This is a genomic window from Psychrobacter sp. Ps4 (assembly GCF_022129285.1).
Lineage (GTDB): Bacteria > Pseudomonadota > Gammaproteobacteria > Pseudomonadales > Moraxellaceae > Psychrobacter > Psychrobacter immobilis_A.
Map to the genome: position 1 here is coordinate 10,441 of NZ_JADQAK010000009.1, position 57,671 is coordinate 68,111.

Annotated in this window: 45 protein-coding genes and 1 tRNA gene (1 of these 46 running past the window's edge); 27 read left to right on the forward strand and 19 right to left on the reverse strand. The window is 44.3% G+C overall.

Going from position 1 to position 57,671, the window contains the following annotated elements:
* Positions 1–196: 196 nt before the first annotated feature.
* From I3252_RS06860 to I3252_RS06870, 3 genes are all read right to left on the reverse strand, one after another.
* Positions 197–272 (reverse strand) — tRNA-Lys (locus I3252_RS06860).
* A gap of 338 nt (positions 273–610) precedes the next feature.
* Positions 611–2,608: a MacB family efflux pump subunit gene (locus tag I3252_RS06865; RefSeq protein WP_238034653.1), complete on the reverse strand. Its 1,998-nt coding sequence runs from the start codon at positions 2,606–2,608 to the stop codon at positions 611–613.
* 77 nt (positions 2,609–2,685) lie between these two features.
* Positions 2,686–4,077: an efflux RND transporter periplasmic adaptor subunit gene (locus tag I3252_RS06870; protein WP_238034654.1), complete on the reverse strand. Its 1,392-nt coding sequence runs from the start codon at positions 4,075–4,077 to the stop codon at positions 2,686–2,688.
* Between the two features lie 166 nt (positions 4,078–4,243).
* On the opposite strand from I3252_RS06870, the gene I3252_RS06875 reads away from it, so the two are divergent.
* Complete coding sequence (locus tag I3252_RS06875; protein WP_238034655.1) at positions 4,244–4,717, forward strand: Imm63 family immunity protein; 474 nt, start codon at positions 4,244–4,246, stop codon at positions 4,715–4,717.
* Here the strand turns inward: I3252_RS06875 and holA are convergent.
* From holA to leuS, 3 genes are all read right to left on the reverse strand, one after another.
* The gene (gene holA, locus I3252_RS06880; RefSeq protein WP_238034656.1) at positions 4,691–5,764 is read right to left on the reverse strand and encodes a DNA polymerase III subunit delta; all 1,074 of its coding nucleotides are present in this window, start codon (positions 5,762–5,764) and stop codon (positions 4,691–4,693) included. The two genes, I3252_RS06875 and holA, sit on opposite strands and share 27 nt — an antisense overlap.
* Before the next feature lie 58 nt (positions 5,765–5,822).
* Positions 5,823–6,542: a hypothetical protein gene (locus tag I3252_RS06885; RefSeq protein ID WP_238034657.1), complete on the reverse strand. Its 720-nt coding sequence runs from the start codon at positions 6,540–6,542 to the stop codon at positions 5,823–5,825.
* A gap of 73 nt (positions 6,543–6,615) precedes the next feature.
* Positions 6,616–9,303 (reverse strand): leucine--tRNA ligase, encoded by a 2,688-nt coding sequence (gene leuS, locus I3252_RS06890; RefSeq protein WP_238034658.1) that lies wholly within the window; start codon positions 9,301–9,303, stop codon positions 6,616–6,618.
* Between the two features lie 226 nt (positions 9,304–9,529).
* Here leuS and I3252_RS06895 point away from each other — a divergent pair, with 226 nt between their 5' ends.
* On the forward strand, positions 9,530–9,895 hold the full coding sequence (locus I3252_RS06895) for a Spx/MgsR family RNA polymerase-binding regulatory protein (protein WP_238034659.1): 366 nt from the start codon (positions 9,530–9,532) through the stop codon (positions 9,893–9,895).
* Positions 9,896–9,926: 31 nt separating this feature from the next.
* Here I3252_RS06895 and I3252_RS06900 read toward each other — a convergent pair whose 3' ends face one another.
* The 6 genes from I3252_RS06900 to I3252_RS06925 all read right to left on the reverse strand — a co-directional run bounded on the left by I3252_RS06900 (position 9,927) and on the right by I3252_RS06925 (position 17,147).
* Positions 9,927–10,160 (reverse strand): hypothetical protein, encoded by a 234-nt coding sequence (locus I3252_RS06900; RefSeq protein ID WP_193007142.1) that lies wholly within the window; start codon positions 10,158–10,160, stop codon positions 9,927–9,929.
* 12 nt (positions 10,161–10,172) lie between these two features.
* On the reverse strand, positions 10,173–11,087 hold the full coding sequence (argB, locus tag I3252_RS06905; RefSeq protein WP_055124537.1) for an acetylglutamate kinase: 915 nt from the start codon (positions 11,085–11,087) through the stop codon (positions 10,173–10,175).
* A gap of 82 nt (positions 11,088–11,169) precedes the next feature.
* Positions 11,170–12,948, reverse strand: coding sequence for a phosphomannomutase/phosphoglucomutase (locus I3252_RS06910; protein ID WP_238034660.1), 1,779 nt, complete (start codon positions 12,946–12,948; stop codon positions 11,170–11,172).
* Positions 12,949–13,038: 90 nt separating this feature from the next.
* Complete coding sequence (gene dut / locus I3252_RS06915; protein ID WP_045444733.1) at positions 13,039–13,503, reverse strand: dUTP diphosphatase; 465 nt, start codon at positions 13,501–13,503, stop codon at positions 13,039–13,041.
* Between the two features lie 94 nt (positions 13,504–13,597).
* A complete protein-coding gene (mgtE, locus tag I3252_RS06920; RefSeq protein ID WP_083475673.1) occupies positions 13,598–15,001 on the reverse strand; it encodes a magnesium transporter in 1,404 nt (467 codons plus the stop codon).
* Positions 15,002–15,113: 112 nt separating this feature from the next.
* A complete protein-coding gene (locus tag I3252_RS06925) occupies positions 15,114–17,147 on the reverse strand; it encodes a UvrD-helicase domain-containing protein (RefSeq protein WP_060490569.1) in 2,034 nt (677 codons plus the stop codon).
* A 901-nt stretch (positions 17,148–18,048) separates the two neighbouring features.
* Between I3252_RS06925 and ndhC the strand changes: the two genes are divergently transcribed.
* The 14 genes from ndhC to I3252_RS06995 all read left to right on the forward strand — a co-directional run bounded on the left by ndhC (position 18,049) and on the right by I3252_RS06995 (position 35,422).
* Positions 18,049–18,672 carry an NADH-quinone oxidoreductase subunit A gene (ndhC, locus tag I3252_RS06930; RefSeq protein ID WP_238034661.1) on the forward strand — a complete coding sequence of 208 codons (624 nt, stop codon included), beginning with the start codon at positions 18,049–18,051 and terminating at the stop codon, positions 18,670–18,672.
* Between the two features lie 120 nt (positions 18,673–18,792).
* Entirely contained in the window at positions 18,793–19,461 is a 669-nt protein-coding gene (locus tag I3252_RS06935) for an NADH-quinone oxidoreductase subunit B (protein ID WP_025653094.1), read from the forward strand.
* A 246-nt stretch (positions 19,462–19,707) separates the two neighbouring features.
* Positions 19,708–21,483, forward strand: coding sequence for an NADH-quinone oxidoreductase subunit C/D (nuoC, locus tag I3252_RS06940; protein ID WP_201553478.1), 1,776 nt, complete (start codon positions 19,708–19,710; stop codon positions 21,481–21,483).
* A gap of 147 nt (positions 21,484–21,630) precedes the next feature.
* Positions 21,631–22,140: an NADH-quinone oxidoreductase subunit NuoE gene (gene nuoE, locus I3252_RS06945; RefSeq protein ID WP_238034662.1), complete on the forward strand. Its 510-nt coding sequence runs from the start codon at positions 21,631–21,633 to the stop codon at positions 22,138–22,140.
* Positions 22,137–23,561: an NADH-quinone oxidoreductase subunit NuoF gene (nuoF, locus tag I3252_RS06950; protein WP_238034663.1), complete on the forward strand. Its 1,425-nt coding sequence runs from the start codon at positions 22,137–22,139 to the stop codon at positions 23,559–23,561. The genes nuoE and nuoF overlap by 4 nt, the downstream gene beginning before the upstream one ends.
* A 10-nt stretch (positions 23,562–23,571) precedes the next feature.
* Positions 23,572–26,628 carry an NADH-quinone oxidoreductase subunit NuoG gene (gene nuoG / locus I3252_RS06955; protein ID WP_238034664.1) on the forward strand — a complete coding sequence of 1,019 codons (3,057 nt, stop codon included), beginning with the start codon at positions 23,572–23,574 and terminating at the stop codon, positions 26,626–26,628.
* Position 26,629: 1 nt separating this feature from the next.
* Positions 26,630–27,673 (forward strand): NADH-quinone oxidoreductase subunit NuoH, encoded by a 1,044-nt coding sequence (nuoH, locus tag I3252_RS06960; protein WP_238034665.1) that lies wholly within the window; start codon positions 26,630–26,632, stop codon positions 27,671–27,673.
* Between the two features lie 55 nt (positions 27,674–27,728).
* Positions 27,729–28,277 (forward strand): NADH-quinone oxidoreductase subunit NuoI, encoded by a 549-nt coding sequence (gene nuoI / locus I3252_RS06965; protein ID WP_010198902.1) that lies wholly within the window; start codon positions 27,729–27,731, stop codon positions 28,275–28,277.
* Entirely contained in the window at positions 28,274–29,017 is a 744-nt protein-coding gene (gene nuoJ / locus I3252_RS06970; protein ID WP_238034666.1) for an NADH-quinone oxidoreductase subunit J, read from the forward strand. Before nuoI ends, nuoJ begins: the two co-directional genes overlap by 4 nt.
* A gap of 98 nt (positions 29,018–29,115) precedes the next feature.
* Positions 29,116–29,424 carry an NADH-quinone oxidoreductase subunit NuoK gene (gene nuoK / locus I3252_RS06975; RefSeq protein ID WP_025653102.1) on the forward strand — a complete coding sequence of 103 codons (309 nt, stop codon included), beginning with the start codon at positions 29,116–29,118 and terminating at the stop codon, positions 29,422–29,424.
* A 4-nt stretch (positions 29,425–29,428) separates the two neighbouring features.
* Complete coding sequence (nuoL, locus tag I3252_RS06980; RefSeq protein WP_238034667.1) at positions 29,429–31,303, forward strand: NADH-quinone oxidoreductase subunit L; 1,875 nt, start codon at positions 29,429–29,431, stop codon at positions 31,301–31,303.
* Between the two features lies 1 nt (position 31,304).
* Positions 31,305–32,930, forward strand: coding sequence for an NADH-quinone oxidoreductase subunit M (gene nuoM / locus I3252_RS06985; RefSeq protein WP_055124527.1), 1,626 nt, complete (start codon positions 31,305–31,307; stop codon positions 32,928–32,930).
* A 3-nt stretch (positions 32,931–32,933) separates the two neighbouring features.
* The gene (nuoN, locus tag I3252_RS06990; RefSeq protein ID WP_238034668.1) at positions 32,934–34,412 is read left to right on the forward strand and encodes an NADH-quinone oxidoreductase subunit NuoN; all 1,479 of its coding nucleotides are present in this window, start codon (positions 32,934–32,936) and stop codon (positions 34,410–34,412) included.
* A gap of 167 nt (positions 34,413–34,579) precedes the next feature.
* Positions 34,580–35,422 carry a ferredoxin--NADP reductase gene (locus I3252_RS06995; RefSeq protein ID WP_193007133.1) on the forward strand — a complete coding sequence of 281 codons (843 nt, stop codon included), beginning with the start codon at positions 34,580–34,582 and terminating at the stop codon, positions 35,420–35,422.
* Between the two features lie 141 nt (positions 35,423–35,563).
* Here the strand turns inward: I3252_RS06995 and I3252_RS07000 are convergent, their stop codons facing one another.
* Positions 35,564–36,343, reverse strand: a complete 780-nt coding sequence (locus tag I3252_RS07000) for a hypothetical protein (RefSeq protein ID WP_045451664.1) — start codon at positions 36,341–36,343, stop codon at positions 35,564–35,566.
* A gap of 514 nt (positions 36,344–36,857) precedes the next feature.
* Here I3252_RS07000 and I3252_RS07005 point away from each other — a divergent pair.
* Positions 36,858–37,742, forward strand: coding sequence for an energy transducer TonB (locus I3252_RS07005; RefSeq protein WP_238034669.1), 885 nt, complete (start codon positions 36,858–36,860; stop codon positions 37,740–37,742).
* A 165-nt stretch (positions 37,743–37,907) separates the two neighbouring features.
* Positions 37,908–38,783: a mechanosensitive ion channel domain-containing protein gene (locus I3252_RS07010; RefSeq protein ID WP_045444758.1), complete on the forward strand. Its 876-nt coding sequence runs from the start codon at positions 37,908–37,910 to the stop codon at positions 38,781–38,783.
* A gap of 17 nt (positions 38,784–38,800) precedes the next feature.
* On the opposite strand, the gene ybeY is transcribed toward I3252_RS07010, so the two are convergent.
* Complete coding sequence (ybeY, locus tag I3252_RS07015) at positions 38,801–39,415, reverse strand: rRNA maturation RNase YbeY (protein ID WP_238034670.1); 615 nt, start codon at positions 39,413–39,415, stop codon at positions 38,801–38,803.
* A gap of 152 nt (positions 39,416–39,567) precedes the next feature.
* The gene (locus tag I3252_RS07020) at positions 39,568–40,662 is read right to left on the reverse strand and encodes a PhoH family protein (RefSeq protein WP_238034722.1); all 1,095 of its coding nucleotides are present in this window, start codon (positions 40,660–40,662) and stop codon (positions 39,568–39,570) included.
* A gap of 622 nt (positions 40,663–41,284) precedes the next feature.
* Here I3252_RS07020 and I3252_RS07025 point away from each other — a divergent pair.
* The 6 genes from I3252_RS07025 (at position 41,285) to I3252_RS07050 (ending at position 47,790) form a co-directional block, all read left to right on the forward strand.
* Complete coding sequence (locus I3252_RS07025) at positions 41,285–42,592, forward strand: FAD-dependent monooxygenase (RefSeq protein ID WP_238034671.1); 1,308 nt, start codon at positions 41,285–41,287, stop codon at positions 42,590–42,592.
* A gap of 73 nt (positions 42,593–42,665) precedes the next feature.
* A complete protein-coding gene (locus tag I3252_RS07030) occupies positions 42,666–43,934 on the forward strand; it encodes an FAD-dependent monooxygenase (protein ID WP_238034672.1) in 1,269 nt (422 codons plus the stop codon).
* A 36-nt stretch (positions 43,935–43,970) separates the two neighbouring features.
* Entirely contained in the window at positions 43,971–45,194 is a 1,224-nt protein-coding gene (locus I3252_RS07035; RefSeq protein ID WP_238034673.1) for a PIN domain-containing protein, read from the forward strand.
* Positions 45,195–45,216: 22 nt separating this feature from the next.
* Positions 45,217–46,413 (forward strand): hypothetical protein, encoded by a 1,197-nt coding sequence (locus I3252_RS07040; protein ID WP_238034674.1) that lies wholly within the window; start codon positions 45,217–45,219, stop codon positions 46,411–46,413.
* A gap of 70 nt (positions 46,414–46,483) precedes the next feature.
* Positions 46,484–47,065 (forward strand): OmpA family protein, encoded by a 582-nt coding sequence (locus I3252_RS07045; protein ID WP_238034675.1) that lies wholly within the window; start codon positions 46,484–46,486, stop codon positions 47,063–47,065.
* A 77-nt stretch (positions 47,066–47,142) separates the two neighbouring features.
* A complete protein-coding gene (locus tag I3252_RS07050) occupies positions 47,143–47,790 on the forward strand; it encodes an OmpA family protein (protein ID WP_238034676.1) in 648 nt (215 codons plus the stop codon).
* A 28-nt stretch (positions 47,791–47,818) separates the two neighbouring features.
* Here the strand turns inward: I3252_RS07050 and I3252_RS07055 are convergent, their stop codons facing one another.
* Positions 47,819–48,730 (reverse strand): lysine exporter LysO family protein, encoded by a 912-nt coding sequence (locus I3252_RS07055; RefSeq protein ID WP_238034677.1) that lies wholly within the window; start codon positions 48,728–48,730, stop codon positions 47,819–47,821.
* A 269-nt stretch (positions 48,731–48,999) separates the two neighbouring features.
* On the opposite strand from I3252_RS07055, the gene I3252_RS07060 reads away from it, so the two are divergent.
* From I3252_RS07060 to I3252_RS07070, 3 genes are read left to right on the forward strand one after another with little or no spacing between them, the layout of a single operon-like run.
* Entirely contained in the window at positions 49,000–51,789 is a 2,790-nt protein-coding gene (locus tag I3252_RS07060; RefSeq protein WP_238034678.1) for an alpha/beta fold hydrolase, read from the forward strand.
* Entirely contained in the window at positions 51,790–53,004 is a 1,215-nt protein-coding gene (locus I3252_RS07065) for a patatin-like phospholipase family protein (RefSeq protein WP_238034679.1), read from the forward strand. It begins immediately after the preceding gene.
* Between the two features lie 8 nt (positions 53,005–53,012).
* Positions 53,013–53,840: an SDR family NAD(P)-dependent oxidoreductase gene (locus I3252_RS07070; protein WP_238034680.1), complete on the forward strand. Its 828-nt coding sequence runs from the start codon at positions 53,013–53,015 to the stop codon at positions 53,838–53,840.
* Positions 53,841–53,847: 7 nt separating this feature from the next.
* On the opposite strand, the gene I3252_RS07075 is transcribed toward I3252_RS07070, so the two are convergent.
* The 3 genes from I3252_RS07075 to nadA all read right to left on the reverse strand — a co-directional run.
* On the reverse strand, positions 53,848–54,741 hold the full coding sequence (locus I3252_RS07075) for a phosphatidate cytidylyltransferase (RefSeq protein WP_238034681.1): 894 nt from the start codon (positions 54,739–54,741) through the stop codon (positions 53,848–53,850).
* A gap of 78 nt (positions 54,742–54,819) precedes the next feature.
* The gene (nadB, locus tag I3252_RS07080; protein ID WP_238034682.1) at positions 54,820–56,727 is read right to left on the reverse strand and encodes an L-aspartate oxidase; all 1,908 of its coding nucleotides are present in this window, start codon (positions 56,725–56,727) and stop codon (positions 54,820–54,822) included.
* 1 nt (position 56,728) lies between these two features.
* A protein-coding gene (gene nadA, locus I3252_RS07085) for a quinolinate synthase NadA (RefSeq protein WP_238034683.1) crosses the window boundary here: on the reverse strand, positions 56,729–57,671 show its 3' portion. Its footprint extends 197 nt past the window's final position; 943 of the gene's 1,140 nt are visible here — the last part of the coding sequence; the start codon falls outside the window, past its right edge; its stop codon occupies positions 56,729–56,731.

Here is a 57,671-nt window from a genome sequence, read left to right on the forward strand (position 1 = left end):
TAAAAGTCAACTGCTCTACCAACTGAGCTATCGGCCCTGAAGAGTGTATAAAAAAGCATGGCTTTTTTAACTCTGCAAGTGAATTTACAACTTCGTAAATTCGGTGAAGTTTTCTAAAAGAAAGCTTCTTAAACTTTGTTACTTATTATGCCAATACCTGATAGGGCAATGTACATAACAAGCATAATACTAAATATGGTGGGCCGACCGCGACTCGAACGCGGGACCAATTGATTAAAAGTCAACTGCTCTACCAACTGAGCTATCGGCCCTGAAGAGTGTATAAAAAAAGCATGGCTTTTTTAACTCTGCAAGATAAATTTCCTTAAAGGCAAACTTATTAAAACTAGACATCTAAAAAATGTCTTTAAACTTAATTTTTAATATTAGGTCAATCAACATTAAAAGAGGCATTAAGTTTGTTTCAACGTTTAAAGAATTTCTATCCCTAAACGTGAGAGCACATTATATACACTATCAGGACAATTACAACCCCGTAATATAAAAAAAGTGCAATTAATGCGAAAAAATGCGTTTTTTTATATAATTTGGCTTATTGGTGGCTGTTTCATGGCAGTAAATGCCTATTTAAAACGTCAGTCGCGACGTTTTAGTCCCTAGACAGTGCTTCAACAGGATCTAATTTAGCAGCATTACGCGCTGGCAAGAATCCAAATACGACACCAATCAGTGTTGAACAAATAAAGGCAGCAATAATAGAGGTTGATGAGTAAATCACTTTAAAGCTATCACCAGCAAAATTATTAATGATTTCACCAATAGCAAAGGCCAGTCCAATACCTAATAAGCCGCCCAAAATACAGACGAGTACGGCTTCTATCAAAAACTGCTGCATGATATCGTTTTGACGAGCCCCAACTGCCATGCGTACACCTATTTCGTTCGTACGCTCGGTCACTGATACCAACATAATATTCATCACTCCGATGCCACCAACAATCAAAGAGATAATGGCTATTGAGGATATTAGTAGGGTCAATGCACCAGTCGTCGATTCGATAGTCTCACGGATAGAATCTGAGTTTCGTATACGAAAATCGTCAGTGCCGTGTCGGCTTATCATTAGACTGGAAATAGCGGCTTCAGCGGCAGCAGACGATATATTATTATCGATAAGTGCAACAAAGCTTTCGATATAGGTGCTGCCTATGAGACGTGACATCATAGTGGTGTAAGGCATATAAAACGTTGGTGTATCCGTATTTCTACTAAAGCCACTGCTGTTAGGCTCAAGTACACCGATGACACGTCCAGGAACACTGCCAATCAGTACTACTTCACCGATAGGGTTGGGATTATCAGGGAAGAAAGTTTGCAGGGCGTTATCATCGATAATGATGTCTTGGGTACGGAGTGAGATGCTTTGTTCATCGAAGCCTTGACCTTGAGCGAGTTTCTCTCCACTCACATCTAGGTAATCTTCACCGACGCCGCTGATACTGGCGGCTTCTTGTATATTGCGATAGCGTACATTCATATTACTATCAAGCTGTGGACTGACACTAATGACGTAGGGCTGGTCGGCGACTGCTTGCGCGTCATCAGGTGTTAAGTTGTCATTACCAAAACTTCGCCTTGGGTCGCCGTAAGGATAGCCGTCAATAACGGTGATGGTATTGGTACCCAGTGAGCTAATATTTGATAAAATTTGTTCTTGAGAGCCTTTGCCAAGCCCGACCACTGAGACTACTGAGGCGATACCAATGATAATGCCAAGCATGGTCAATAATGTGCGCATCTTATGAGCACGCATCGCCAGTAGTGACATTTTGAATGCTTCAAATAAGCGATCAATAAAGCCACTAAAAGCCCCTTTACGATTATTGTCTAAAATCGGCTCAGGTTGGATATGGGTTGGATGATAGTGTTCGGTCTTGTAATCAGCGATAACTTGGCCATCTTTGAGTTCAATGACACGTTCGGCCTGCGCTGCGAGCTTAGGGTCATGAGTGACCATGATAATAGTATGACCTTTGGCTTTTAGATCATACAAAATTTGCATCACATCTTCACCAGACTTGCTGTCTAGCGCGCCAGTTGGCTCATCGGCCAAGATGATATCACCGCCATTCATTAGCGCACGAGCGATAGAAACGCGCTGCTGCTGACCACCTGAGAGCTGGTTTGGTCGATTGGTGGTTTTATCTCCTAATCCTAGATCCGACAGGAGCTTTATGGCTCGCTCGCTGCGTGTGTGTCCATCCATACCTGCATAAACCGCTGGAACAGCGACATTGTCTCGTGCATTGATATCACCTAATAAATGATATCGCTGAAAAATAAAGCCAAAATGCTCGCGGCGTAGTTCAGCCAGCTCATCAGCATCAAGCTGACTGACCGATTTCCCAAATATTTGGTAATCGCCCGCGCTTGCTTTATCTAAGCAGCCCAAAATATTCATTAAAGTGGACTTGCCTGAACCAGACTGACCGATGATGGCAACCATTTCGCCTTGATTGATGGTTAAATCAATATCGTGTAGCACACGAATGGTTTGCTCACCAGCATTGAACTCTTTAATCAGCCCTTTGACTTGCATCAAAGGGGCATCTGCTGCTGTATTTACAATGGGGTTTTTAGTATCCATTTATGTGGTTGCCTATATCAGTCAATATCAGAAGCGTTTTTTGTAATCTAAAGCTATTTTTTAGCATGTCTGATTTATTAGAATGGACGTCCACCACCGCCTTTACTTTGTTTCTTCGGACCTTCTTCGCTTAGTATCACCTCATCACCCTCATTCAAACCGCTCAAAATCTGAGCGTTGACTCGGTTATTGATACCAACTGTGACCGTTTGCTCAACCACATTACCATCTGCTTGTAAGACTCGGACGATAGCGGTAGTGGCATTTTTTTGAGTATCGTCTTGATTACTCTTTTGTACCTTTTTTTGAGTTTCACTGTCGGTTTTAGCTATATCGGCATTGCGGGGCGATTTACTAGCATTTTTGCCAGTTTGCAGTGCAGCAGAGGGGATCAATAAAGCATTCTTTGCTTCGTTGATGATGATATAAACTTGAGCCGTCATATCAATACGAAAGCGACGATCAGTATTAGGCACTTCGATGTAGCCGACATAATAGATAGCAGAGTCAGTAGAGCTGGTTTCACTAATCATTTCAGGGGCAGGCTCAATTGCTCTGAGTACGGAGTCAAACTTTTGGTCAGGATTACCAATGATATTAAAGTAAACGGGCATGCCTGCTTTGACATTAATGACATCAGCCTCAGAGATTTGAGCGTTGATTCTAACAGTAGACAAATCTGCTAAAGTTACGATGGTCGGGGCTGTTTGATTGGCATTGACCGTCGTGCCTTGCTCTGTGGTCACTGAGACGACAGTACCTGATATTGGCGCGCGAATCGTTGTATAGCTAAGGTCTTCTTGAGCCGTTGCGACATTGGTTTGAGACTTTCGTAATGCTGCTTGTTGGCTATTAATGTTTGCAGTGGCTGTTGCAATGGCGGCTTGTGCCGTGTCGATAGCAGCGCGTGCATTGGCGACCGCTGCCTGCGCTGTTTGAACTTTTGTTGCCTGTGTATCGTAATCCTGTTGTGATATCGCATCGATAGCGAGTAGTCCTTGCAGACGTGAAAAATCTGCTTGTGCTTGTCTTAATTCAGCTTGACGGCTGGCAAGATCGGCTTGCGCACTTTTGAGTCCAGCTTGGCGACTTAGTGCTTCTGCTTGAGCGCTTTCAATAGCGGCTACGCTTTGCTCCAAAGTAGCTTGCTCGTTACTCAAGTTATTATTCTGAGTGACTTGATCAATCTGGGCAATGAGGTCACCTTGCTGCACTTCATCACCAACCTCAACGTAGAGACGTTTTACTTCACCAGATACTTGCGCGCCGACATCAACGGTGTTTAGCGCTTTAACTTTGCCAGAAGCCATGACATTGTTTTCAATATCACCAATTTCAGCGGTAGCCGTTAAGTAATTGGGCGTGATATCTTTTGGTTTTAAGAAATGATAGGCCAAAGCCAATAATGCTATGACAACTAAGGCGATAACCCCCCATTTAATAGCAGATTTTTTGCTTATTTTGCGCATAACAACAATCCAGTCACAATGAAATCAAGTGTACATATAGTAGAGGCTTGAAGTCCAAAAGGGAATGGTAATTAGTTTAAGAAAGGTTAAGGTGGTTTTGTAAAAAAAATAATCATCTGAACGTAAGTTAGGATAGTAAAGTTATTCATATTGAAACAAGGATTTTATGATGCTAAATCATCAGCAAGTTCAAGATATAGTTAATGATTATGGTAGAAAAATAGGGTTGAATACCAATGATGTGATCTTAAGAAAAAAGCCATCTGGATTCGGGGAACCACATTTAGAGATAAGTGATGACTATTACCATTATGTAGTATGTGAACGAGGTAGCGAACTCACTAGAAAGTCTTCTAGGGACGTAGATGATTTTATCTATAGGTTTTTTGAGACTACAATTTCTATGATAGCGAGTGAGTATCAACAGCAAAACACTGTCATCGGTGAGGATCAAAGAATAATTTGCTTTCATAAACAAATCGAACTTATGACTAAATTAAGCGATGAGTGGGGTAAAAGAAAAGAGGCTGATATAGCAGAAATTTTACAGAACGCTCCTTATTCAGTTAACAAAATTACTTGGCTAAATAAGTTATTGAATTTTTTCAACCAATCAAACGGCAAACAGCCGCTTACCTGACAACTCAAGCGCTGCCTGCAATAATAACTCCCACGCTGGCTGACGCACGAGTCCTTTGATGGCTTGGTCACATTTATAAAGCAGGGCAGGCCATTCAGCCGTTTGAGTTTTTGACTGGCGACGACAAGCTTGCTGGTACAACCCTTGTTTGCTCCGCCAAATACCAAGCGCTTGCGGATCTTGCCCATCCATCAATTGCATAATTTGCCGCATGTCTTTACTAACCGCCCATAATACCAAGGTGGTTGGCTCGTCGGTGGCTTTCAGCTGAAACATGATTTTGGCGACTTGCGTACTGTTACCGGCAAGCATGGCATCCGATAAATCAAAGACGCTAAATTGTGCGTCACTGACCAACGCGGCTTGTAGATCCTTAATGTCTAAGGCAACATTGTTTGGCAGTTGTGTAGAGTGATCTGCCTGTTGACTAGCCTCAATATTCTTAGCGACTAGCTGCGGCGCAAATAAGTAGGAGAGCCGCCATAAGGTCTGATAAGCGCTTAGCAGATGGTGCTCAGTATGCGACATAAGCAGCTGCCAGGCTTCTTGCGATAGCCGTAAGCCAAACTGCTGAGCTTGTATTTGCAATAGCTGCTGTCGTTGCTGCTCATTATATAAATTGCAATCAATGACATGACCATATTGAGCAAATGGCGCAAACCACTTGCTGCTTTGCGCTCGTTTGTCTTGCTTGGGCGTGAGCCATAATAAACTATGACTGTGCGTCCCTGTTTGAGCTTCAACGGCAAAGCGCTCAAGCTCAGTGATAACGGCCTTGTCAGGCTTATGGTTACCCGTCACGATGAGTGCACTGGCATCATCAAATAAAGACTGGCTACCAAGCTCTGACAATACTTCTTGCCAGCTCTTGACTGATATCAGCTCAATACGCTTAATCGCGTAATTCTGCGCGCGCCAATGTGGGCGTAAGGCATCGATGAGCCATTGACTGAGTAGTGGCTCATCACCATGCGCCAGCCACAAGCCCGCGACTGCAACGGAAGGCTGTAGTAGCTTTGGGTAGGCTTGTATAAAGGTATCTTGCATAGGGTAATAAGTACACAGATTGATGAAAATAAACGTGGAATATGTTGCGCATTCTAAACTATGGGTTTGGCACTACCACCGCGATCGACGTTGAGCCATTACCGCTTTGCACAGATTGTTTGACTCCAGAAGAGCTGACCTTGGGTAGGGAGATGGCGACATATTGATCAGTAATTCGGCGTGCCAAACTGTCATAGAGCCAGTCACGAATTTGATCGCCTTGCTGATCATCAGTGCTCACCGATGCTTCATTATATTGATAGCTACGCTCGACTTGGATGGGGTTGCTTAGCGTAATTGGTTTACCATTTTCCATGGTCTGATAGCTGACATCTGCTGAAAGTACCAAGCGGATCTCTGTCAAGACACCGACCAGCTCATAACGCTTAAAACGGACGTTATTGATGGTGATAGCGGCAATGGGTTCAGCACTTGTTTGTTTGTTATTGTTCGCAACATCAGCTGCTGTCAAGTTGTTAATGACATCAACACCTAAAGTCTTTAGGCGTCTTGTCAATGGCAGCTTAAGCGGAAACGAGGTGCGATTGTCTTCTAGAATCACGGCTGTTTTGGCGACATCAAGCAGCATTGGCGCATCATAGCCACGCAGTTGAAAGCCGCAGCCACTAATAGCTGCCGTTACACCTAGTAGCGTAAACATTGGCAGGGCAGTCAGAAAAGCCGCCGCCAGTTTTTGTCCGCTTGATTTTTTAGCAAAAGCGTCTTTTTTGCTTAAGCTGGCTTTGGGTGACTGACCTGCTCGATATTTATACGACATAATCGCTATCCTAATATTATAAAAAGGCTCAGACTAATCATTAAACTAATAAAAAGTACTGAGCCTAAAAAATCTAGCCTACCACCACGATGTTTACCAGCTTATTAGGGACGACGATTTCTTTTTTGATGTCGCCAGTCAAGAATTTTGCCACACTTTCCATTGAGCGTGCTTGTGCTTTTAGCTGTTCTGGATCGCTATTTGGGGCTACATCCATTTTACCGCGCATTTTACCATTGACCTGTACTACCATCGTGATCATATCTTGTACCAGAGCGCTTTTATCAACTTCTGGATAATTCAAGGTAATGGTATCTAAACCCAATTGCTCAAGTAAATGTTCACCAATGTGCGGCGCATATACGGATAGCATAATCAGCAGATCCGTCAATGCCTCATGCTGTACCTGTAGGTCTTGCTTGCTATTGGCCTTAAAGCCAGTCAGCTCGTTGGCAAGCTCCATCAAACTTGATACAGGCGTGTTCAATGCCAAACGATCACCCAAATCACTATCAATTTTAGCAATGGTTTCATGAGTTTTACGGCGTAAGTTTTTGGCTTCTTTGCTTAAGCCATCAGTGCTCAAAGCTTCATTGTTCAGCGTCTCGATACTTAGGTTCGCGGCAGTAAGCGCTTGCATGTGTTCAGTAGCAATACGCCATACTTTTTTGACGAAGTTATAAGGGCCTTTGAGCGCATCATCTGACCATTCTAGCGTTTGATCCGCAGGTGCGGTGAAGAGCGTATAGAGACGAACGGTATCAGCGCCGTATTTATCGATGGTAATTTGCGGATCGACACCGTTGTTTTTTGACTTAGACATTTTTTCGATTTTGCCAATGGTCACCGGCTGCCCATCAGATTTTAAGATGGCTTTAATCGGTTGACCACGTTCGTCATAGTCGATATCAATGTCTTCTGCAAAATAGTAGGTGGTACTGCCATCCGCATTTAGGCGATAGAATGTCCCTGCCAATACCATGCCTTGCGTCATCAAATTAGCAAACGGCTCATTTCCTGACACCAAGTCTTCATCACGCATCAGTTTATGGAAGAAGCGTGCATAAAGTAGATGCATCACTGCGTGCTCAACACCGCCGATGTATTGATCGACAGGCAGCCACTTATTGGCGGCAGATTTATTGACCATGCTTTGCGCATCATTTGGGCTTGCAAAGCGTGCATAGTACCAGCTTGACTCCACAAAGGTGTCAAAGGTATCGGTTTCGCGCTCGGCAGGATTACCGCATTTAGGACATGTCGTATTGACAAACTCTGGAATATTTTTTAACGGATTTCCGCGACCATCAGGAACGACATCAGTCGGCAAGACAACGGGCAAATCTTGCTCTTCGACAGGTACGGTACCGCAATGCTCACAGTTAACCATTGGGATAGGACAGCCCCAATAACGCTGGCGAGAAACACCCCAATCACGGAGACGGTATTGGATTTTTTTCTTAGCAAGCTCTTGTGGTTCTAGTTTGGTCAGCATGGCTTCAAATGCTTGCTCAAAGTCTAGCCCATCAAATTCACCTGAGTTAACTAAAGTATTGCGTTCGGTATAAGCGCGATTAATCTCAGTATCGTTCGCCTTTGCATCTGCTTCTAACGTATCAAAATAGCCGACAGGGATATCAATGACTTGTTTAATGGGTAAGCTGTATTTAATCGCAAACTCATAATCACGCTCATCATGAGCAGGGACAGCCATCACCGCGCCTGAGCCGTAGCTCATAAGCACATAGTTGGCAACCCATACTGGCACTTCTTCGCCAGTGAGTGGGTGCGTGACCGTAAGACCAGTAGCCATGCCGATTTTTTCAGCTTTAGCTAGGTCTGCTTCTGCAACTGAGCCTTTTTTGCAAAGTGCACAGAATTGCGCAATCGCTTCATCATGCTCAGCCGCATACTGCGCTAGCGGATGTTCGGCGGCGACCGCCACATAAGTCACACCCATCAAAGTATCAGGGCGAGTAGTAAACACATCTAACGTATTGGTCTCGCCAGCAAGCTCATAAGGGAAGTGTACTTCCATGCCTGCGCTACGACCAATCCAGTTGCGCTGCATGGTCAATACTTCTGATGGCCAGTGACCTTCTAATTGGTCTAAGTCATCGAGCAATTCGTCAGCATAGTCAGTGATGTTGAAGTAATACATCGGAATGTCGCGCTTTTCGACCGCAGCGCCACTACGCCAGCCTTTACCATCGATGACTTGCTCGTTAGCTAAGACGGTATTATCAACAGGATCCCAGTTGACTGTTGACAGTTTTTTGTAGACCAAGCCTTTTTTGTATAGCTGTAAAAACAACCATTGCTCCCACTGATAATACTCAGGGCTGCAAGTGGCGAATTCACGTGACCAGTCAATAGACAAACCCAGTAATTTAAGCTGCGCGCGCATGCTGTCAATATTGGCAAACGTCCATTTAGCAGGTGGCGTCTGATTGGCAATCGCCGCATTTTCTGCTGGCAAGCCAAAACCATCCCAGCCCATAGGCTGCATGACTTCATAGCCCTTGAGGCGATAGTAACGGCTCAGTACATCAGAAATCGTATAGTTACGCACGTGACCCATATGCAGCTTACCGCTTGGGTAAGGGAACATCGACAGCATATAGCGACTTGGCTTATCGCTTGGCTCATTGCTCACTTCAAAGCGTTTGTCAGTTGCCCATTTGGCTTGCTGCGCCGCTTCTATCGCTTGTGGGTTATAATGATTGTTTTCAGCTTGGTCAGATGTCACAGTATTGCTCATAGTTGGCTCGAGATTGGTTTATACGAATAAATTGGGTGAAATTTCACAATGCCATAGCATAGCGTAATTTGGCAAAAATTGCGACGATATGATAGGGCGTTTACGCATGACGAAGAATACAAATTTGAAAATTTGAGCGGGTTTTTAATGTTTTGGTTATCATAAACCAAATACCCATAGGCTTAGGTATAATAAACAGAATAATGATCATTGATTTGGAGTTTTTATGACCATCACCATTTACGGTATCAAATCTTGCAGCACCATGAAAAAAGCCTTTACCAAGTTAGATGAGTTGGGTGTCAGCTATGATTTTCATGATTATAAAAAACAAGGTATCGATAAAGATAGCGTTAAGCGTTGGGTAGATGAATTAGGCATTGATAAAGTGCTCAATAAGCGCGGAACGACATGGCGTAAGCTAGAAAATGCTCAAAAGCAAGCGGCTGATGCTAGTCTAGATAACGCCATTGATTTGCTCGTAGAAAATACCAGTATGATTAAGCGTCCAATAGTCGAAGGTGAGCGGGTAGATAAAAATATATTACTATGCGGTTATGATGAAGCTGAGTTTGATAAAGTTTTTTCGTAAAAGAATACGGCTACCATCAATAAAGCCCGAGTTAAAAACCTCTTAGCTCGGGCTTTATAACACCTAAAAGAAACCAAATCACACTTGCGAGCCATATAAGCAAGACGTAAAAGCGAATTTGTTCGGCATTCCAATCTAGTGCAAACCATTCAATGAGGAAAAATGACTTCCACCCTTCTATCCATTTTGCGCCACCATAGCCAATAATCCACCAGCAATACAGGCTTTCTAAGATAAAAAGTAGACACCAAAGCCACAATGCCATGATTTACTCCTGCTACTCTGCTAATGATGAGCCTAAATCACGACTGATTAATGTACCAACCCCTTCATTGGTAAAAATCTCTAACAGCGTGGCATGAGGCACACGACCATCGACGATCACCGCGCTTTTTACGCCGCTACGTACCGCATCAAGTGCACATTGGATTTTAGGAATCATGCCGCCTGAGATAGTGCCGTCTTCAATGAGGCTGTCGACTTTCTTTGGCGTGAGTCCAGTCACGACTTCGCCGTCACGACCCAGCACACCTTTGATGTTGGTCAATAGCATTAATTTCTCAGCTTGCAAGAATTCGGCTACTTTACCTGCAACCAAGTCGGCATTGATATTGTACGTATTGCCTTCGCTATCGACCCCAAGCGGCGCGATGACGGGAATAAAGTCAGAGGCAATGAGCATGTTAATCACGTCTTTATTGACACTGACCACATCACCGACAAACCCTAAATCGACGGGCACAGCAATCCCATCTGCGCCAATTTTTTCCATCATCAGTTTTTTGGCTAGGATTAAATTGGCATCTTTACCCGTCAAACCGATAGCGCGTCCACCGTGCTTGTTGATTAAGCTAACAATAGATTTGTTGACGCTACCACCCAAGACCATCTCGACGATATCCATGGTACTTTTATCGGTGACGCGCATCCCATCGATACGGTCTGACTGACGCCCCAACTCTTTTAATAAGTTATCCACTTGTGGACCACCGCCATGCACGACCACGGGATGAATGCCAACAGTTTTTAACAAGACGATGTCGCGGGCAAATGAGCTCTCAAGCGCAGGATCCGTCATCGCATTGCCGCCGTATTTGACCACGATAAGCTTATCGACAAAGCGCTGGATATAAGGCAGCGCTGTGGTCAATACTTCAGCAGTGTTTTTGGCATCATCTAAATTAAGCGTCATTATAAACTCCTAAGTTATGGTATTAAAAAGTCATATTTTTATTTGACAGCAACTACTTTGACGGTAACTATTTTGCTCAAAACTATTCGGCAGGAATAGCGACAATTTGTTCCGCCAGTTTTTTATCAAATGGGCGACATAAAGCGGCAAATTTTGCTTGAATGTCGCGTAAGTCTTCTATGCTATCACCAGCAAAGCGTGCGGTAAGATTGTGACTGGTATTTGATTGGCGGAGCACCCCAAAACCATGGGCGAAATCCAAACGCACGCCATCAATACAGCTCAGCTTCGTCCCCACTGGTAATAAGCATTTGGCTTGCTTGGACGTCATATATTGCCGACTCATCGAACAACGGCAAAGCGATGGCTGGCTAGTAGCTATCCAATGATCACCAGAATCTTTTGCTACAGTCGCTTCTACGAGTTGGCGTAAATACTGACAAAATTTGGTCAGCTGCTCGACGATAGCATCGTCTTTTTTAAGGGTTTTAGGCATCGGCAAATAATGATCCGCCGTACTGACCATAGCAGGCAATTGCTCTGTAATATCAGTCAGAGATTTTTTACCGTAAGCATCGTAAGCCGCTAGCCAATGCAGCAATCGCAAGGCCGCGTACATGGCGTCATCATAAATAATAAAGCGGCTGTCGTTAAATATGAAATGCCCTGACAATTCACCTGCAAAGACGATTTGACCAGCAGACTGCTGCATCTGTCGGCGCATAAAGCTGCTGCCCGTTTTACTGAGCACAGGTGTTGCGCCAAGCTCAGACAAGAGTTTCGGTAGATGATGGGAGCATTTAATATCAAAAAGGATTTGAGAGGGCAGTTGTGAATGGACTGGGCTTTTATAACACAGCGTTTCAGGGTGTTCGGTCAGCGCCACTTGCGCTAATAAATATAGCAAGTGATCGGGCGTGACAACTTTACCGCTATTATCGACGATCATTAAGCGGTCGCCATCGCCATCAAAAGCGATACCTATATCTGCTTGATGTTGACGCACACTTCGCTGTAATTGTTTAAGACGGTGGGGTTCAGTGGGATCAGGATTGCCAGAGGGAAAACTCCCATCTGCGATGTCATTAATCATGATGACCTGCTGGCAAAAATGCTCAAATAAACGCTGGGCGATATTACTGGTCGCCCCATGCATGCAGTCTATGACGACCACCACATCAAGGGTGTCAGATGGTTGTTGGTTATTTTTGAGAAGTGGTTTATTACAGGGATGAATTTGCTTAAAAACTTGAGCGATAGCCTCAATATAAGTCGTCGCGACTTGTGCATCAGATAAATTGAAAGGTTGATTACAAATAGATTTAGCAGTTGTATTTTTCAGCGTATTTTGAGCATCAATCTGTGCTTGAGCGTGATTGAGGTGACAGGCATAGTTAGCCCGTGTTTTTTGCCAAAGCAACTGAATCTCTGCATGACTCGGAGATTGATGATTGACCAGCCATTTGATACCTAAAATATCTTTAGCAGAATGACTGGCGGTAACGATAATGCCATGACCCGAGTATTGCTCTGCCCAAAAAACCATCATGGGAGTAGTAATTAACCCCAGCTGGATAACTTGTAAGCCAGATTCAGTCAGTATGTTAGCCAATCTCTGAGCGATAATATCACTACCGAGACGCACATCATAACCAAGCACAATGACGGTTCTTTTACGGTCAATACTTGGTTTTGGCAGGCAGGCTTTGGCAGGAGCTGCGGTTGGGTTGCAATCTGTGGCACTATAAAGCTGAGCAAATGCCTTGCCCAAGGCTTGAATAAAGTCAGTAGTGAAATGCTGGCGTGAACCACGAATATCATAAGCACGGAATAAGCATTGCTGCGCAGCAAAAGACGGCATCGCTTACTCTCCTTATGGCGTGATTCACGTGATGGTGATTTTGTGATGACTAAAAGATAATTAACATGGCAAATCAGTAATGACGACTGATTATTGGCGGCCTGAATGTCCAAAGCCGCCTGCACCGCGTGCACTGGTATCACTAAATTCTGATACCACTTCAAACTCAGGGCGGGCAACGGGTACGACTACATATTGTGCCATACGTTCCGCAGGATTCAACACAAAGTCTTCATTACTACGATTCCAAATACTGACCATCAGCTCACCTTGATAATCGGCATCAATCAAGCCAACCAAATTACCCAAGACGATACCGTGCTTATGACCAAGACCTGAGCGCGGTAAAATCATCCCTGCAAAGTTAGGGTCTTGGATATAAACCGCCAAACCAGTACCAATTAAATGCGTGGCACCGGCTTTAATCGTCAATGGCTCATCAATACAAGCGCGCAAGTCGATACCAGCGCTGCCATCAGTGGCGCGTGTCGGTAACGAGAAGGCTTTATCTTCAGTAATTTTAGGGTTTAATACTTTAACTTGTACAGCTTGCATAACGCACTCACTTAACGGTTGGATAGTTTCTAAATAATATTGTTTCTAAATAAGATAATTTCTAAATAATATAGTTTTAACGTTGGCTATGTGATTATAGTATCAACACACTCGCCAAACCCAAGAATGACATAAAGCCGACGATATCTGTCACGGTGGTTAAAATAACCGAGGCGGATAGGGCAGGGTCAATATTCATGCGTTTTAGGAGCAGTGGAATACTAATGCCCGAAACGTTAGCAGCAGTCATATTGATGGCAATGGCAAAACCAATGACGGCACTGATTTTAATGTCATGAAACCATAATTGGGCAATAATCGCCATGATTATCGCCCATATGATACCGTTTATCGCGCCAACCCACAGCTCTTTATTTAATAACCACAAACGGTTGGAACCACCGATTTGACCCATCGCCATACCGCGAATGACGACAGTTAATGTCTGCGACCCAGCAATACCGCCCATACTCGCGACCACAGGCATGAGTATCGCCAGCGCCACCACTTTTGCCAGTACCGCCTCGAACTGACCAATCACAGCGGCAGCCAATAAGGCGGTACACAAGTTAATGCCTAGCCAAATACTGCGGCTTTTGGCACTGGTCAAAATAGGAGCAAACAGTTCTTCATCTTGGCTGACACCCGCGAGGTTTTTCATGGTGCTATCGACATCATCTTGGATAATTTCCATGATGTCCTCGCCATTTAACTGACCGACCAATTCACCGTGGCTATTAATAACGGGGGCAAAACGAATGTCCTCTGAGCGGAAAATCGCCGCGGCATCTTGGATGTCTAAGCGATCATTAATGGTGATGGCGTTATCAATCAATTCTGAGACTAAAGTAGTTTGATCGTGTTTAATCAAATCGACCAGACTGAGCAGCCCGAGTAATTGTTGGCTTTGATCAACGACCAGCAGCTCTTGGCTTTCATCATCGAGCAAATCATCATTTTCTCGTAGCCAGTTCTGTACTTCTGCAAGGGTGATATCATCCCTGATCTGAATGAGGTCAGGATCCATATAACGACCGACTTCCCAGTCTGCATAGGTATCGAGCTTATTGACCTGCACTCGGATGTCTTCATCCAAGGTAGCCATCACCGAGGTACGCACACTTTCGGTGACGGTGTCTAAAATCTCAGAGATGTCTTGCGCATCAAGGTCTTGGGTAAATAAGGAAATGTCTTTCGATGAGACGTTTTCTAGCAGCGGCTGGCGTGTATCAAACTCTAACTCGGCAAGCACTTCGCCTTTGATGTTTTCTGGTACTTGTGCCCAAATCAATAAGCGATTTTGGCTAGGGAACGATTCTAATAGGCTCGCAATCTCATATTTGGACTGCTTTTCTAAAAACTCAGTAATCGCCTCGTATGCCTTGTCAGCAACCAAACTTTGCAGGTATAGAAGCTTATATTCGCCGCTATACTCTGCTGGATTGTAATCTCCCTGTAGCGTAGATGGTCGTTCCTGATCAGGCATAGGGGTAGGCATAAAGGTTCCAAAGTTTTTAGAAAGTATAAATAATAACAAACACTAAAATGTCGAATAAGTGCTAATTTCTCATGTCGCTAACTGGTGATGCTCTCAAGCGTGGAGGCTAACGCTAACGATTACCCAATAAAGCGCGAATATTAGCCAAGTATTCATCAGCAACGGCTTCTGGGTCTTTAGTCGCTTTTTTCTTTTTCGCCTTGGCTGGCCAGTCGATATGCTCTTCTGGTAACTCATCTAAAAAGCGCGATTCAGAAGTGACACGCATCTGACCGCCTGCACGGCGCTGAGTCGCTAGCGTCAATGTCAGCTCTCGACGCGCACGAGTAATGCCCACATACATCAAGCGCCGTTCTTCTTCGACCGTCTCGCTTAGAATAGAATTGCGGTGCGGTAGCATTTCTTCCTCAAGCCCCATGATATACACAAAATCAAATTCCAAACCTTTTGCTGCATGCAAGGTCATCAAGTTAACCTTGTTGGTGTTTTCTTCTTCTTGCTGTTGCTCGAGCATATCTAGCAACACCAGCTTACGAATGATGGTATCAATGGTGCGATCTTCGTCTTCTTCGGCTCGATTAATCAGCGATTGAATACTAGTGTAGAGCATATCAATATTATCGATACGGTTTTTTTCTTGTTGCGGGGTTTTGGCGTCGCTACGCACAAAGTCGATATAACCCGTTTCATCAATCATTTGGCGGACGATAGGTACAGGGTCAGGATGCTGATCGAGCTCACGCGTATAATGTTCAATAAACTCACCGAACTCCTTTATCGTACCATAAGCCTTCGACGGTAAAACATGCGCAAGCCCTGCGTGGGTACAAGAAGCGAGTAGCGAGATGCTATGCTCTTGTGAAAATAAGCCTAACTTCTCTAGCGTTGCTGGCCCCATTCCACGCTTAGGCGTATTGATAATACGTAAAAACGCACTGTCGTCTTCAGGGTTCAGAATCAAACGTAGATAGCCCATGATGTCTTTGATTTCACTACGCGCAAAGAACGACTGACCGCCCGACAACTTATAAGGCACTTGCAGCTGACGTAATTGCGCCTCTAGCATGCGCGCCTGAAAGTTACTGCGATAAAGAACGGCATATTGCTCCCACTCATTACCGAAACGCAGTTTATGAGTGACAATCTCTTTTGCCACACGCTCAGACTCATCATCATCATTGCGGCAGTTAATAATACGAATTTTTTCACCTTGACCTTTATCTGACCAGAGTTTCTTTTCAAATAAATGCTCGTTATTGGTAATAACAGCGTTGGCAGAGGTCAAAATACGCGTGGTCGAGCGATAGTTTTGCTCAAGCATGACGATTTTGAGTTTTGGGAAATCTTCTTTGAGTAGCGCCATGTTTTCCGGTTTTGCACCGCGCCACGCATAGATAGATTGATCGTCATCGCCAACGACGGTAAAACGCCCTTGCGGTCCGACTAAGTATTTAATCATCTCATACTGGGCGGTGTTGGTATCTTGATATTCATCGACGAGTAAGTAACGAATACGGTTTTGCCATTTATCGCGCAGCTCTCTGTTTTCACGTAATATCTTGGTTGGCAGGACAATCAAATCATCGAAATCAACGGCGTTATAAGCACGCAAATTGCGCTCATATAAGGCATAGAGGGTCGCAAAAATCATGTCTTCTGGATCGTCTAAGGTTTCCATTGCCTTGTCCGGCTCAATCAGATCATTTTTCCAGTCAGAAATCATTTTAATGGCTTTGCCGACCAATTCACGACTTTCAGCGCCGCTTAAATTGTCACGCATCATCAGCTCCATCAGCAAACGCTTACTGTCGTCGCTGTCCATGATGGAGAAGTTACCCTTGAGCGGGGTATGAATCAGCTCATAACGCAAAAACTGTAGCCCAAATTGGTGAAAGGTAGACACCGTCAGCCCGCGAGTTTTTTCACTCGGCAGCAATTTACTGACACGGGCTTTCATCTCGCGCGCTGCTTTATTGGTAAAAGTCACCGCGGTAATGCGCTCGGCTGGCATGTTGCATTCTTCGATTAGATACGCAATTTTACGGGTAATCACCGATGTCTTACCGGAGCCGGCACCTGCTAGCACAAGCAATGGACCGGATACGTAGAGCATCGCTTCTTGTTGTTTGGGATTAAGTTGACTCATAAGGTGACCTGTAAGACAAAAGCAAAAAGAAAGCAAAAAAGGCGAGTGTTGATATCAAGCGTTGCTCAGTGAGATAAAAACGGCACGTATCAGGCAGATCGATAGCGCAAGACGGCAACATAGCATTATAGCTTGTTGCATCATCTCGATATCAAAACATGGCGTCGATAAGGTTAATCAACCTATCCGCTAATCACGCTCATGACCATTAATATTTTGTGACAATTAATCAAGAGCGCCATCGTTAAAACAGCCGCTGATACTACCATGCAATTAGGCGGGTTATTATAAAGCAAAAACCGTCACATTGGGGAGGAGTTCAAGGATCGGCACCCAGTAAAAAAGCGTTAATTTTTCGTGACTTATACTATATATACTAGCGTCCACTCAAAAATGTGGATTTGGGCTTAATATAAGGTAACGTCTATATCATAATTCATGGCAAAAAAAACATGTTTCTTTCGCCTATAAAGTGACCGTTCAATACAGTTAAAAACTAGCTTTTAGGCACTGATATGCGTATAGTACGTAAATAATTTATGCCAGTTGTCTCGTCATTGTTGACCACGTGTAATGAGCTATTAAATCAATTAAATAAACTATCGAATATGATATTGATTTAATACGTTGATCTTACGTTGTTAGAAGATGCGTTAGGCGACCAGCCTTTCTCCGTTATATATCGGAGTATCTATAGTTGGTCATGTCTGACATCGTCGTCAATAAGCTTGATAATTGGTTATTACCAGCACAGTATCTATATGAGCCATTGAGTTATTAAGACCCAATGGCAGTTACTTTGTGTTTTCGTCTGCGTTATGCCGGTCGCCATTACCACTCTATAGTTTGTGAGTATGTGCGCTGCGCTTGACACTCGATTGGGTGAGGAGCACGTATTATCATGTCTGCTTTTAATTGGTCAGCCATTGCTTTTATCTTAGCCGCCATTGGGCTAGTGGTCTTTATGCTGGTTGTGCCGCGTTTGCTTGGCGGTCGCTCTCAGGGCTCACAAAAAGAAGAAGTATTTGAAGCGGGTGTTGTCGGAGCTGGCAACGCCCGTATTCGTTTGTCTGCCAAATTCTATTTGGTGGCAATCTTCTTCGTTATCTTTGATTTAGAAGCGCTATATTTATACGCTTATGCCGTTTCAGTACGTGAAGCAGGCTGGCTGGGCTTCGCCGCTGCCGCGATATTCATTACCATCTTGATTATCGGCTTGGTATACGAGCTCAGTCTGGGTGCGATGAATTGGGCACCATCGGACAAGCGCCGCAAGCAACCACGTCTATATGCAGCTCCGGCAGATTTTAATTTGGCAGATATTACGCAGTTTGATGGCGTCGATGAGCTGATGGTCGATCCAACTGGCAAGATACCAGCCCAGTCTTCAGGGCAGATTAATGTCTCGAACAATATCGAGACCAACCGTCGTCACTTGCAAAATATCGATCATATTAATACTACTGGTAATGTGACTTCCATGGATTTTGCTACATCTGCGCAACAAGACAAAGTCAAACGCTAATCGCTTTTGACGGTCTTGTGGCACATTACTGCAAAATGGTCGCCTATTAATAATAGAAGTTAAGGCGATAGCGGAAGCAAGATGATTGCTGCGCTTCGCCTAATATAAAGGTTGTATGTTATGAAATACACATTAACAAAAGCCAACCCTGATGCAGATGTCTATCCTGCACAGACCAGTCAAACGGTCAATGATCCAATCGAAGACGAAGTGAATAAAAACGTCTTTATGGGTCGTCTCGAAGACCTTGTCCATTCAACAGCAAACTGGGGGCGCAAGCACTCACTTTGGCCATTTAACTTTGGTACCTCTTGCTGTTATGTCGAATATGCCACCACCCTAACCGCCGTTCATGATTTGTCACGCTTTGGTGCCGAAGTTATTCGCGCGTCGCCCCGTCAGGCAGACGTGATGATCGTTGCTGGTACTTGTTTTGTCAAAATGGCACCGGTTATTCAGCGCCTTTATGAGCAAATGCTTGAGCCAAAATGGGTTATCTCGATGGGTGCCTGTGCTAACTCGGGTGGTATGTATGATATCTATTCGGTCGTGCAAGGCGTGGACAAAATTATCCCTGTTGATGTCTATGTGCCCGGTTGTCCGCCGCGTCCAGAAGCGTTGATCCAAGGCTTGATGTTGCTGCAAGAGTCGATTACTAAAGAGCGTCGCCCGCTAGGTATTCATGTCAATGATCAGGGTATCTATCAGCCACAAATGACGCCTGAGCGTGACCGTAAGCAAGCAGATCGTATCGCTGTGAAAAACTTGCGTAGCCCAGACAGTATCTAATCAGCGAGCCTGTAGCCAAACTGCATTTGATAAATAGCATATTAGGCATAAATTATTTGGTTATATCATGTTTTAGTTTGGCTCAATCATACACAATCCGTAAAAGTGCTCAGTACGCATATATTCATCGTAGTTCGCTTATGTTTAGCGTAGTTCAGTTATGATTAACATGGTTCAGTTATGATTAATATAGCTCGGTTAGGCTCAACATAGCTCAATTATGATTAATGAAGGAATACATCATTCATGGTCACGGTAGTCGAAAACATAGATCCTAACATTAAGCCTGTTCCAGCGGTTATCACCGAGCTGGAGCAGAAGTATGCCGGTAAGTTTGTCGTGCAGCACACTGTGGATGAGATTCCAACGGTTTGGGTGGCACGTGCTGATTTGCTGGATATTCTTCTATACCTGCGTAAATTGCCCCAGCCATACGTCATGCTATTTGACTTGTCAGCGATAGATGAGCGTCTGCGTCAGCATCGCCAAGGTTTGCCTGACAGCGATTTTACGGTGTTTTATCACTTGATGTCGCTTGAGCGTAATAGCGACGTACGTATTAAAGTCGCGCTGAGTGAAGACGATGTCAATGTACCGAGCGCTACGCAGATTTGGCCAAATGCCAACTGGTACGAGCGTGAAGTATGGGACATGTTCGGTATTGTCTTTACCGGTCATCCGCATCTAACGCGTATCTTATTACCAAAGTACTGGGAAGGTCATCCGCTGCGTAAAGAGTATCATGCGCGCGCGACTGAATTTACCCCGTATTTCTTGAACACCGCCAAGCAACAATACGAGCAAGAAAACCTGCGTTTTGTCCCAGAAGAATGGGGCATGAAGCGTTCAGGTCGTGATGAAGACTTTATGTTCTTGAACATCGGTCCTAACCATCCCTCTGCTCACGGTGCTTTTAGACTTGTGCTACAGCTCGATGGCGAAGAAGTCGTCGATTGTATCCCTGATATCGGCTATCACCATCGCGGCGCAGAAAAGATGGCTGAACGTCAAACATGGCACTCATTTATTCCTTATACCGACCGTATCGATTATCTGGGCGGTGTGATGAATGAACTGCCGTACATCATGTCGGTCGAAAAGTTGGCTGGAATCACCATTCCACCACGTGCTGAAACCATCCGCGTGATGATGAGTGAGTTTTTCCGTATCACCAATAATTTACTATTCGTCGGTACGTTCATTCAGGATGCGGGCGGTATGACCCCTGTATTCTATATGTTTACCGATCGCCAAAAAGCCTATGACGTCATCGAAGCCGTGACTGGCTATCGTATGCATCCCGCTTGGTTCCGCATCGGCGGTACCGCTGCTGATCTGCCACGTGGTTGGCAGCGTCTGGTGCGTGAGTTTTTAGATTGGATGCCAAAACGCTTGGACGAATATGTCAAAGCGGCATTACAAAATAGCGTGCTCAAAGGCCGTACCCAAGGGGTTGCTCAATATAATGCTAAGCAAGCACTTGCTTGGGGCGTGACGGGCGCTGGTCTGCGTGCGACAGGCGTTGATTTCGACCTGCGTAAAGCGCGTCCATACATGGGCTATGAGAATTACGATTTTGAAGTGCCAGTTGGCTACAACGGTGATGCTTATGATCGCTGTATGGTCAAAGTCGAAGAGATGCGTCAGTCATTGCGTATTATCCGTCAATGTATGGATAATATGCCACAAGGCCCTTATAAAGCGGATCATCCACTGGCTGTACCACCGCCAAAAGACCGTACATTGAATGATATCGAAACGCTGATTAACCACTTTATCTCAGTATCTTGGGGTCCTGTGATGCCAGCAGGCGAATGTACGACGATCGTCGAGGCGACCAAAGGTCTGAACAGTTATTACATCACCTCAGACAAGGCCACGATGAGCTATCGTACCCGTATCCGTACGCCGACATTTGCGCATTTACAGCAGATGCCATCGGTCATCAATGGCTCGCTGGTTTCTGATGCCATTATGTACCTAGCATCGATTGATATTGTGATGGCGGATTGTGATCGTTAGAGCCGCTGCTTCATAAGTATTTGTTCATCAATATATTATTGCCTGATGGCACACCAAAATGCTGTCACTCGTCAATATAACTACAGTTTTAAGCAGACTGATATTGGCTTGTGATAGAGCAGGATGAGTGAGGAAAGACAGAAGATTATGAAAATTGTTTCCGACAAAATGCCAAAAGTAGATGTGGAAAGCATTCTCACCAGTGATGAAATTGCTGCCATTCATGAGTTTATGCACCATTACCCACAGGCGCGTGCCGCCTCGCTAGATGCGCTAAAAATCGTGCAAAAGCGTAACGGCTGGGTCGATGATGCGCAAGCAAATGCCATTGCCAACATCCTAGACATTCCGATGTCAGATATGGATGGGGTTGCGACTTTCTTTAACCGTATTTATCGCCAACCTGTCGGTCGCCATGTGATTCTCATATGTGACTCTGTGGCTTGTTATTTGACAGGTTATGAGGCGCTGTCAGATGAGATTAGATCGCAGCTGGGTATTGAGTACGGTCAAACCACTGCTGATGGACGTTTTACCCTATTGCCAATTTGCTGCTTGGGCAACTGTGATAAGGGACCAGCGGTACTGATTGATGAAGACACTTACGGCCCTGTCCAGCCATCTGAGGTCGCGCAATTATTGGAGCTATACGCATGAGTTTAACGATTTCAGAGCAAATTGCTCGTCGCGGTCAAGGCCAAGCGCCAAGCCAGCTAAATGCACAGCGTGTTCCAATCTATGGTGATAAAGCGACAGCCACTAGCGAAACCAAGCCTTTGACGTGGCGTTTGGCGCATCATGATGCGGTGCTTGATTTAGCCACTTATGAGTCTCTAAAAGGCTTTACGGGTCTAAAAGAAGCGTTATCTAAGTCGCCTAAAGACGTTGGCAATATGATTAAAGCGGCCAATGTTCGAGGTCGCGGCGGTGCAGGTTTTAATGCTGGTCTTAAATGGTCATTTATGTCGCCGCCGGATGGTTTGCCGCGTTATCTCATCTGTAATGCGGATGAAATGGAGCCGGGCACCTTTAAAGATCGCCTATTAATGGAGCGCCTACCGTTTCAGTTAATTGAAGGTATGTTGATTACCGCTCATGCGATTGGTGCAACTGACGGGTATATCTTTATCCGTGGTGAATATATCTTAGCCGCCCAGCGTCTGGTCACTGCCATCGAAGAATGCTTGGCTAACAATCTCATGGGAAAGAATATTTTAGGCTCAGACTTTAGCTTTAATCTGCACGTGCATACGGGCGCTGGACGCTATATCTGTGGTGAAGAAACGGCACTGATTAATTGCTTGGAAGGTCGCCGTGCTAATCCACGTACCAAACCACCGTTTCCACAAATTTCTGGTGCATGGGGTCGTCCAACCGTCGTCAACAACGTTGAAACCTTGTGTAACATGCCAGCCATCCTAAACCATGGTGTTGAATGGTATCAGTCATTATCTAACATCAAAGGCAAGAGCCAGACACCGGGTACCAAACTGTTTGGCTGCTCAGGTTTAGTCAATGACCCAGGTCTGTGGGAGTTACCGTTTGGTTATACGGCACGCGAAATCATTGAAGATTTAGCGGGTGGTATGATCGATGGCAAAACGCTCAAAGCTTGGCTACCGGGCGGTGCTTCTACTGACTTTTTAACCACTGAGCATTTAGATGTGGTGGTGGATTTTGACACCATTCAAAAAGCAGGTAGCCGTATGGGTACTGGGCTAATTATGGTCGTTGATGAAGCACAAGATATGGTGCCACTCGTTCGCAATCTCGAAATTTTCTTTCAGCGCGAATCCTGCGGTTGGTGTACGCCATGCCGTGATGGTCTGCCGTGGGGTGTCAAATTGCTTACCGCTATCAATGATGGTGAAGGGCAAGTCGGCGATGTCGAAAAACTAGAAGGCCTTACGCGTGACTTATGGATTGGTAAAACTTTCTGTGCACATGCGCCGGGTGCGATGGAACCACTGATGAGTGCGATTAAATATTTCCGTCCAGAGTTTGATCAAAAAATCGCGCAGGCGGTTGGTGTCGATGTCATTGATGCGGCAGCCAATCAACAGCCAGAAGTGAAATAAGGAGAGCGGCATGGCAGTCATACATATTGATGGGACCACTGTCGAAGTAGATAGCGCAGATAACTTGCTACAAGCCTGCTTATCACTCGGCATTGATGTGCCGTATTTTTGTTATCATCCAGCCCTTGGCTCAGTAGGGTCGTGCCGCCAGTGCGCGGTCAAGCAATTCCAAAACAAAGAAGATATGGAAGCAGGTCGCGGCCGTCTTGTGATGTCATGTATGGTCGCTCCTGGCGATGACATGTATATCTCTGTCACTGACGATGAAGCCAAAGCGTTTCGCAAGTCGATGGTTGAGCTACTGATGACCAACCATCCACATGATTGTCCAACCTGTGAAGAGGGCGGACATTGCCATTTGCAAGACATGACGTATATGTCAGGTCATAGCCGTCGTCGTTATCGCTTTACCAAACGCACCCATCATAATCAAGAGCTTGGCCCATTCATCGCGCATGAGATGAACCGCTGTATCGCTTGCTATCGTTGTGTACGTTTTTATAAAGACTATGCGGGTGGCGAAGACTTGGGCGTTTATGGCTCAAATAACCGCGTTTATTTTGGTCGTGATAAGGATGGTCAGTTCGAAAGCGAATTCTCAGGCAACTTAACGGAAGTATGCCCAACTGGTGTATTTACCGATAAAACGCATTCAGAGCGTTATAACCGTAAATGGGACATGCAGTATGCACCAAGCATCTGTCATGGCTGCTCGGCTGGCTGTAATATCTCACCAGGTGAGCGTTATGGTGAATTGCGCCGTATCGAAAACCGCTATAACGGTGAAGTAAACCGCTATTTCTTGTGTGACCGTGGTCGCTTTGGTTACGGCTATGTTAATCGTGACGATCGCCCAACCCAAGCGCTTGAGCGTATCAACGATAAGCATGTCAAAATTAATATTGACTATGCATTAGATGAAACTATTAAGCGTATCAAAGATAAAAAAGTCATTGGTATTGGCTCACCGCGCGCCAGTCTAGAGACCAACTTTGCGCTAAAAAATCTGGTTGGCTTTGATAAGTTCTCAACAGGTTTGAACCATCAGCAGCAAGCATTGGTTAATAAATGCATCGAAGTATTAAGTACTGATGGCATTTATAACCCAAGCATGACTGATATTGAAAGCTATGATGCAGTATTGGTATTGGGTGAAGACATCACTCAAACCTCATCACGTGTCGCGCTGTCAGTACGCCAAGCGGCAAAAAATGAAGGCCTGAAAATGGCAGCGGCATTGCAAACGCAGTCGTGGCTTGCTGAACCGGTTAAACGTATTGCTCAAGATGCGCTAAGCCCAGTCTATGTCATCGATGTGACGCAGACTAAGCTAGAAGATATCAGTAAAGTGAGTGTGGTGGCGACCCCTGAAGACATCACTAAACTTGGATTTAAAGTCGCTGATGAAATTGCCAATTTCGCTGATGATTTAGCAGAAATAGCAGATCCACAAGCAGCTGAGCAAGATGCCAATACTGAGACTGACGGTATGCAAGCATTGGCTCGGCAAATCGCTTATGACTTGATTCAAGCTGATAAGCCGTTAGTTGTTTCGGGTAGTAGTTTGTCGTCTACCGCATTGATAGAAGCAGCGGCGCAGATTACTCAAGCATTGACGCAAAAACGTTTAGCAATTAAAGCGACTGAACAGCAGCAAGTGGACACGTATAATGCTCAAGTTCGTGATGAGCAAGCGCAAATAGAAGATAAAGAGCTATCCGCTAAACCAAACAAACCTGAAACCGGTGTTGATACAGAAACGCAAGACAATGTAGAACGCGCTCCTGCTAAAAAACTTGAGCTGAAAGAAGTAAACAGTAAATATCAGGCACAAGCAGGTATCTACTTAACAGTTACCGATGCCAATAGCATGGGTGTTTGCATGCTTGGCGGTCAGTCAGTCGAAGAATTGTTAGCGACTGATTTCGATGTGGTCATCGTCGCTGAAAATCAGCTGACTGATGCCATTGATGCCAGTAAGTTGACTCAACTATTAGCCGACAAAACCGTCATTGCGCTAGATCATCAGTTGCTTGATTGGCATAAAGACGTCGATATTGTGTTACCTGCGGCAAGCTTTGCAGAAGCAGATGGTACGTTGATATCGGCTGAAGGTCGTGCACAGCGTTTCTTCCAAGTTTACGACAACGAATACTATCATCCGATGAGCAGTATTAAAGAAGGCTGGCGCTGGTTACATGCCGTGCATAGCAGCATCGAGGGTCGTGATGTCGATTGGACGCAACTGGATGATGTCATCAATGCATTAATTGCTACACATCCTAAGCTTGCTGGTATTAAAGGCGCTGCGCCTGATGCTGATTACCGTATGACTGGTCTGAAGATTGCTCGTCAGCCGCGCCGCTATTCAGGTCGTACCGCTATGCGTGCACCGATATCTGTGCATGAGCCGATGCAGCCAAAAGATTTAGACACCGGTTTGACCTTCTCAATGGAAGGTTATAGTGGTAAAGAAACGCCAAGCTCGATGATTCCTTTTGCCAATGCGGCAGGTTGGAACTCACCGCAAGCGTGGAATAAATACCAAGACAAGGTCGGTGGTCATCTAAAAAATGGCGACCCAGGTGTGCGCATGTTCGATCAGCTAGCACGTTTAGAAACACGTCAATATGTTGCACCAGATGCCATGTCTGCGACGACGACGGATATGCAGGAAGGACAAGCCAAACTGGTGCCTATCCATAATATCTATGCCAGCTCTATGATGGCGTCACGTAGCCCAGTGGTTGCGGAGCAACTGCCTGTTGCTGCATGGCGTATCGGGATGGATGATGCTAAGGACTGGAACATCGCTAATGGCGATTACTTAGCGATTGAAATCGATAAGCAACAAATCACCTTGCCAGTACAGATTGTCGGTTATTTAGCAGAAGGCTGTATCGGTTACCCAGTTGGGCAGGTGAGTATCATTCATCCATCAATGCCAGCGTCGGTTCGCAAAGTGGATGCACCAGTGACGATGATGGGTAGCATGGCTAACGATATGATGAACAATAACGATGCTGCGCAAATGAACACAGCACCGACCACCACACAGGAGGTGTAATATGCAAGTTACCCGTATTATCCCTGATGTGCCAAGCTTCTTGGCTGGTAGCATGAGCTTTGATGCTTGGTCCATTTTATTTATGGTCGGGCAATCACTGGTCATCTTCTTGGTCGTGGTATTGGTTGCCGCGATGATGATTATCTATGAGCGCCGTATGTTGGCCTTATGGCAAGATCGTTATGGTCCAAACCGTGTCGGGCCTTTTGGTTCGTTGCAGTTAGTCGCCGATATGCTAAAAATCTTCTTTAAAGAAGATTGGACACCGAACTTTACCGATAAGTTTATGTTCACGTTGGCACCTGCGGTCGCAATGTTTACTGCCTTGGCTTCATTTGCCATTATTCCTATCTCGCCAACGCTTGGCGTGGTTGATTGGGATATTGGTATTCTGTTTTTCTTTGCCATGGCTGGTATTGCTGTCTATGCGGTGATGTTCGGCGGTTGGGCGTCTGCCAATAAGTTCTCGCTACTCGGTGGTTTGCGCTCTGCTGCACAAACCATCAGCTACGAAGTGTTTTTGGGTTTGTCATTGATGGGCGTTGTTGCGCTAACAGGTTCATTTAACTTACGCGCTATTGTTGAAGCACAAGCGGATGGCTGGTATATCATCCCGCAGTTTTTCGGATTCTTAACCTTTGTCGTGGCTGGTGTAGCCGTCACTCACAGACATCCATTTGACCAACCAGAAGCAGAGCAAGAACTGGCTGAAGGTTATCATGTCGAATATTCTGGTATGAAGTTTGGTATGTTCTTTATTGGTGAGTATGTCAACGTTGTCTTGATTTCTGCCTTAATGACTTGCTTGTTCTTTGGCGGTTGGCTTGCGCCGTTCAATTTAGATATTCCATTTATTCCACCAGCTTTTTGGTTCATGATTAAAACGCTGTTCTTTATGACGATGTTTGTTTTGGCTCGAGGCTCACTCATGCGTCCGCGTTATGATCAGGTGATGAACTTTGGCTGGAAAGTATGTCTGCCCGTAACTTTGATCAATCTGTTGATTACTGCTGCGGTCATTTTGATCTTTTCCCCAACGTTATAGTCATTACTAGCCATCACTGATGAACTAGGGTAAAGCTGATAAGGATAATAATCCCATGTTTACTACCATAAAAAAGACCGTCATTGGTATATTTACCATTGTCCGCAGCATGTGGATGGTCAATAGTCATGCGCTCAGACCGCGTGATACCATCCTTTATCCTGAAGAGCCGGTACCTGTACCGCCGCGTTTTCGTGGACGTATTGTCCTCACACGTGATCCTGATGGAGACGAGCGCTGTGTCGCTTGTAACTTGTGTGCGGTGGCATGTCCGGTAGGGTGTATCTCATTACAAAAAGCTGAGCGTGAAGACGGCCGCTGGTATCCAGAGTTTTTCCGTATCAATTTCTCACGCTGTATCTTTTGTGGATTGTGTGAAGAAGCCTGTCCAACGACAGCGATTCAAATGACCCCAGATTTTGAGCTGGGTGAATATAAGCGCCAAGACTTGGTCTATGAAAAAGAGCATTTGCTCATTTCAGGACCAGGTAAATACCCTGATTATAACTATTATCGTGTGACAGGTATGGCGGTAGCAGATAAACCAAAAGGCGCAGCACAAAATGAGTCTGCACCGATTGATCTAAGGAGCTTGCTACCATGATGAATATTTTGAACCATCCTGAATTGGCTGGATTTTATTCACTTGCAGCAGTGGCGATATTTGCCAGTCTGCGTGTAGTGACTCAGGCCAATCCAGTGCATGCTATCTTATCGATGATTGTGTCGTTGTTAGCAATTGCTGGGATATTTTTTGTATTAGGAGCGCCGTTTGCAGGTGCGCTAGAGATTGTTGTTTATGCTGGTGCCATTATGGTGCTATTTGTTTTCGTTATCATGATGCTTAATTTGGGCATGAGTAATGACGAGCGCGAAGAGCGTTGGCTCGATGCCGGCACGTGGGCGCTGCCGACAGGATTGACGATAATCATTGCCGTTGTGCTCTATGCGATGATTGGTCTCAATCACGATGAAGCGGTCATGATGGGTGGCACGACTATCTCTGCCAAAGCAGTCGGTACGGTGTTATTTACTAAATACATTATGCTGGTTGAAGTAGCAGCATTGCTATTATTGGCAGCCTTGGTCGCCGCTTATCATTTAGGTAAAGAGACAGTCGACGATGAGGTCATCGGTAATGATAGCCAAAACTTCAAGCCAAGCGTAGGCAGTATCAAACAATACGACAATGATAGTACTCTTACACAGCATGACGGCGTAGAAATGGCTAAGCCTTACGAATATAAAGATGTTGACCCGCATGACTATGTTGGTATGAAGGTAGGCATGAAAGCAGGTAGTCAAGTAGGTGCGAATAAAGTTACGCGCAAGGAGTCAGACTAATGGTACTAGCAGCAAGCGTGGCACAAGATGTGTCAAACGTGCCGTTTGCCCACGAGGTGGCAGGCTTAGTACAGCCAGTTGCTGAGGCGCAAAATGTACTGGGTATGATACCCATGAGCCATGGACTGATTTTGGCAGGTATTTTATTTGCCATCGGTCTGTGCGGCGTCATGGTACGACGTAACTTCCTATTTATGCTAATGAGTCTTGAGATCATGATGAATGCGGCAGCATTGGCATTTGTAGTGGCAGGTAGTCGCTGGGTCGATCCAGACGGACAGATTATGTTTATCTTTATTTTGACCTTGGCTGCGGCTGAAGCGTCAATTGGTCTGGCAATATTATTGCGTTTTTATCATCAGCGTGGGCATCTCGATGTCGATAGCGCCAATGAGATGAAAGGATGATGTCATGAGTTTATTACCATTAACCTTTATATTCCCGCTCATTGGCTTTTTGATTTTAGCCTTTATGCGCGACAAGCTAACAGAGCAGGTGGCAGCGATTGTCGGTGTGGGTAGTATGCTGTTATCAGCACTATGCACGCTAATCGTTAGTTATACTTTTTTGACCAATAATCCAGCAGGAACGGTCATAGAGATTCCGCTTTGGACATGGTTCCAAGTCGGAGATTTTGCCCCAAGTTTCGGTCTGAGCTTTGATGGTTTGGCACTGACGATGACGGGTGTCATCACTGGGATTGGCTTTTTAATCCATCTCTTTGCCGCTTGGTATATGAAAGGCGACACTGGCTTTGCCCGTTTCTTTAGCTATATGAACTTGTTCGTCGCCAGCATGTTATTGCTAGTCTTGGCAGATAACTTGTTCTTGCTTTATCTTGGCTGGGAAGGCGTTGGTATCTGTTCGTACTTACTGATCGGTTTTTATTACCATGACCGCGCCAATGGTCTTGCAGCGATGAAAGCCTTTACGGTGACGCGCGTGGGTGATGTATTCTTAGCCTTCGGTCTGTTTTTATTATTCCGTGAATTTGGTACGCTTAATATTCAAGAAATTATTACTCGTGCACCAGAAGTGTTTGATATCAACAATCCAACGATGATGTTGACCACCATGATGTTGGTTGGCGGCGCGATGGGTAAATCAGCGCAGCTGCCATTACATACATGGCTGGCTGATGCAATGGCAGGTCCGACGCCAGTATCAGCGCTTATTCACGCGGCAACGATGGTCACCGCAGGTGTTTATTTAATCGCTCGCTTACATCCATTGTTTGAGCTGACCCCTGGTATTTTATTATATTGGGTCGGCGGCGTAGGGGCGTTGACATTGGTCGTTGCTGGATTCTGTGCACTGGCACAAACTGACATCAAACGTATTCTTGCTTATTCAACCATGAGCCAAATTGGCTATATGTTCTTAGCACTCGGCGTTGGTGCGTGGCAAGGCGCAATCTTTCATTTGATGACTCATGCTTTCTTTAAAGCCCTGTTATTCTTATCATCAGGCGCAGTCATCCTTGCGGTACACCATGAGCAAAACATCTTTAAGATGGGCGGTCTACGTAAAAAGATACCGTTGGTATTTTGGTGCTATATCGTCGGTGGCGGTGCATTGGCAGCGATACCCTGGGTCACGGTCGGTTTTTACTCTAAAGAAGCGATTCTTTGGGAGAGTTATGCAACCGGTCATATGGTCTTATTCTATATGGGTGTATTCGGTGCTTTCTTAACCGCGCTTTATACCTTCCGTATGATTTGGATTATCTTCTTTGGTGAAGAAAAGACGCATGCACACAAATTATCAGGTGTGTCATATTGGCTACCACTTAGTGTGTTGCTCGTATTATCAACGGCAGTGGGCGCATTTATTACCCCGCCATTACAAGGCGTCTTGCCAGAGAGTGTTGGGCATTTATTGGAAGTCGCTGGTCAAGCGCATGGTAAGCATACGGCTGAGTTTATCGCCATGGGTGCGATGCTGGCTGGTCTAATAATAGCGGCGCTATTATATGTGGTGGATAAAGGTCGAATGCTCACCCGCTTTAAGCGCTCACGTGTTGGTGGGGCGCTATATCACTGGTGTTATCATGGTCTAGGTTTTGATGCGCTATACGATGTAATTTTTGTAAAACCCTTTTTGTTCATCGGCCGCTTATTTAAAGCCGACCCTATCGATAAAGCGTGGCTCGTCTTGCCTAAGCTGGCATCTGCTGGTAATAAGGTATTGTCTGCGACGCAAACTGGGTCACTTCGAGGTTACGCTGCAAGCTTTGGCTTGGGCATGGCTGTATTACTAGTGCTGGTAATGATGACGGTGGTATAAGATGATTGAGTTACAACAAACGTGGATGCTACCAGCATTAATTGCAATTCCCTTTATTGCCGGGTTGTTATGTTGGTTGGTCGAGCGATTTAATAAACGTTTGCCGCGATGGATTGCTCTAATCGGTATGACGTTGACCTTTGTATTGTCGCTAGTGCTGTGGCAATACGGCGACTTTAGCGGCATGAGTAAGCAAGTGATTGCGCCAGACGCTGCTGTGCCTTGGGTCGCTGAATTTAGTGTGCCATGGATACCGACTTTTGGTATTAGCTTCCATTTAGCGATGGATGGCTTGTCGCTGATGATGGTGGCGTTAACAGGATTGCTCGGTATTGCTGCTGTGGCTTGTTCGTGGAATGAGATTCAGCGTCGAGTCGGCTTTTTCCATCTCAACCTTTTGTGGAGTTTGGGCGGCGTCATTGGTGTGTTCTTAGCCATTGATCTGTTCTTGTTCTTCTTCTTTTGGGAGATGATGCTGGTTCCTATCTACTTCTTGATCGCTATTTGGGGTCATGATGTGGTTGGTAAAACCAAGGAATACGCAGCGACTAAGTTCTTTATTTATACCCAAGCTTCTGGGCTTATTATGCTGGTCGGCATTTTGATATTGGTCATTATCAGCTACGCCCAAAAAGGGGTGGTGAGCTTTAATTATAATGATTTGCTCGGTACGTCACTTGGCGGCTGGGAATATCCGATCATGCTGTGCTTCTTTATTGGCTTTGCGGTTAAGTTGCCGATTATTCCGTTCCATGGCTGGTTGCCAGATGCGCATGCGCAAGCACCAACGGCAGGTTCGGTGGATTTGGCAGGGGTTTTGATTAAAACCGCCGCTTATGGTTTGATTCGTTTCGTGTTGCCGTTATTCCCAGCAGCATCACAAGATTTTGCGCCGATTGCGATGACCTTAGGTACGATTGGTATCTTCTATGGTGCATGGCTCGCCTTTATGCAGACCGATATGAAGCGCTTGCTCGCTTATACCAGTATCTCGCATATGGGCTTTGTGGTATTAGCAATTTATGCTGGAACCTTACTCAGTTTGCAAGGTCTGATGATTCAGATGTTAGCGCACGGCTTAAGCTCAGCAGCGCTATTCATTATGGCAGGGCAGTTATATGAGCGTCTACATACGCGCGATCTAACCTTGATGGGTGGTATGTGGGGTCAGTTCCGTTACTACGCACCGATACTGATGTTCTTCTGTGCGGCATTGCTCGGTATTCCGGGGACAGGTAACTTCATTGGCGAGTTCATGATTTTATTTGGTGCTTTTGCTCAGTATCCAGTGTTTGTGGTCTTTGCAACATTCAGTCTGGTACTAGCAGGGCTATACTCGCTTATTTTGATTCATCGTGCATTATTTGGCAAAAACAATATCGAAGCAGTCGCTATGCAAGAAACCAAAGCACATGGTTTGCCTACGCGTCCATTAAAAGACTTGGGCAAGCGTGAGTTGTCATTGTTATTGATGCTCGCTGCAGGTTTGGTATGGCTTGGTCTATATCCACAGCCGTTCCTTGATACTTCAAGTCATGCGATGCAGTGGATCAATAACGCTTATATATACAGTCAAGTCACACAAGTAGATGCGTCGCAACTGCTTGATGCAATGGAGGCACGTTAAGTCATGAATGATATTACGATGAATGATTTGATGGGGTTATTGCCTTATGCGCCAATCATTGCCGTCGTTATTACGGTATTGGTGGTCATGATTGCCATCGCAATTAAACGCTCACATATGGTGACTGGTACGATAACGGTCGTCGGCTTAAATATTGGTCTATTTACTCTCATTGGGCAAATGACAGGTATGATGAATAGCGGTACTCTCGTACCAAACGCTGAGCAGCTATTCGTTATTGATAACTTTGCTCAGTTTAATATGGTGATTATTTTTATCTGTGCATTGGCTTGCTGTACGCTCTCTTATGCGTATCTCGCCAATCTCAAGGATAATAAAGAAGAGCTATATTTGCTCATGTTGCTATCGACGATTGGTGCTTTACTGATGGTCAGTGCTCAGCATTTAGCGTCATTCTTTATGAGCTTAGAGATGCTGTCTATACCGTTATACGGCATGCTGTCATATACCTATATGCGCAACCGCTCACTCGAATCGGGGCTGAAATACTTGGTGCTGTCAGCGACGGCATCGGCGACATTGCTGATGGGTATGGCATTTATCTATGCCGAAGTAGGCTCGCTCGCCTTTAAGCCAATTAGTATGGTATTAGGTGATGTTTTTGAGTCGCCACTTCTGATACTTGGTGCGGCGATGATGATGTTCGGTATCGCCTTCAAACTCTCTGCTGCGCCGTTTCATATGTGGACACCAGATGTTTACGAAGGCGCTCCAGCACCAATCGCTACCTTTTTAGCATCGGTATCAAAAGTAGCTATGATGGGCTTGGCGGTTCGTTTCTTAATTGATACGTCTTTATTGGCCTTACCATCGGTGCAAATGCTGTTAATGGTCATGGCAACTTTATCTATCTTAGTCGGTAACTTATTAGCAGTACGTCAAACCAGCCTCAAACGCCTATTGGGTTATTCATCCATTGCCCATATGGGTTATGTGTTGATTGTCATCGTCAGTATCGGCGCGGCAGCGGATAGTATCTCTAGTATGTATATGGCGGTTTATGCATTAACCTCTATCGGTGCCTTTGGCGTTGTAACCTTGATGTCGAGCCCTTATCGTTTATCTGGTGAGGCTGATGAGTTGACTCACTATCAAGGTCTGTTTTGGCGTCGTCCCGTATTGACTGCAGTTATGACTATTATGATGTTGTCATTGGCAGGCATTCCGTTGACGGCTGGCTTTATTACCAAGCTATTTGCGATATTGGCAGCGGTACAAGGAACCAACTGGTTCTTGGCAGCGATGATTATCTTGGGTAGTGCGATCGGCTTATTCTATTATTTACGTGTGATGCTCACCCTCTTTAAACGTCCTAAACAGTTCATTGAGTTTGACGTTTCTAGCCAATGGGCGATGCGTACTGGCGGGATTATGGTTATTGCGGTAACTGCGATGATTATCTTCTTTGGTATTTTGCCAAACAGCATGATTGAATGGGCAAGTCTGGCACGTATTTGGTAAATAGCAAAAGGGTAAGTAGGGGTATACTGATACCGCTGCTTATCTGTTATTACGGTCAGAAACCCAAGATGCGCCAGCTTTATGATAAGCTTGGCGCATCTTTTATTGTGTGTCGTTCAAAGTTTTGATAAAAATAATGATTACTAAAAAGTGAGTCGATAATTCTTATGAGTGATAATATTCAGGCAGTAACCGTGCTTAGTAAGACCACGTGGACGCCAAATCTATTTAGCTTCACTGTCAGCCGTCCTGATAGCTTTAAGTTTACTGCGGGTCAATTTGTGCGTTTGGGCGTCAATCCCAGTCAATTAAAATATTATAAACAGCAGCGTGCAGCAGGTAATGCCATTGCTAATGAAGAACAGAATGAAAAACTAAACGAAGACATCTTTCGGGCTTATTCCATCGTTTCTTCACCTTTTGATGAGGTGCTAGAGTTCTTCTCTATCGTAATTCCTGATGGCGCATTTACGTCGCAGTTGCAGCATTTAGAAGTGGGCGATGAGCTGCTGCTTAATACCATGCCGTTTGGTTTTTTGACGTTAGCACGTTATCAAAAGCCTTTACCAAAAGATTTATGGCTGCTCGCGACTGGAACGGGCTTGGCACCATTTTTATCAATGTTACAAGATTTGCAGACGTGGGAAGATTACGAGCACATCATCTTGGCTTATAGTGCGCGCTCGATAGAAGAGCTTGCCTATATCGACAAGATTGAAAGTTTGCAAGAAGACTTTGGTTCTTTGGTTGAAAATCCTGCAAAACTAATCTTTATTCCTATCGTTACCCGTGAACCTGTCGAAGGCGCCCTGACAGAGCGTCTGCCCAAGCTGCTGCTAGATGGTACGCTGCAAGCGCGAGCGGGCATCGCCTTGGATGTTGATAGCACGCACGTCATGTTATGTGGCAATCCAGACATGGTGGAAGATACCAAAGAAGCGCTCAAGACTTTAGGTTTGGTGATGAATCGTCGCGGCGAGGGCAATATTGCGGTAGAAAATTACTGGTAGTTGCATGATTGATGACGGCACGCTTTAGAAGCCATTGAAAATTTTCTTGATAAAAAAGCGCTGACGCTAAAAGACAATAATAGTCTCTAAGTGTCAGCGCTTTTTTGCTAAGTAAAAAACGTCATTTGTATACTGAGAGATTTATACCTGACTCGGTTCGGTCGCATCATCTATTGGGTTAATAGGGCCTTGCATCAACTCAGGCTCATCATCATCGCCGATGATATCTTCGTTACTGCTGGCAGCCAATAAATCACGATAATTGATTTGAGTTTTCAAAATCATTTGCTCTTCTTCAAGCTCGCCATAGTTGACTTGAACTTTATGCAAAGTGCTCATGATTTTTTTGTTCTTTTTTAACCAACGATTGATATCAAGGTAGATAACCTCGTCTTTTGCACGGGCGATATTGATATAAGAGAGAATAAAGCCTAATGGGTCTTTTTTCAGAATAGTGTGATAAAACCAAATAAACAGTTTGATACCTTGGCGCTTAATAAACGACTCACAACGTAGATTTAGCACATCAGTATAAGTCTGTTGACCAAAGACAAATCGCTGGACGTTACGATCAAGCTGTACATGAATCAAACTAAAATTACTCGCCACCTCTGCATAAATGCCACCAGCATCGACCGTACAGTATAAGCGGAACCAGTCATCATGCATCTCAACACGCAGTTCTAAGATGGCTTTTACATTATCAGTGACGAACTTCTGCAGCGCATCATTGACATAAATCTGTGCCACTGGCAGCGACAACTCATCTTCGAATTTATCAGTCGTTCTATGATATATCTGTTTGATTGATTGGGTAAGGCGTTCCCAACCATCGCTAAATGATTCGTCGAAACGATAGCCCATATTTTCAAAAAATTCATCAAAATTGTCTGAATTATCCCTGTTATCAAAATCACTCAAACTTATTATCCTTATAATTATAGGGGAGGTAGCTGATTCAATGGCATAAAGAGCGACTGATTAAAAAATGACAGACTGTTCTTTAATGAAAGCTGGCGAGTGGTCATTACAAGCATTTTTTCTAAATCAGCCCTGTCTATTTACGCCTGTTTAACCCGCCCTAATGACACAAAAATTATAAAACAGTATATAACAAATATGATGGCTTCAAAATGGACACATGGGTTTTGTCGCAAATCATTTAATTGGCAATGCTTATATGTTCAAAATACGGTCTAGCGATGACATACTCGCATTGGTGTTATATCATTTTTGCTGGTTCAGCTCGTCAATAAATTGATCAAAGGAGATAAATACTGTGTGAGTGGATTAAAATGAGTCGGCAACGGTTGTGCTAGCGACAGAATTCTATGTCATGTTATGATAGCGCCAGTATAAATCCTGCCCATTATCATAACGCTTATTACTTGCTGTCTTGTATTTATAAGCTCATATTCATAAGCTGAGACCCATTGTGGCCTATATCAAAGATTCACAAAGCTATCATTTTTCCGCGCAAGAACCTAAGCGGGATGTTAGTTTACCGGTGGCCATCGTTATCGCTGTGGCCGTACATGCCATTATTATTTTTGGTATTGGCTTTTCGATGGGCAAAGATCCTGCAGCAATGATGCAAGATGTAGCAAAAGCGCTAACCGACAATATGCAGCCAAATGAAGACGCTCACTTTATTGCTAATGCCTCCCAAGAAGGTGGCGGCACAGTGGAGGAGCAATTAAGACAAGAGAACGACCAAATCAGCCCATTGTCTGCTGAGCAAATAAGTGAGACGCAAGATGTGATTAGCCTGCAGCGTCAAGTCCGCCAGCAGCATTATCAAGAAAGCTATCTGCGTACCACCTTAAGCTGGCGTCAAGCGAGCGTGGAGTCTGATAATGATAGCAAGCAAGCACAAGATGATATGATGGCGCAAGAAGAGCGTCTGCGTAAACAAATCGCTACCTTAGAGACACAGCTGTCTCAACGTCAGCAAGTTTATGCAACCAAATCAAAAGTAGTGACGGTCGATAGCAATTCGACCACGCTCGGTGCTGCAGATTATATTAATACCTTCCGTGAGCATATCGAACGCATTGGGAATTTGCATTATCCCATGCAGGCGCGGGCGCAAAAAATTAATGGCGAAGTTCGCCTGATGGTTATTATCAGTAGTGATGGTAATGTTAAAGCCATACGTCTGCTTGAAAGCTCCAACTCCACATTATTAGATGAAGCAGCAAAACAATCGGTACGCCAAGCAGCGCCCTTTGGTAAATTCACCAAAGACATGGGCGATATCGTCGAATTGCGTCTGATACGCACTTTTCTTTATAGTGATAAAGTCACTGTCACTTATTAGAGCATGTTGAATATTCGCAATCAGCAGTGCCTATTTGTGAATATCAAACACGCCCTAAACGAATTCAATATATAGATGATGAGCGTTAGCTACGCTACAAACAGATAAGATACCAATATTTATAACAAACGAATACCACACACCGCTATAAAATAAAGAGTCAGTATGGAATTTTTAGGTTTTACAATAGATGTTGCCAACTTAACCAGTAACGCATTAAGCTTGGTCATTAAAGTTGCGTTAGCGATATTAATATTCGTCGTAGGTCGCTGGCTTGCCAAAAAGGCAGTCACCGTTGCTCACAAAATGATGTTGCGTAGTCGCTTAGATGATACCGTTGCGAACTTTTTAGGTCGTCTAATCTACGGAGTGTTACTGGTCGTGGTTGCATTAGCTGCCTTGAGTAAGGTTGGCGTACAGACCACCTCAGTCGTCGCTATATTGGGCGGTGCTGCAGTAGCCATTGGTCTGTCACTAAAAGATCAGTTGTCTAACTTTGCCGCTGGCATCATGATTGTGACGTTTCGTCCCTTTGTGCGCGGCGATTATGTGCAAATCAGCAGCTACACAGGGACTGTAACAGAAATTACTTTGGTCAATACCCACCTAACGACGATAAACAATCACGATATTATCATCCCAAATAGTGATATTACGACTTCAGCCGTGACGAACTATACGGCGCTACCCAACCGCCGTGTCGATATCACGGTCGGTATTGGCTATGATGCCGATATCAAAACTGCCAAAAACGTGATGCTGAGTTTGGCAAAAAATAATCCGTTGGCCTTTACTGACCCTGAACCTATCGTACGTGTCACCAATTTGGGTGATAACTCAGTAGACTTGACGCTCAATATTTGGACAACCAATGCTGACTGGTGGACAATGCAGTGTGATTTGCTTGAGCAATTCAAATACGCCTTGGATGATGAAAAAATCGACATTCCATTCCCGCAGCGTAATGTCCATGTTAAAGGATTGGATCAAATGATTAATCAGATGAGTCAAGCACAAAAGCTACCGATGACCAAAGACTAATCGCTAAAAAATATGAACTAAGCATAAGGGTTTGGAAGGCTGAGACCTGCTAAAATCTCAATTTCAAACCGTTCCATCTCATCTTGCTCGGCTTGTCCAAGCTCATGATCAAAACCCAATAAGTGCAGCACACCATGTATCAGTAAATGGCTAATGTGCTGTGCGGTTGTCTTTTCTTGCTCTGCAGCCTCACGTACTATGACGCCATGACAGATGACCAGCTCACCGAGAGGTAGCGTTGGCATCAGCTCAATAATTGCGGCTGGCAGATCACTTGGATAAGATAAAATATTGGTCGCATAATCCTTACCGCGTGCTTCCAGATTTAATGCCTGACCCTCAATTTCATCGGTAATGTATATGTCTAATACTTTAGATTTCTCTTGCCACAGCTCAGGATCGATATCTACAAAATAGGGTAGCGTTAGGCCTTCTTTGATACGCTCATCGATATAATCCAACGCTGCCATCATCACAGACTGTAAGTGCTTACGATCATAAAAAGTGTCCAGTATGTCATCATCAATACTACTGGTGGCACTGATATCAAGTGCTGCCAAACTGGCATCATCGCCAGCACGCTCATTAGCATCATGGTTGTCAAAACTGTTGTTACCCTTCTCTTGGCTCATGCCATTATCCTTTTACTTTATTGTAAGATGGTGTGCTTTATCATCTGATAGAACTTATGACTAAATCTAAAAAGCTCTCGTCGTAAAAAGCCGGATTACTGACAGTAATCCGGCTTTGCATTTTTATAACATTAAGTAGCAGGCTAGACCGTTTATAGCTTGGCTGCAGCATTAGCAACAACTTGTTTACGCTCTTGCTCTTTTCTGCGCTCAAACTTACGCTTTTCTTCTAACGCTACTTGTTCTTCATCATAAACATCGTAGGCTTCTACAATTTTCTGTACCAATTGATGACGTACCACATCTTTTGAATCAAACTTGGTGATATGAATTTCTTCAATACCACTTAAGATTTCCATTGCTTGTGCTAAGCCTGACTTATGACCACGTGGCAAATCGACCTGCGTAATGTCACCAGTAATCACTGCCCGTGAACCGAAACCCAAACGGGTCAAAAACATTTTCATCTGTTCAGGCGTGGTGTTTTGCGCTTCATCTAAGATGACAAACGAGTTGTTTAACGTACGACCGCGCATATAGGCAAGGGGTGCGATTTCGATGACTTGTTTTTCAATCAGCTTGCCCACTTTTTCAACGCCGATCATCTCATATAGCGCATCATATAATGGACGCAAGTAGGGATCGATTTTTTGCGTCAAGTCACCTGGCAGAAAGCCCAGTTTTTCACCAGCTTCTACCGCCGGACGCACCAATAAAATCCGCTCAATCTCATTACGCTCAAGCATATCCACGGCGCAAGCCACGGCTAAATAGGTCTTACCCGTACCAGCAGGGCCAATACCGAATGAGACATCAGAGTTCAGTACGTTTTGGACGTAGGTCTGCTGATTGCCACCGCGAGGAATGATACGACCTTTACGCGTGCGTAAGCTAACTGGCGTAAACTCGTGAGCTGATTCCAAGTCCGCCTCAGCGTCTGCATTATCCTTGGCTTCTTGCTCATCAGCTTCCATATCTTCATCGCGTGCGATGCTTGATTGGATAATAAGATGTAGCTCCTCTGCGCTAATGTCCTTGGTATTCTGTGCCTCATCTACCAGTTTATAAATAATACGTTCACCGCGCTCGACATTCGATATGTCGCCACTCAAACAGAAGTCACCTTGACGCTGCATGATTTTGATATCGAGGCGTTGTTGGATGTATTTCATGTGGTTGTTGTATTCACCAAGCACGGTTTTGAGCTGTGATGGTGTCAATGATTCAAACTTTATACGGCGGCTCATGGAATCAGTCAAGCGATTATCCTTTTATTATGTACCCCAATGCTATGATTTGGTTTTGATGGCATTGCGGGTTTAAGAGATAAAATGGTCGGTCGTTATGGTCTTGGCTTTACGTTATAGAGATAGAAATGACAGTAGAATTATTATTCGTTTTAGGAGTGATGATAAGTAACGGTCTTGCCTTTATTATGGTCGATAGATTTTAAATTTCAAGCCATACGTCGAACAGATGCCACTGTTTTTGTACGACGATTGCAACCGCTTTTCGACTTTGATATTTTATGTTCATTTTTGAGCGGGTTATGACATTGCAAATAACGTTTAGAGCGTTATTAAATCAAGCGTTTCAGTTATACGTTTTGGCTACTGTTAAGGCGACAGAGTTGGAGGCGATTTGTGGTAATCTATGGGTGATGTCATAGTGCTTTATCGCTGAGTTTAAAATATGAATAAAATGATGAAAGCTGACGAAGGTTAGGGCGTATTACGCATTCGACTAAGGCTATGCCGATGCGCGGATATTCAATACGCCCTAAAAAATTAAAATAATTCTAGCGATTATTCATCGCTTATAGTGCGTGCGCCCAACAGCGTAAAATAGACATGAAAATTAGGAATAATAATGCAAAATACTGATGTAAATTTATCGAATGCTAAAAAAAAGTTTGAACATAAAAAGGTAGCTACTGAGCAGCAAGTCCTCATCGCTGGCGGTGGTCATGTGGGATTGTCCTTTGCACTGTTACTAGCACATCATGGTATTGCTAGCACGTTATTAGAAAAAAATAGCTACCCAACCATCAGTCCAAATGATGACAGCAATCGCAGCCATTATTTAGACAGCCGCAATACAGCACTGTCACGTCGTACGGTACAGATTTATCAAGAGATTGGGTTATGGGATGAGTTGCAAAGTCATGCTTGTCGTATCGATGCGGTGCAAATTAGTGAGCAAGGCAGCTTTGGGCGTGCACAATTAAACAAAGCTGAAGAGCGGGTCGAGTCATTTGGACAAGTGATGGAAAATGCGTGGCTCGGACGTAAGCTTTTATTAGCCGCGCAGCAAGAGCCATTAATCACTTTGATCGATAATGCCAGTGTCAGCGCCGTGACCCAACAAGCGGATGGGGTGACGCTCAGCTTTAACTATTATGGTGAAGAGGAACATGAGCAGCAATTGCAAGCTAGCGTTTTGGTCGCTTGTGATGGTCGCGATTCAACGGTGCGCCAATTATTAAATATTGGCACGACGACTTATGATTATCAGCAAACCGCTATCGTCGGTGTGGTAGAAACTGACAAGTCACACGCGCATGTAGCGATTGAGCGTTTTAGTCCAGCAGGGCCACTGGCGGTGTTGCCACTGACCGATCCAGACGGCGATGGAAATGACGACTATCAGACAGGCTATAGACGCTCGGTGGTTTGGGTTTGTCCAAAAGGTGAAGAGACCAATTATCTAGAGGATGACGCACACTTTTTACAGACCCTACAGCAAGCTTTCGGTGAGCGCGCTGGCACGTTTGTCGCTGCTGGTCGCCGCGGCGCTTATCCATTGACACGCGTGCTGGCAGACAAGCAAGTAGAGGGTCGCTGTGTCATCATGGGTAATGCTGCTCATACCTTGCACCCTGTCGCTGGTCAAGGTTTTAACCTCTGTATGCGCGATGCCCATGTGCTGGCACAAATGATGAGCGCGCAAGTGCTAAAGGGCGAAGACATCGGCGATATGCAACTGTTAAAACGCTATGAGAAAGCACGGCTAAGCGATCAAAAACGCGTCATTCGCTTCTGTGATGCCGTGGTACATGGTTTTACCCATCCTAACCCAGCCATCAAGTTGGCAAGGAATGTGGCCTTGGTTGCCTTTGATAAACTGCCAAATATTAAGCCACTAGTCGCTAACTACGCGATGGGGTTAAAGTCCTAGTTTGCCATATCACGGTATATTAATGGTCTAGACCAATGTTCTATACGATTGCACTTAACTGTAGGAATAACTTATGAAGAATAATCATACGCTGATTATAGGTAGCGGTATTGTTGGGGCAATGCTTGCTTTAAAGTTGGCGCAAGCAAAAATGCCCGTGACGTTAATTGATGCTCGCCCTGCACGTGATGACTCAGAATGGCAACAGGTGCTTGGCAAGCGGGATGCGCGCGTTTATGCCTTGAGTCTTGCCAGTATTAACTTACTTAAAGACGTGGGCGCATGGCAAAAGATAGCAGCATCAGAGCGTAAAGCGGACTACTCGCAAATGCAGGTGTGGCAACTAAACGGTATGGGTGAGCTATTGTTTGGTGATAGCGGCGATAATCATCCCAACAATCATTTACCGCAAATGCTCGGTAGCATGGTCGAGCCTGCTGTCATTGAGCATGCGTTATGGCAATGCCTGTATGAAGATGATGTCAGTGACTATCTAACCATTATCGCGGGGCAAAAAGTTACAAACATGGATTGGTTAGGTGCAGATCAAGGCTACCGGGTGACGCTAGACAATCATACTGCTATCGATGCGATGCTGCTGGTTGGTGCCGATGGTCGTGGCTCATTTGTGCGCCAGCAAGCGGCGATTGGGCTGGACACACTCGATTATAATCAAACCGCTATTTGCTGTGCGATTCACACCGAAAAACCGCATCAAGCAACCGCTCGCCAAGCGATGCTGCCCACAGGTACGCTGGCATTATTACCATTAGCGGATATCACTGATGAAGACAAAGCCAACCCAGAGCACTGGCAGTCGATCGTATGGACATTGCCTCGCAATCAAGCATTGGTGTTGATAGAGGAGGACGCGCGCGTCATTGCTGATAAATTGGCTGCTGCCAGTAACTATGAGCTAGGTGCTATCACTCAGATTGAGTCAATCGCTAGCTTTCCACTGACCGCGCAACAAGCGAAAAGCTACGTCGCGGACAACCTAGTCTTGATCGGTGATGCAGCGCATGGCGTGCATCCGCTGGCGGGTCAAGGGTTGAATTTAGGCATGCTCGATGTACAGGCCTTAAGCGAGCAATTGGCACATGATTTTGAACGTAGTGGTGGAACCAGTTGGGGCAGCAATCAAACGTTGCGTAGCTACGAGCGTTTGCGTCGTCCGCATAATAGTCTAATGATGCATAGCTTTTCGGCGCTTAACTGGCTATTTGCAGGGTCACTTGCACAGATGCGTCCTATTCAACAAATTCGTAATGAAGGTATGTATCGCGTTGGCAAAATCAAGCCATTGATGCGCTTGTTTGCTAAACAGGCGAGTGGGGTTTAGGAATAGTAACTTAAATTAAATAATAAGAATATTTTGATGAAGCATATTTTAATTGATTATGAGAACATTCAGCCTAAAAGTTTCGATAATGTAGAGGTCGATGAGTGTCACGTATGGTTATTTTTGGGTGTCAATCAGCAGAAGAATCTACCACTTGAATTGGTGGAAACATTGCTTAGGTTCGATAATAGAAATGTACATATTATTAAGATGCAGCATTCAGGAAAGAATGCGCTAGATTTTTATTTATCTTTTTATCTTGGCAAAATTTCTGAAATTGATTCTATGGCTGATATTTGTATTTTAGCAAGAGACAGTGGTTATGATATCTTGGTTGAGCATCTTAACAGTGCCTATGATGGTATAAACATCATGCGATTAGAAAATACTAATCAGCTAAATGTGGCTTGTGAGTTAAATGAAAGTACTACGTCAGATATAGAGGAAATTTCCCTTATCGACGAAGATAATCAAGATGTTATATTAGATAATGTCGTAATGGAAAATAATCAACCTCCAGATCAATCTCTTGAAACAATCATACCCAAAGCAGTGATACATGACTGTTATATCTTAGTTTTTGATAGCATCGTAAATCGTAAAGTATTTTTACCAAGCTATAAATCTAACTTATTACATTTTATGAAGAAGTATGTTCCAGTGAGAATGTTAGAAAGCTTTAATAATTTTGAGCAAGATTATATTTTTGAACAGATTTTCGAGAAATTTATCAAATTAGGTCTTATCAGTCTCAATCAAAATGAAGAAAAACTAAGTTATAAAGTAGATAGCCAAGGAATATTAGATTTAGTAAAAGATCAAGTTTTATTGAATAAAGCTAAAAAAATTGACGGACTAAATAATGTAATTAAGCAGAAACTTGCAACTTATCGCCAAGTAAATGATGAAAAACAAGTTAGCTTAGTTGTAAGGTGGTTAGAAAAGCAAGTTTATATTAAGCAGGATAATCAAGTTATCTATTATCCACCTTTTAATGATATACCAGAAAATACAAGTAAATCTTCACATGGTAATAGTGAGAAGAGTAAAGCTTCTATTACGATATATCAAAGTATAATAATATTGATAAAAAGTCGACCCCCAGCATCTAGACCATCCAAAAAATCAAGTTTAGTGAATTATCTTAAAAGCCATCTACGCAATGAAGACCCTAAAGTAATTAATAACCTCGTTAAGCAGATGATTGATAATAAAGTTATCGTAATATCAAATGCAAACAAGCTGAGCTACAAAATATAAAAGCTTAAAAAAGGCAAACTTTATGCTCATCCCCAAATACTGGGCGCAACACAAACAGCGCTTTGAATCGCTAGAAACGTCTAGTAACCCTTCCAAGCAAGCCACTATCAAACGTTACGGTTGGTCAGATATCAGTCAAAGCGAAGCGCTATCCCATGCTAAATTGCGAGTCAGTGAGGCGCATAAGCGCTGGCTGGCAGGTGAAGATATCTTACGCCGCGAACGCAGGGAAGAGTATAACGAAGGCAACGGCATTCCTATTCGTGAAGAGATTATTTCTGAGCATGATTTTCCAGAAAATAAATTATCGAATAATAGTGCAGCAGTAACGAAGCTCATTGTCACGCGTAACAGCTACGGTGCCCAAGTGGCTAACGTCGATAATATTGCCATTATCGATGTCGATAATGACGATTTATTGCGTCATATCTATCCTGATGATTATGACCATCATGGCTTTATGCCTGCCTTTCTCGTTAATCAAAGCAATCCAACAACCAAAATAAAAGTTTGGGCTTTTGTTATTGTCTTTATACTTATTGCCAGTGTCATCGCTTGGCTAGGACTATCATGGTTGTGGTTATTGGCTGTTATGATTGGTGTGACCGTCTATTTGTGGCAACAAGCCAGTGTTAAAGACAAGGCCCGCGCGCAAAAATATGCCGATGACGCCGCCTCGTTACTGCCTTATATGACAGATTTAATCAAAAAACGTATTGCTAATCATCCTACCGAGTCCTTTCGTTTATATCAGACGCCCGCAGGTTTTCGTATTATCGCCACTCACGATGTTGTATTGCCAAGTGATAGGTTAGTCGCGGAATGGTTTGCGTATTTCCATGCGGATACCAATTATGTGCGTCTATGTCAGGTGCAGCAGTGCTTTCGAGCACGGATTACTGCCAAGCCGTGGCGCATGAATGAGGTCGAAGATAATCGCTTGGCTAAAGATATCCCTGCAAAAGACTTTTGGTTTGATTTTGAGGACACAGAGGTAGAACGCAGCATTGAACAACGTCAAGACGCGTTAAAGGCGCGTAAACAGTGGATGGCTGATTATGATAAGTATGCTAAAAATTATCGCGCCTGTCGTTATGTCGAGAATTTTTCTGGTAAAGAAACGGTTGATAGAAATACAGCAGCGACGCAAGCTATTGATGCTTTTATCGAGTGGCATGATAGAGTTTGTCAGGAGGAAAAAAATCTAGAGATGGCTTAGGTTATACTTTTCTTAATTAATTTTTTACGAATGCTAGAGTAGTATGTAATTATATAGAGGAAGGCTACTGATGAAACGTTATAGTGTTTTATTATTAACAGCATCTATTGCTTTAGCTGGCTGTCAAACTACTACAACTGCGCCGTCTAAAAAGATACCTAAAGATGAAAATATCAGGACGATGCAAGCAGAGATTGATTCAGATGGCGATGGTGTGCTTGATGCTATAGATGAATGTCCAGGTACACCTTTTAACGTGGTGATAGATGAAAGGGGTTGTCCAGATTCCTTACTTTTTGGTGAAAATGAATTTATGATGGAAGCTAGAGCCTATTATGATGAAAATAGCAGTGAGATAAAAAGTGAGTATTATGAACAGCTAGATAACGCAGGCAAAAAAATGCAAGATCATTTGGACGCTGTTATGCATATCGAAGGGCATATATCCAAACGTGAAGACAATAATGCAAATCAAACATTATCAAGATACCGCGTGGAAGGAATTAAAAATTATATGACCATGAAATATAATATTGATCCTGATCGTATTAAGACTTTTTACTATGGGTCAGAACGTCCAATTGCGCCAAATGATATCGAAAACAGTTGGCTCAACCAGCGTATTTATGCGCTTATTAGTAATGTTAAGTAATATATTAAACATTTCAAAAAAACTGAAAGTGATGACAGATAAAGTCTTAAATTATTCTGAATGAAAAGAGAGTAGCAATGACAACTAGAAACTATGGAAATTTATTGCTACTGGCATTATTTATTGGTTTAGCAGGCTGTCAAACCACTACAGCTGTGCCGTCTAAAGAGTTACCTCAATATGAAAATATAAGGACGATGCAAGCAGAGATTGATTCAGATGGTGATGGTGTTTCGGACAAATTGGATTATTGCCCAAACACACCTCCAAACGTTATGATAGATGAGAACGGCTGCCCACCTTCATTAGAAATTACTGACAAGAATTTCATAAAAGGAGAAGTTAGAGTCTATTATGATGAAAATAGTAGTGAGATAGATAGCAAGTATTTTGAAGAGTTAGATAGAGTAGGTGCGCTAATGCAAAAGCGTTTAGATATAGTGATAGTTATTGAGGCTCATATAAGTACACGCGAAGAAAGCAAGGGCTATCAAACCCTTGCCAACAATCGTGCCGAAAGGCTTAAAAACTTTTTGATTTCTAAATATCAAGTCAATTGTAATCGCATTAAAACTCATGGTTATGGGGCAGAGCAACCTGTTGCTTCTTCTGATACTGAAGAAACGGACCAGTACAACCGTCGCCTATATGCAGTATTCATTGATACCAAAAATAATATTGAAAACTTCAATAATAGTAATGGAAAAAGCTGTCAGATATTTTGACTTTAATAGTTTTTGAAAGTAAGGAAAATTACCCCAACGCCGAAAACACCACCATCAGCACTGGTGAGACGATATTGATAATAAAGCCAAAGCTAATCGCTAATGGCACGACTTTTAGACCGCCAGATTGCTGAATAATTGGCAGGGTAAAATCCAAACTGGTCGCGCCGCCAAGTCCAACTGCTGCTGATGGATATTTACGCATAAACACAGGGATAAATATCAGCGCAAAAAACTCACGCACCAAGTCATTAAAGAGGGCGACACTGCCCCAAACCGCGCCATAAGCATCGGTCATGACAATTGCTGATAGCGAGTACCAACCAAATCCTGACGCCAGTGCCAAGCCTTTGGTCCACGATACCTCACTGAACATCAGCGCAAATATTAAGCCACCAACCAATACAGCTAGTGTAAAGATGACACTCATCTCAACGCCGCGCTTATTCAGCAGCACTTCTTTTAACGTAATACCTGAGCCTTTTAAACCAATGCCGACCAACAAAATTAATATCATCAGCATCACCGTCATGGTATTTTCAGGCGGCATATAATTGTTTGGTAAGAAATAACCAATCACCATACCAATGACTACACAAATAACTTGAGCGAGGCTACCACGGATACTCACGCGATGTTCTTTAGATTTTACGCTGGGTTTTTTGGCATGCCATGGACGCAGTCGGTCAAATAACATCAGGGCAAACAAACCACTGCCAATTGTCAAAATCGATAGTATGGTCACATACAGCGCAATTTCGCCTATCTGACTGCCAAGTCCTTCAACTTGTGACAGCTCGATACCAATCAGCGCTAAGATGATAAATACCAGATAAGATAAGCCTTTATCTGCAAGCTTTGTCATGGTTGGATGAGAAGGAATGGCAAAGCCAATAAACATTGGCATTAATACCAGAACAAGGGTAACTAGGCTTTGCATGGTGATTGGCTCGCGGCATTTTCAAAGGCGTTTTTAAGAAGCTGGAAATTGTATCACATGAAACGATCAATACTGACATGAGCGGCTAAGATTCCTTGTAAAAGCCGACTGTTTGACGACCAACTATTGAGCGTTAAGATAAAATCCTAAATCACTAAGCCGTAAGTCAGGATTTCATTCATGATAATTTGACTGCTAACAACGCTTAAGTATTTACCTGACCAACTTTTGTTGCTACATTAATAGACTTACTATATTTGGCTTGCCTCATGTCGCTATATCAGCTCAAGTCTCAGTTTCAAGATCAGCTGCGCCCAATAAGTGATGCGTTGGTCGAACAAAAGGTGACAGCAAATCAAGTGACGGTGTCGGCCGTATTATTGAGCCTTGGTACGGCTTATGTCATTGCTAGACCTGCGCAAAATCAGCCTAGACTCTGGTTGCTGTTACCTTCATCACTGTTTGTGCGTATGGCGCTCAATGCTATCGATGGCATGATGGCGCGTGAGCATGGGCAAGCCTCAAGGCTTGGGGCAGTGCTTAATGAAGTGGGTGATATCGTGGCTGATACGGCGCTTATCGCAAGTTTAGCTCCGCATGTTGCTAATGGTAATTTACAAGCGTCGACAGTCAATTTACCAAACCGTATATCAATCCATCAGCGTCATATTATCGGTCTGATTGCGCTTAGTATCAGCACTGAGTTACTAGGTATCACTAGTAATACGATGTTAGACATTAGAGCAAACCAAGGGCCTTTAGGCAAAAGCGATCGTGCTTTTTTACTAGGTTTGCTTGGCGCTTTCATGGCTACTAAAATGCCGATCATGCTATCGCATATCAAAGCGCGTCCACTATTGATACTGACAGAGGCACTACTATTAAAAACCTGCTTGAATCGCCTGCGTTATATGGCAGATTTATACTTGATACGTAAACCACCCGCGCTTCGTTCAAATTACTCAGAAACTCTTGAGTTAATACCAGAGCCATCGTACAAATCTATTTTTCCGCTTGGTTACCAAATGTATGTTGGTCAATCCAATACGCTATTTTTCGATGCTGTTTCATCAAATTATTCTTTATTAAGCTATCCTCTATCAAATTTTTCTTCATTAAATGCCCCTTTATCAAATTCTGCTATTAAAACTTCCTTTTTGGAGCCTAAGACAATGCCGACCACCCCTCTCAATAGTCATGAAAAAGTGGAGCAGGTTAGTGATACGCTCAATTTATCGTCTTCCAAATTGATAAGCGGTGAAAGTTGCTATAACGCTTACGATGGCACGGCGATTTATTATCGCTATTGGCTAACGATGCCTTTAGAGGGTATAAAAAAAGCCAGTCAGCCTCTGCGTCAAGTCATTTTGTTACATCGTGGTCACGAACATTCGGGACGACTAGCAGAACTTGGAGAGCAGTTTGCTATGGCAGGTTATCAAGTATTTGCTTGGGATGCGCGTGGTAATGGGCGCTCAGGCGGCATCAAAGACCATGCCGAAAGCGTCACCGAGCTTGAGCGCGATTTAGACGGTTTTGTGCAATTGGTTATCGGGCAAACGGGCATTGCTATCGAGGATACCTTAATTGTCGCCAGTAGTATCGGCGCGGTACTCGCAGCAGCATGGGTACATGATTATGCGCCAAATATTCGCGGAATGATATTGGGTACACCAGCGTTGAGTATTCGCTTATACATGCCATTTGCCATACCGTCGTTAAAAGTGGCTCGCGCGCTTGGACTGATGTCACGCGTGAGCAGCTACGTCAAAGCGCAAGTCTTAACCCATGATAAAGACGCACAGCAAGCTTATAATGCCGATCCGCTGATTTCTAATAGCATTTCAACTGATCTGCTTATCGATACGCATGCCACGGGTCAACGCTTGCTCGATGATGCTAGCGCTATTACTGTACCGACGTTTATATTATGTGCAGGTAAAGATTACGTGGTCGATAAGCAGGCAGAGCGCGATTTTTATGAGGCAATTAATACGACTGATAAACGCTGGCAACTCTATCCAGACAGTTATCATGCAATCTTTCATGAGACCAATAAGGCAGACGTCTTCGCAGATTGTATCGAGTTCGCTGAGCAGGTATTCAGTAAGGACGTTAAAGCGCCTGATTTAAGCGCGGCTCATCTTAATAGTGCCAGTAAAGATAAGGTTGATCGTTTAGCGATTAAACCCTTTAATCCAAGCTTTGCCATTACTCGATTTGCCATGCAAAAATTTGGTCATGTCAGCGACGCGATTGCCACAGGACTGGAGCATGGCTTTGATTCGGGGCATTCGCTCGATCACGTTTATTATAATCAACCGAGTGGGCAGAATAAATTTGGTCAGGAGGTCGATAGGTTTTATCTCAATAATATCGGTTGGCAAGGGATTCGTATTCGCCGCGAGCATATATTAGAGCTGGCACGCGAGGCTCTGGCAGATATTGAAGACAAAAACCAGAGCAGTACTAAACCATACCAACCAAAACTACTCGATATCGCTAGTGGACATGGCTTTTACGCCTTTGATTTATTGAAAGAGTTCACCAAATTGCACGCTGAGCTACGCGATTACGAGATGCATAATATCCAAGCGTTACAGGCAAAGGCGGAGCAATTAGAGATTGCTGATCGTGTCCTTACTTGTCAAAAAAATGCGTTTGACCCTGCCAGTTATTCCTATTTACAGAAGGCAAGTGACAATACTAAAGGCCTTGACGATAAAAAATTTGATATCGCCATTGCTTCTGGGGTCTTTGAGTTATTTTCTGACAATACGCTACCAACGACGGCTTTGTCAGGCATTTACGATAGCTTAAAATCCAGTGGTTATTTACTTTATACCAATCAGCCTTGGCATCCTGAGCAGGAATTTATCAGTAAAACCTTAAACAATCATCGCGGTAGCAGTTGGGTGATGCGCTGTCGCTCGCAAGCAGAAATGGATCAATTGGTTGAGAATGCTGGCTTTAAAAAAGTCGCCATGCGTATCGATCGCTTTGGTATCTTTACCGTGTCATTAGCGATTAAAACAGCACCAAATGCTGATAAGGGATAGATGAATAATCAAAGCGCTAAGCCTTATGAGCGTGTGCAGCTTTTTTCAGGGGGCGGCGCACGTTTTGGCTATTATTTGGGCAGCTATGCGGCATTGGTTGCTCATGATTTGAAGCCAGATGTCATCGTCGGCACTTGCGGTGGCAGTCTGTCGGCTTATTTGGTCAATCTAGCGCCTGATCCTAAGGATTTGCAGGCGCTCATGTGCAGTCGTGAGTTATACCGTGCCATCACTGCAATCAGACATGTTGCGCCAGCCGAAGCCAATAAGCGACTAAGACTACGTTATATGACGCAGGCGCTTACACGTTGGCGGTTATCACGGCAGGTTTCTAACCGCCAAAAACAGCAAGAAGCAGATAACTATGAGCGACTATTAGATGAGTTGCAGCAGCTGGCGATGTTTCGGATAGATAACGAGGGGCAATGGCTCGATGAATTGTCTCATTTTTCTCCCAAGCATAGTCATAATTCGTTTAATACCGCCGTGCCAGAGATAGCCATTATCGCTAGCCGACTCTATCAAGCACCCAATCAACCCGGCAATCAAACGCCTACTGCTGATAGTTCTGTTTACGATGAGTTTAAGCTGCAAGAATTGTTATTTGCGCCACCGCGTTTAGCCGTATCAGAGCACTTTGAGCAAATGCTTAACTCCCCTGCGCACATGTTTGCTGATGGGCGTATCCATCAGTCAGTAAATGTCGTAAAGCAGTGGGCGTTTGATTCAGCGGTTCGTGCGTCTATGGCAGATATGTATTATCTACCGCCAACGCATATTGAAACGCTTGGCTGGTGCTTGGGCGGAGTGATTAATCTGACACCGATTGAGCTGGCGTGTCAACTGGGACAGACGGTATTTGCAGAGACCAAGGCAGGTTATGATTCATGGCTTGCCGCACCAGCCATTCAACGTGTTTTTGGTTTTGACCCCAATGAGCGTTTGGCACAGGTGCATGGTTATGAGTCAGCAGAAATACTGTCGCTCGCTGATTCTGCTGCAATCAAGCATCAAGTGAATCAGCTCCATTGGTTGCCCTTTGCAGATAATGGTCAGCAGTTGGCAGGACAGCATGTACAAAAGCGTTTTAATATCAGACAAATGACCGTTGAACTTATTCACAGTGACTATGATGGCTTTGTGCAGCAAATGCAGGCGCAATGGCAATATGGCTATCAGCGTACGACTGACTATATACAGCAGCATGGTCTATGAACTTGCAAATGAAAAATATCACACAGTCTACTTCAGTGCATAAGCCATCGCATCTTATCGTTTTTGGCGGTACGAGTGGACTTGGCTTGGCGTTGGCGCTGCATCATCAAGCGCTTGGCTGGCAAGTGAGCGTGGTTGGTCATAGCGTAGAGAAGATAGCCCATATTAATAGTCAGCATCCTGACATTGTTACTCACTGCTGTGATTTAACCGATAGGGCGCAAACACAAACGTTGTTAGAGAGTTGGTCTGATATCAATTTTCAAAGATTGATTTATAGTGCGGGTAGTTATAGTAATGAGCGTATTCATCAACTAAACCAGGCAGACAGCGATAAAATGCTAGCAATTAATTTGCAAGCGTTCGAGCAAGTTTTTAGGTGGGCGAGTGAGCATTTAAAGCACCAAAGCAGGCTTCAGAATCAATCACTGAATTTCAAAAATAATGATAGACCAAGCCTCATTTGCATCGCTTCTATCGCAGGCATCATGGATTATCCTTATGCCAGTCTTTACGCCAAAAGCAAACGCGCGATGATTGCGACTGCCAGCGCTTATCGAGCGGCACTTGCGCCGTATCATATTCAAGTCAACTGCATCGCCTCAGGTTATATCGATACTCAAGCATTACGCGATTTGAATGACGGCGATGCCAGTCATAAGCCATTCGTCATCAGTACGCAAACGGCGGTTGAGAATGTTATGCAAGCCATTGATGATGATGTTGAGCTGGCAGTATTTCCGCGCTCCATGCGTTATATTACTCGGGCGCTCAATCATTTGCCTAAGCCTATGCTTAACTGGATATTGCGCAGTAAATTGGATAAAACGACTTGATAACAGGTTACCCAAGCAGCCAATAAAACAAGGTAAATAGCGGCACGCCAATGAGCAAGCTATCTACTCTGTCTAATACGCCGCCATGTCCGGCGAGCATCGTACCCGTGTCTTTAACCCCGTGCTGACGTTTAAAGGCGGACTCTAATAAATCTCCAGCGATACCACTGACCGCTAAGCCGTAAGCGGCTAATAAGCAAATCCACCAGTTAAAAGGCGTGAGCCAAATGCCTAATAGCGTTGCCAATATCGCTGCTAGCATACTGCCGAAAAGAGCGCCTTCGATACTTTTATTCGGGCTAATGGTTGGGGCAAGACCACGCGTAAACAGCTTGTGACCAAGCAATCGTCCGCATAAATACTGGGCAATATCATTAAATTGACTGGCGAATAACACAAAAAATAAAACGCCATACTGCTCGCGCTGCCAGATTAATTGTTGTAAAGCAATGAGACTGACAATCATTGTGATAAAAGCAAAGCTAAAGATTAGGTCTAACAGATTTAGACGCGTATAAGCTGGAGTAGAATGGGAAGAGGTTTGGCTAAAAGGCAATATCTTGGGTTGTAGACCGCGCGCTTGCAGTTTCTCAATCAGCACAGCTTTGTTGCGCAGACACCATAAGCGTTTGATCTCATAGCCGCCACGCAGACCAATTAAAACGAAAAAAGCGATGAGCAGCCACTGGTAGGGGTATGTGTGAGCCTGTAAGGGTTGGCTATGATCCGTTACCTTAGCGATAACATAACACGCGCAAAGCGCCGCTAACATGAGCCACCATGAGCGTGCGATTAAATAGATTTTCGGTAAGCGCTGACGTAAGCGAGGTAGGGCAAGTATCGCCCAAACCGAACTGACGACTAACATTAGAACGATCACAAATCGTAAATCAGAAGCCATGTTTTTAGCACTTTGAGGTCAATAGAAAACGGTGGATCACCGTTTTGTCATGGCTAAAGTGGCAGCTTCCAATTGCTGTTAGATGTTAGCAATTGTATTTACCACTCTAGCCTCTGTGTCATCGATTATAGGCTGAAGCAGCCAATCAATGCCACCCTCTTTGCTACCTGTTTTGTCAGCTTCTCTCAACTTCGATAATGGCGCAATCACACTGGTTCGAGGTGTGGTTGCCAAATGTGGATAGTCTTGACGATAGTGACCACCGCGACTCTCATAACGCTGATAAGCTGACTGAATAACCAATGTGGCTAATTGTAATTGTCGTGCTAATTGAAATAGTGTCAGCTCATTAGCAGTGATAGTACTATCTAAAGTACTCATACTGGACTGATTTAACCTAGTTTTTTCAAGCCATTGCTGTATCTGTATTAACATTTGCTCTAATGATTCAGCATTTCGGGTGATACCCATATAGGAAGTCATTAAAACTTTCAATTCTGTGACTATTTTGCCAGCATAATCATGGGTAATGATATCAGTGTCATCACAATGAGATAAATTAAATAGAATGGTAGGAGAAGAAGGAAGCTTAATAGTTTGAATATCTTTGAGCGTTGGTGCTGTCCAAATGGCAGTTGCTAATAAGTTCGAGTGATCATAACTGGCAACGGGAGTTAGGTTTTCTAATGCTTTTAAATATCGTGGTAAGTCAGCGGCGATATTGCGCCCAACGACTACACATTCTAAAAGTGAATTACTTGCTAAGCGGTTAGCCCCATGCAAACCTGTATAGGCAACTTCGCCAGCTGCATAAAGCCCTGCTACATCGGTTACACCATTGGCGTCAGTAACCACGCCACCGCAACTATAATGCGCAGTCGGGGCAACGGGGATAGGTTGTTTCGTGATATCAATATCAAGCTCTAATAGGGTTTGATAAATCTGCGGGAAATGCTCTTGCAAAAATTCCGCTGGCAAGTGACTAACATCAAGATTGACGTAGCCAAGTCCATTCTTATTAATTTGCTCAGCGATGGCACGGGCGACGATATCTCTTGGAGCCAGCTCTGCCCGTTCATCAATTTCCAACATAAAGCGCTTGCCAGTTTGCGGACAGGTCAGCCGCCCACCTTCACCGCGTAGTGCTTCCGATATTAAAAAACTACTGTCTGCCACTGCTAAGCCCGTCGGATGAAATTGAATAAATTCCAAATTAGCCAAGCGACAGCCTGCTTGCCACGCCATCATCACACCATCGCCGACACAGACATTTGGTGCACTGGCACGCTTAAATAATTGACCCATGCCACCACTAGCCAGTATGACTGCGCGACTATAAAAAGTCAGTTGTCGTTGATTATTATGATCAAAAACTTGCGCCCCTTGGCATTGCTCATTTGGATTGGCACTATTTGTTAAAAGGCTCAGCGCTTCATGATAAGGCAAAATAGTGATATTAGCAGCGTTTTGCGCCTTTATAGTCAAGGCTTCCATAATGTGTCGACCAGTCGCATCATCCGCATGTGCGACCCGCCTGCAACCATGCCCGCCTTCTTTGGTTAAATGTAAGTCGGCAGTTTGTAGTTCAGTCTGTAGTTTGGTGACAGGTTCTGCATTATCTTCTTGCGGTATTTGGGTAAAAGGCACACCTTGCTCACATAGCCATTGAACGGCCTGTTGCCCGGCACTTAAAATGCGACTGGTATTATTAGCTTCGCATAACCCTGCGCCAGCGATTAGGGTATCGGCAATATGGTCAGCGACAGAGTCCTCTTTATCCAAGCTTGCCGCGATGCCACCTTGGGCATAATGACTGGAGCAAATCTCTAAGGCGGCTTTGCTCAATACAGTAATATTCAGCGATTTTGGTAATGCTAGAGCTGTGCTTAAGCCTGCTAATCCCGCGCCAATGATAAGCACATCCGTTTGTACCATAGCAGCAGGGCTATCGAGATCTAATGATTCCGCTGTCAATGCCGCGCTCATATTAGGCAGCCCCGACATTGGCAAACAGCTCACGGTCTTTGACAATATTGCCGCTCGCTGTCACACGCTGTTTTTGTGATTCGGCAAAATCAAGCATGCGTTGCAAGGGTCTTCTAGCCGCGACTGCCAGCTCAGGCGTCATCAAAACTTCACCGCTGCGCTGCGTTAAGCACTGTTCAATACCTTTTAGACCATTCATTGCCATCCATGGGCAAAAAGCGCAACTCTTACAACTGGCGCTTTCACCTGCAGTAGGTGCAGCCAAAAACCGCTTGGTTGGTGAGCGTTTTTGCATTTCGTGCAAAATACCCAAATCGGTAGCGACGATAAAGGTATCGGCATCCATCTCATAAGTCGATTGCAATAGCTTACTGGTCGAGCCAACCACATCGGCGAGCGCCACCACGCTATCAGGGGATTCAGGATGCACCAATACTTTGGCGTTTGGATGTTCCTCTTTTAATTGCATTAGCTCGGTCGCCTTAAACTCATTATGTACGAGGCACGAGCCTTGCCAAAGCAGCATATCTGCGCCAGTCTCAGCAGCAATATATTTACCTAAATGGCGATCAGGCCCCCAGATGATTTTTTCACCATTCGCATGTAAATGGCGAATGATATCGATGCCAACCGATGACGTCACCACCCAGTCGGCACGAGCTTTGACGGCGGCGCTGGTATTGGCATAAACGACGACTGTACGCTCAGGGTGAGCATCACAAAAGGCTGAAAACTCATCGGCAGGACAGCCCAAGTCAAGCGAGCATTCCGCTTCTAGGTCTGGCATCAGTACGGTTTTTTCCATACTTAAAATTTTCGCCGACTCACCCATAAAGCGGACGCCAGCGACCACTAAGGTCTGGGCACTATGCGCTTGCCCAAAGCGTGCCATCTCCAGCGAATCACCCACACAGCCGCCCGTTGCCAATGCCAAATCCTGAATA

Excerpts from the sequence above, each read along its gene's own strand:
- I3252_RS06875 (WP_238034655.1), top strand. The coding sequence starts at position 4,244 with ATGATGCTAAATCATCAGCAAGTTCAAGATATAGTTAATGATTATGGT.
- nuoH (WP_238034665.1), top strand. The coding sequence starts at position 26,630 with ATGCAAGTTACCCGTATTATCCCTGATGTGCCAAGCTTCTTGGCTGGT.
- I3252_RS07075 (WP_238034681.1), bottom strand. The coding sequence starts at position 54,741 with ATGGCTTCTGATTTACGATTTGTGATCGTTCTAATGTTAGTCGTCAGT.
- holA (WP_238034656.1), bottom strand. The coding sequence starts at position 5,764 with ATGCAAGATACCTTTATACAAGCCTACCCAAAGCTACTACAGCCTTCC.
- nuoG (WP_238034664.1), top strand. The coding sequence starts at position 23,572 with ATGGCAGTCATACATATTGATGGGACCACTGTCGAAGTAGATAGCGCA.
- I3252_RS07030 (WP_238034672.1), top strand. The coding sequence starts at position 42,666 with ATGAAGAATAATCATACGCTGATTATAGGTAGCGGTATTGTTGGGGCA.
- nuoE (WP_238034662.1), top strand. The coding sequence starts at position 21,631 with ATGAAAATTGTTTCCGACAAAATGCCAAAAGTAGATGTGGAAAGCATT.
- I3252_RS07025 (WP_238034671.1), top strand. The coding sequence starts at position 41,285 with ATGCAAAATACTGATGTAAATTTATCGAATGCTAAAAAAAAGTTTGAA.
- nuoF (WP_238034663.1), top strand. The coding sequence starts at position 22,137 with ATGAGTTTAACGATTTCAGAGCAAATTGCTCGTCGCGGTCAAGGCCAA.
- I3252_RS06895 (WP_238034659.1), top strand. The coding sequence starts at position 9,530 with ATGACCATCACCATTTACGGTATCAAATCTTGCAGCACCATGAAAAAA.
- mgtE (WP_083475673.1), bottom strand. The coding sequence starts at position 15,001 with ATGCCTACCCCTATGCCTGATCAGGAACGACCATCTACGCTACAGGGA.
- I3252_RS06995 (WP_193007133.1), top strand. The coding sequence starts at position 34,580 with ATGAGTGATAATATTCAGGCAGTAACCGTGCTTAGTAAGACCACGTGG.
- dut (WP_045444733.1), bottom strand. The coding sequence starts at position 13,503 with ATGCAAGCTGTACAAGTTAAAGTATTAAACCCTAAAATTACTGAAGAT.
- I3252_RS07050 (WP_238034676.1), top strand. The coding sequence starts at position 47,143 with ATGACAACTAGAAACTATGGAAATTTATTGCTACTGGCATTATTTATT.
- I3252_RS07060 (WP_238034678.1), top strand. The coding sequence starts at position 49,000 with ATGTCGCTATATCAGCTCAAGTCTCAGTTTCAAGATCAGCTGCGCCCA.
- I3252_RS07040 (WP_238034674.1), top strand. The coding sequence starts at position 45,217 with ATGCTCATCCCCAAATACTGGGCGCAACACAAACAGCGCTTTGAATCG.
- I3252_RS07065 (WP_238034679.1), top strand. The coding sequence starts at position 51,790 with ATGAATAATCAAAGCGCTAAGCCTTATGAGCGTGTGCAGCTTTTTTCA.
- I3252_RS07055 (WP_238034677.1), bottom strand. The coding sequence starts at position 48,730 with ATGCAAAGCCTAGTTACCCTTGTTCTGGTATTAATGCCAATGTTTATT.
- I3252_RS06925 (WP_060490569.1), bottom strand. The coding sequence starts at position 17,147 with ATGAGTCAACTTAATCCCAAACAACAAGAAGCGATGCTCTACGTATCC.
- I3252_RS07045 (WP_238034675.1), top strand. The coding sequence starts at position 46,484 with ATGAAACGTTATAGTGTTTTATTATTAACAGCATCTATTGCTTTAGCT.
- I3252_RS06900 (WP_193007142.1), bottom strand. The coding sequence starts at position 10,160 with ATGGCATTGTGGCTTTGGTGTCTACTTTTTATCTTAGAAAGCCTGTAT.
- nuoC (WP_201553478.1), top strand. The coding sequence starts at position 19,708 with ATGGTCACGGTAGTCGAAAACATAGATCCTAACATTAAGCCTGTTCCA.
- I3252_RS06865 (WP_238034653.1), bottom strand. The coding sequence starts at position 2,608 with ATGGATACTAAAAACCCCATTGTAAATACAGCAGCAGATGCCCCTTTG.
- leuS (WP_238034658.1), bottom strand. The coding sequence starts at position 9,303 with ATGAGCAATACTGTGACATCTGACCAAGCTGAAAACAATCATTATAAC.
- I3252_RS07035 (WP_238034673.1), top strand. The coding sequence starts at position 43,971 with ATGAAGCATATTTTAATTGATTATGAGAACATTCAGCCTAAAAGTTTC.
- I3252_RS07010 (WP_045444758.1), top strand. The coding sequence starts at position 37,908 with ATGGAATTTTTAGGTTTTACAATAGATGTTGCCAACTTAACCAGTAAC.
- I3252_RS07070 (WP_238034680.1), top strand. The coding sequence starts at position 53,013 with ATGAAAAATATCACACAGTCTACTTCAGTGCATAAGCCATCGCATCTT.
- I3252_RS06910 (WP_238034660.1), bottom strand. The coding sequence starts at position 12,948 with ATGCCGTCTTTTGCTGCGCAGCAATGCTTATTCCGTGCTTATGATATT.
- I3252_RS07020 (WP_238034722.1), bottom strand. The coding sequence starts at position 40,662 with ATGAGCCGCCGTATAAAGTTTGAATCATTGACACCATCACAGCTCAAA.
- ndhC (WP_238034661.1), top strand. The coding sequence starts at position 18,049 with ATGTCTGCTTTTAATTGGTCAGCCATTGCTTTTATCTTAGCCGCCATT.
- nuoL (WP_238034667.1), top strand. The coding sequence starts at position 29,429 with ATGAGTTTATTACCATTAACCTTTATATTCCCGCTCATTGGCTTTTTG.
- I3252_RS06935 (WP_025653094.1), top strand. The coding sequence starts at position 18,793 with ATGAAATACACATTAACAAAAGCCAACCCTGATGCAGATGTCTATCCT.
- ybeY (WP_238034670.1), bottom strand. The coding sequence starts at position 39,415 with ATGAGCCAAGAGAAGGGTAACAACAGTTTTGACAACCATGATGCTAAT.
- argB (WP_055124537.1), bottom strand. The coding sequence starts at position 11,087 with ATGACGCTTAATTTAGATGATGCCAAAAACACTGCTGAAGTATTGACC.
- nuoN (WP_238034668.1), top strand. The coding sequence starts at position 32,934 with ATGAATGATATTACGATGAATGATTTGATGGGGTTATTGCCTTATGCG.
- nuoM (WP_055124527.1), top strand. The coding sequence starts at position 31,305 with ATGATTGAGTTACAACAAACGTGGATGCTACCAGCATTAATTGCAATT.
- I3252_RS06885 (WP_238034657.1), bottom strand. The coding sequence starts at position 6,542 with ATGTCGTATAAATATCGAGCAGGTCAGTCACCCAAAGCCAGCTTAAGC.
- I3252_RS06870 (WP_238034654.1), bottom strand. The coding sequence starts at position 4,077 with ATGCGCAAAATAAGCAAAAAATCTGCTATTAAATGGGGGGTTATCGCC.
- nadB (WP_238034682.1), bottom strand. The coding sequence starts at position 56,727 with ATGAGCGCGGCATTGACAGCGGAATCATTAGATCTCGATAGCCCTGCT.
- nuoI (WP_010198902.1), top strand. The coding sequence starts at position 27,729 with ATGTTTACTACCATAAAAAAGACCGTCATTGGTATATTTACCATTGTC.
- nuoJ (WP_238034666.1), top strand. The coding sequence starts at position 28,274 with ATGATGAATATTTTGAACCATCCTGAATTGGCTGGATTTTATTCACTT.